At 64.3% G+C, this 54,258-nt stretch carries 52 protein-coding genes, 1 pseudogene and 1 riboswitch (2 of these 54 cut by a window edge); of the genes and pseudogenes, 29 read left to right on the top strand and 24 right to left on the bottom strand.

Going from position 1 to position 54,258, the window contains the following annotated elements; genetic code table 11:
* On the top strand, positions 1-1,889 hold the 3' portion of the coding sequence (locus ACSHT2_RS09320; RefSeq protein WP_440641298.1) for a pyrroloquinoline quinone-dependent dehydrogenase. Its footprint begins 145 nt before the window's first position; 1,889 of the gene's 2,034 nt are visible here — the last part of the coding sequence; the start codon falls outside the window, past its left edge; it ends in the stop codon at positions 1,887-1,889.
* Between the two features lie 46 nt (positions 1,890-1,935).
* Here the strand turns inward: ACSHT2_RS09320 and ACSHT2_RS09315 are convergent, their stop codons facing one another.
* Positions 1,936-2,178 (bottom strand): PilZ domain-containing protein, encoded by a 243-nt coding sequence (locus ACSHT2_RS09315; protein WP_319329651.1) that lies wholly within the window; start codon positions 2,176-2,178, stop codon positions 1,936-1,938.
* Positions 2,179-2,346: 168 nt separating this feature from the next.
* The gene (locus ACSHT2_RS09310; RefSeq protein WP_028181100.1) at positions 2,347-2,811 is read right to left on the bottom strand and encodes a PaaI family thioesterase; all 465 of its coding nucleotides are present in this window, start codon (positions 2,809-2,811) and stop codon (positions 2,347-2,349) included.
* 384 nt (positions 2,812-3,195) lie between these two features.
* Here ACSHT2_RS09310 and ACSHT2_RS09305 point away from each other — a divergent pair, with 384 nt between their 5' ends.
* Together ACSHT2_RS09305 and ACSHT2_RS09300 are read left to right on the top strand one after the other, a co-directional pair.
* Positions 3,196-3,492 carry a hypothetical protein gene (locus ACSHT2_RS09305; protein WP_440641297.1) on the top strand — a complete coding sequence of 99 codons (297 nt, stop codon included), beginning with the start codon at positions 3,196-3,198 and terminating at the stop codon, positions 3,490-3,492.
* A 104-nt stretch (positions 3,493-3,596) separates the two neighbouring features.
* Complete coding sequence (locus tag ACSHT2_RS09300) at positions 3,597-3,851, top strand: hypothetical protein (RefSeq protein WP_028181102.1); 255 nt, start codon at positions 3,597-3,599, stop codon at positions 3,849-3,851.
* Between the two features lie 15 nt (positions 3,852-3,866).
* Here ACSHT2_RS09300 and ACSHT2_RS09295 read toward each other — a convergent pair whose 3' ends face one another.
* The gene (locus ACSHT2_RS09295; protein ID WP_319329649.1) at positions 3,867-4,100 is read right to left on the bottom strand and encodes a DUF6894 family protein; all 234 of its coding nucleotides are present in this window, start codon (positions 4,098-4,100) and stop codon (positions 3,867-3,869) included.
* Positions 4,101-4,467: 367 nt separating this feature from the next.
* On the opposite strand from ACSHT2_RS09295, the gene ACSHT2_RS09290 reads away from it, so the two are divergent.
* Complete coding sequence (locus ACSHT2_RS09290; RefSeq protein WP_440641296.1) at positions 4,468-4,755, top strand: DUF2798 domain-containing protein; 288 nt, start codon at positions 4,468-4,470, stop codon at positions 4,753-4,755.
* Between the two features lie 623 nt (positions 4,756-5,378).
* Here the strand turns inward: ACSHT2_RS09290 and ACSHT2_RS09285 are convergent.
* Both ACSHT2_RS09285 and ACSHT2_RS09280 read right to left on the bottom strand, forming a co-directional pair.
* On the bottom strand, positions 5,379-5,549 hold the full coding sequence (locus tag ACSHT2_RS09285; RefSeq protein ID WP_440641295.1) for a hypothetical protein: 171 nt from the start codon (positions 5,547-5,549) through the stop codon (positions 5,379-5,381).
* Between the two features lie 157 nt (positions 5,550-5,706).
* Entirely contained in the window at positions 5,707-5,907 is a 201-nt protein-coding gene (locus ACSHT2_RS09280; protein WP_440641294.1) for a hypothetical protein, read from the bottom strand.
* A 1,030-nt stretch (positions 5,908-6,937) separates the two neighbouring features.
* Between ACSHT2_RS09280 and ACSHT2_RS09275 the strand changes: the two genes are divergently transcribed.
* A complete protein-coding gene (locus ACSHT2_RS09275) occupies positions 6,938-7,816 on the top strand; it encodes an IS1595 family transposase (protein WP_440641293.1) in 879 nt (292 codons plus the stop codon).
* 51 nt (positions 7,817-7,867) lie between these two features.
* Here ACSHT2_RS09275 and ACSHT2_RS09270 read toward each other — a convergent pair whose 3' ends face one another.
* Positions 7,868-8,707 (bottom strand): hypothetical protein, encoded by an 840-nt coding sequence (locus ACSHT2_RS09270; protein ID WP_440641292.1) that lies wholly within the window; start codon positions 8,705-8,707, stop codon positions 7,868-7,870.
* A 208-nt stretch (positions 8,708-8,915) separates the two neighbouring features.
* On the opposite strand from ACSHT2_RS09270, the gene recA reads away from it, so the two are divergent.
* Positions 8,916-10,004 carry a recombinase RecA gene (gene recA, locus ACSHT2_RS09265; protein ID WP_028142816.1) on the top strand — a complete coding sequence of 363 codons (1,089 nt, stop codon included), beginning with the start codon at positions 8,916-8,918 and terminating at the stop codon, positions 10,002-10,004.
* 290 nt (positions 10,005-10,294) lie between these two features.
* Here the strand turns inward: recA and gcvP are convergent, their stop codons facing one another.
* From gcvP to gcvT, 3 genes are all read right to left on the bottom strand, one after another.
* Positions 10,295-13,162 carry an aminomethyl-transferring glycine dehydrogenase gene (gcvP, locus tag ACSHT2_RS09260; RefSeq protein ID WP_440642804.1) on the bottom strand — a complete coding sequence of 956 codons (2,868 nt, stop codon included), beginning with the start codon at positions 13,160-13,162 and terminating at the stop codon, positions 10,295-10,297.
* A 179-nt stretch (positions 13,163-13,341) separates the two neighbouring features.
* On the bottom strand, positions 13,342-13,710 hold the full coding sequence (gene gcvH, locus ACSHT2_RS09255; RefSeq protein ID WP_440641291.1) for a glycine cleavage system protein GcvH: 369 nt from the start codon (positions 13,708-13,710) through the stop codon (positions 13,342-13,344).
* 244 nt (positions 13,711-13,954) lie between these two features.
* Positions 13,955-15,103: a glycine cleavage system aminomethyltransferase GcvT gene (gcvT, locus tag ACSHT2_RS09250; protein ID WP_440641290.1), complete on the bottom strand. Its 1,149-nt coding sequence runs from the start codon at positions 15,101-15,103 to the stop codon at positions 13,955-13,957.
* Positions 15,104-15,249: 146 nt separating this feature from the next.
* Positions 15,250-15,338: riboswitch (glycine riboswitch) on the bottom strand.
* A gap of 221 nt (positions 15,339-15,559) precedes the next feature.
* On the opposite strand from gcvT, the gene alaS reads away from it, so the two are divergent.
* Positions 15,560-18,238, top strand: a complete 2,679-nt coding sequence (alaS, locus tag ACSHT2_RS09245; protein ID WP_440641289.1) for an alanine--tRNA ligase — start codon at positions 15,560-15,562, stop codon at positions 18,236-18,238.
* 6 nt (positions 18,239-18,244) lie between these two features.
* Positions 18,245-19,471, top strand: a complete 1,227-nt coding sequence (locus ACSHT2_RS09240) for a cyclic nucleotide-gated ion channel (protein ID WP_440641288.1) — start codon at positions 18,245-18,247, stop codon at positions 19,469-19,471.
* A gap of 4 nt (positions 19,472-19,475) precedes the next feature.
* Here ACSHT2_RS09240 and ACSHT2_RS09235 read toward each other — a convergent pair whose 3' ends face one another.
* The gene (locus ACSHT2_RS09235; RefSeq protein WP_440641287.1) at positions 19,476-19,976 is read right to left on the bottom strand and encodes a DUF3455 domain-containing protein; all 501 of its coding nucleotides are present in this window, start codon (positions 19,974-19,976) and stop codon (positions 19,476-19,478) included.
* Positions 19,977-20,070: 94 nt separating this feature from the next.
* The gene (locus tag ACSHT2_RS09230; protein WP_440641286.1) at positions 20,071-21,282 is read right to left on the bottom strand and encodes an NADP-dependent isocitrate dehydrogenase; all 1,212 of its coding nucleotides are present in this window, start codon (positions 21,280-21,282) and stop codon (positions 20,071-20,073) included.
* A gap of 334 nt (positions 21,283-21,616) precedes the next feature.
* Between ACSHT2_RS09230 and ACSHT2_RS09225 the strand changes: the two genes are divergently transcribed.
* Together ACSHT2_RS09225 and ACSHT2_RS09220 are read left to right on the top strand one after the other, a co-directional pair.
* Positions 21,617-22,816, top strand: coding sequence for a TrmJ/YjtD family RNA methyltransferase (locus tag ACSHT2_RS09225; RefSeq protein ID WP_440641285.1), 1,200 nt, complete (start codon positions 21,617-21,619; stop codon positions 22,814-22,816).
* 232 nt (positions 22,817-23,048) lie between these two features.
* A complete protein-coding gene (locus ACSHT2_RS09220) occupies positions 23,049-24,317 on the top strand; it encodes a tetratricopeptide repeat protein (protein ID WP_440641284.1) in 1,269 nt (422 codons plus the stop codon).
* Positions 24,318-24,467: 150 nt separating this feature from the next.
* Here the strand turns inward: ACSHT2_RS09220 and ACSHT2_RS09215 are convergent, their stop codons facing one another.
* Positions 24,468-26,129: an amidohydrolase gene (locus ACSHT2_RS09215; protein ID WP_440641283.1), complete on the bottom strand. Its 1,662-nt coding sequence runs from the start codon at positions 26,127-26,129 to the stop codon at positions 24,468-24,470.
* Between the two features lie 169 nt (positions 26,130-26,298).
* A complete protein-coding gene (locus tag ACSHT2_RS09210; RefSeq protein WP_440643051.1) occupies positions 26,299-26,661 on the bottom strand; it encodes a hypothetical protein in 363 nt (120 codons plus the stop codon).
* Here ACSHT2_RS09210 and ACSHT2_RS09205 point away from each other — a divergent pair.
* Positions 26,593-27,453 (top strand): LysR family transcriptional regulator, encoded by an 861-nt coding sequence (locus ACSHT2_RS09205; protein WP_440641282.1) that lies wholly within the window; start codon positions 26,593-26,595, stop codon positions 27,451-27,453. The genes ACSHT2_RS09210 and ACSHT2_RS09205 overlap by 69 nt on opposite strands.
* 135 nt (positions 27,454-27,588) lie before the next feature.
* Here the strand turns inward: ACSHT2_RS09205 and ACSHT2_RS09200 are convergent, their stop codons facing one another.
* On the bottom strand, positions 27,589-28,242 hold the full coding sequence (locus ACSHT2_RS09200) for a TetR/AcrR family transcriptional regulator (RefSeq protein ID WP_440641281.1): 654 nt from the start codon (positions 28,240-28,242) through the stop codon (positions 27,589-27,591).
* 247 nt (positions 28,243-28,489) lie between these two features.
* Between ACSHT2_RS09200 and ACSHT2_RS09195 the strand changes: the two genes are divergently transcribed.
* From ACSHT2_RS09195 to ACSHT2_RS09185, 3 genes are read left to right on the top strand one after another with little or no spacing between them, the layout of a single operon-like run.
* A complete protein-coding gene (locus ACSHT2_RS09195) occupies positions 28,490-29,032 on the top strand; it encodes an OsmC family protein (protein ID WP_440641280.1) in 543 nt (180 codons plus the stop codon).
* A 31-nt stretch (positions 29,033-29,063) separates the two neighbouring features.
* Complete coding sequence (locus ACSHT2_RS09190) at positions 29,064-30,218, top strand: acyl-CoA dehydrogenase family protein (RefSeq protein WP_440641279.1); 1,155 nt, start codon at positions 29,064-29,066, stop codon at positions 30,216-30,218.
* Between the two features lie 51 nt (positions 30,219-30,269).
* Entirely contained in the window at positions 30,270-31,148 is an 879-nt protein-coding gene (locus tag ACSHT2_RS09185) for a sulfurtransferase (RefSeq protein WP_440641278.1), read from the top strand.
* Positions 31,149-31,265: 117 nt separating this feature from the next.
* Here the strand turns inward: ACSHT2_RS09185 and ACSHT2_RS09180 are convergent, their stop codons facing one another.
* A complete protein-coding gene (locus ACSHT2_RS09180; protein ID WP_440641277.1) occupies positions 31,266-33,212 on the bottom strand; it encodes a sigma 54-interacting transcriptional regulator in 1,947 nt (648 codons plus the stop codon).
* Between the two features lie 160 nt (positions 33,213-33,372).
* On the opposite strand from ACSHT2_RS09180, the gene ACSHT2_RS09175 reads away from it, so the two are divergent.
* From ACSHT2_RS09175 to cynS, 4 genes are all read left to right on the top strand, one after another.
* Complete coding sequence (locus ACSHT2_RS09175; protein WP_440641276.1) at positions 33,373-34,755, top strand: CmpA/NrtA family ABC transporter substrate-binding protein; 1,383 nt, start codon at positions 33,373-33,375, stop codon at positions 34,753-34,755.
* 79 nt (positions 34,756-34,834) lie between these two features.
* Positions 34,835-35,674: a nitrate ABC transporter permease gene (gene ntrB, locus ACSHT2_RS09170; RefSeq protein WP_319329627.1), complete on the top strand. Its 840-nt coding sequence runs from the start codon at positions 34,835-34,837 to the stop codon at positions 35,672-35,674.
* Positions 35,675-35,679: 5 nt separating this feature from the next.
* Positions 35,680-36,603: an ABC transporter ATP-binding protein gene (locus ACSHT2_RS09165; protein WP_440641275.1), complete on the top strand. Its 924-nt coding sequence runs from the start codon at positions 35,680-35,682 to the stop codon at positions 36,601-36,603.
* Between the two features lie 74 nt (positions 36,604-36,677).
* Positions 36,678-37,160: a cyanase gene (cynS, locus tag ACSHT2_RS09160; RefSeq protein ID WP_319329625.1), complete on the top strand. Its 483-nt coding sequence runs from the start codon at positions 36,678-36,680 to the stop codon at positions 37,158-37,160.
* Here the strand turns inward: cynS and ACSHT2_RS09155 are convergent.
* Positions 37,147-37,974 carry an isocitrate lyase/PEP mutase family protein gene (locus ACSHT2_RS09155; RefSeq protein ID WP_440641274.1) on the bottom strand — a complete coding sequence of 276 codons (828 nt, stop codon included), beginning with the start codon at positions 37,972-37,974 and terminating at the stop codon, positions 37,147-37,149. The genes cynS and ACSHT2_RS09155 overlap by 14 nt on opposite strands.
* Before the next feature lie 105 nt (positions 37,975-38,079).
* Here ACSHT2_RS09155 and ACSHT2_RS09150 point away from each other — a divergent pair, with 105 nt between their 5' ends.
* Positions 38,080-39,048, top strand: coding sequence for a LysR family transcriptional regulator (locus ACSHT2_RS09150; protein ID WP_440641273.1), 969 nt, complete (start codon positions 38,080-38,082; stop codon positions 39,046-39,048).
* A gap of 5 nt (positions 39,049-39,053) precedes the next feature.
* On the opposite strand, the gene ACSHT2_RS09145 is transcribed toward ACSHT2_RS09150, so the two are convergent.
* Entirely contained in the window at positions 39,054-39,377 is a 324-nt protein-coding gene (locus tag ACSHT2_RS09145) for a DUF1476 domain-containing protein (RefSeq protein WP_440641272.1), read from the bottom strand.
* A gap of 322 nt (positions 39,378-39,699) precedes the next feature.
* Between ACSHT2_RS09145 and purC the strand changes: the two genes are divergently transcribed.
* The gene (gene purC, locus ACSHT2_RS09140) at positions 39,700-40,467 is read left to right on the top strand and encodes a phosphoribosylaminoimidazolesuccinocarboxamide synthase (RefSeq protein WP_173015815.1); all 768 of its coding nucleotides are present in this window, start codon (positions 39,700-39,702) and stop codon (positions 40,465-40,467) included.
* A gap of 14 nt (positions 40,468-40,481) precedes the next feature.
* Complete coding sequence (gene purS / locus ACSHT2_RS09135) at positions 40,482-40,724, top strand: phosphoribosylformylglycinamidine synthase subunit PurS (protein ID WP_440641271.1); 243 nt, start codon at positions 40,482-40,484, stop codon at positions 40,722-40,724.
* A gap of 83 nt (positions 40,725-40,807) precedes the next feature.
* Here purS and ACSHT2_RS09130 read toward each other — a convergent pair whose 3' ends face one another.
* A complete protein-coding gene (locus ACSHT2_RS09130) occupies positions 40,808-41,824 on the bottom strand; it encodes a magnesium and cobalt transport protein CorA (RefSeq protein WP_440641270.1) in 1,017 nt (338 codons plus the stop codon).
* 168 nt (positions 41,825-41,992) lie between these two features.
* Between ACSHT2_RS09130 and purQ the strand changes: the two genes are divergently transcribed.
* Together purQ and ACSHT2_RS09120 are read left to right on the top strand one after the other, a co-directional pair.
* On the top strand, positions 41,993-42,694 hold the full coding sequence (gene purQ / locus ACSHT2_RS09125; protein WP_440641269.1) for a phosphoribosylformylglycinamidine synthase subunit PurQ: 702 nt from the start codon (positions 41,993-41,995) through the stop codon (positions 42,692-42,694).
* Positions 42,691-42,925: pseudogene (locus tag ACSHT2_RS09120) on the top strand (tripartite tricarboxylate transporter substrate binding protein BugD); the annotation flags it as partial. The gene purQ and the pseudogene ACSHT2_RS09120, both read left to right, overlap by 4 nt.
* A gap of 274 nt (positions 42,926-43,199) precedes the next feature.
* Here ACSHT2_RS09120 and ACSHT2_RS09115 read toward each other — a convergent pair.
* Both ACSHT2_RS09115 and ACSHT2_RS09110 read right to left on the bottom strand, forming a co-directional pair.
* Positions 43,200-44,165, bottom strand: coding sequence for a DMT family transporter (locus tag ACSHT2_RS09115; protein WP_319330308.1), 966 nt, complete (start codon positions 44,163-44,165; stop codon positions 43,200-43,202).
* A gap of 74 nt (positions 44,166-44,239) precedes the next feature.
* Positions 44,240-44,719 (bottom strand): PaaI family thioesterase, encoded by a 480-nt coding sequence (locus tag ACSHT2_RS09110; RefSeq protein WP_440641268.1) that lies wholly within the window; start codon positions 44,717-44,719, stop codon positions 44,240-44,242.
* Positions 44,720-44,903: 184 nt separating this feature from the next.
* Between ACSHT2_RS09110 and purL the strand changes: the two genes are divergently transcribed.
* A complete protein-coding gene (gene purL, locus ACSHT2_RS09105; protein WP_440641267.1) occupies positions 44,904-47,114 on the top strand; it encodes a phosphoribosylformylglycinamidine synthase subunit PurL in 2,211 nt (736 codons plus the stop codon).
* A gap of 65 nt (positions 47,115-47,179) precedes the next feature.
* On the opposite strand, the gene ACSHT2_RS09100 is transcribed toward purL, so the two are convergent.
* A complete protein-coding gene (locus tag ACSHT2_RS09100; protein ID WP_440641266.1) occupies positions 47,180-48,367 on the bottom strand; it encodes an acyltransferase family protein in 1,188 nt (395 codons plus the stop codon).
* A 178-nt stretch (positions 48,368-48,545) separates the two neighbouring features.
* Here ACSHT2_RS09100 and ACSHT2_RS09095 point away from each other — a divergent pair, with 178 nt between their 5' ends.
* Positions 48,546-48,719: a DUF1328 domain-containing protein gene (locus ACSHT2_RS09095; RefSeq protein WP_007612121.1), complete on the top strand. Its 174-nt coding sequence runs from the start codon at positions 48,546-48,548 to the stop codon at positions 48,717-48,719.
* Between the two features lie 145 nt (positions 48,720-48,864).
* On the opposite strand, the gene ACSHT2_RS09090 is transcribed toward ACSHT2_RS09095, so the two are convergent.
* Positions 48,865-49,224 (bottom strand): DUF427 domain-containing protein, encoded by a 360-nt coding sequence (locus ACSHT2_RS09090; protein ID WP_271532977.1) that lies wholly within the window; start codon positions 49,222-49,224, stop codon positions 48,865-48,867.
* 183 nt (positions 49,225-49,407) lie between these two features.
* Here ACSHT2_RS09090 and ACSHT2_RS09085 point away from each other — a divergent pair, with 183 nt between their 5' ends.
* Together ACSHT2_RS09085 and ACSHT2_RS09080 are read left to right on the top strand one after the other, a co-directional pair.
* The gene (locus tag ACSHT2_RS09085) at positions 49,408-49,644 is read left to right on the top strand and encodes a BolA family protein (protein ID WP_011088461.1); all 237 of its coding nucleotides are present in this window, start codon (positions 49,408-49,410) and stop codon (positions 49,642-49,644) included.
* A gap of 24 nt (positions 49,645-49,668) precedes the next feature.
* The gene (locus ACSHT2_RS09080) at positions 49,669-50,862 is read left to right on the top strand and encodes a low temperature requirement protein A (protein ID WP_440641265.1); all 1,194 of its coding nucleotides are present in this window, start codon (positions 49,669-49,671) and stop codon (positions 50,860-50,862) included.
* A 9-nt stretch (positions 50,863-50,871) separates the two neighbouring features.
* Here ACSHT2_RS09080 and egtD read toward each other — a convergent pair whose 3' ends face one another.
* Both egtD and egtB read right to left on the bottom strand, forming a co-directional pair.
* Entirely contained in the window at positions 50,872-51,843 is a 972-nt protein-coding gene (gene egtD, locus ACSHT2_RS09075; RefSeq protein ID WP_440641264.1) for an L-histidine N(alpha)-methyltransferase, read from the bottom strand.
* Between the two features lie 134 nt (positions 51,844-51,977).
* Positions 51,978-53,276, bottom strand: a complete 1,299-nt coding sequence (egtB, locus tag ACSHT2_RS09070) for an ergothioneine biosynthesis protein EgtB (protein ID WP_440641263.1) — start codon at positions 53,274-53,276, stop codon at positions 51,978-51,980.
* Positions 53,277-53,513: 237 nt separating this feature from the next.
* On the opposite strand from egtB, the gene grxD reads away from it, so the two are divergent.
* Both grxD and ACSHT2_RS09060 read left to right on the top strand, forming a co-directional pair.
* The gene (gene grxD / locus ACSHT2_RS09065) at positions 53,514-53,840 is read left to right on the top strand and encodes a Grx4 family monothiol glutaredoxin (protein ID WP_271532970.1); all 327 of its coding nucleotides are present in this window, start codon (positions 53,514-53,516) and stop codon (positions 53,838-53,840) included.
* A 4-nt stretch (positions 53,841-53,844) separates the two neighbouring features.
* A protein-coding gene (locus ACSHT2_RS09060; protein WP_440641262.1) for an O-acetyl-ADP-ribose deacetylase crosses the window boundary here: on the top strand, positions 53,845-54,258 show its 5' portion. The gene runs 156 nt beyond the window's last position; 414 of the gene's 570 nt are visible here — the first part of the coding sequence; it begins with the start codon at positions 53,845-53,847; its stop codon lies beyond the right edge, outside the window.

Genomic DNA, 54,258 nt, shown 5'->3' with positions numbered 1-54,258 from the left:
GACAGCTCGTCCGCGCTTTTGAATATCACACCGGCGATCTCACCACGCGCCCGCCCGAACTGATGCGGCGGACCAAATTCCAGGCGACGCCGCTGTTCGTCGAGGACAGCCTCATCTTCTGCTCCCCCTTCAACGAGGTGATTGCGCTCGATCCCGGCACGGGCGCGCAAAAATGGCGTTTCGATCCCAGGATCGCCACCAATCAGCGTCCTGCCAACCGCTATGTCTGCCGCGGTGTCACGTACTGGATCGACGACAGGGCAACCCGGGATGCCGTCTGCCGATCGCGCATCTTCATAGGCACCAACGACGGCCGCCTGATCGCGCTCGATGCGAAGACGGGAGTTCCCTGCGCCGATTTCGGCAAGGGCGGTGAGATCGAGCTCCAGATCGGCATGCGGCTGGACTGGCCCGGCGAATTCCAGATCACCTCGCCGCCGTCTGTCGGCCGCGGTGTCGTCGTGGTCGGCTCCGCGATCGGCGACAACCGCCGTGCCGATGCGCCGAGCGGCATGGTGCGCGCGTTCGACGCGCGCAGCGGTGAGCCGCGCTGGACCTTCGAGCCGCTCCGGCGAGAGGGCATCGAAGCCGGCCATGCCAATGTCTGGGCGCCGATGTCGGTCGACGATGCGCGGGGTCTGGTGTTCCTGCCGACATCCTCGCCGTCGCCCGACTTTTGGGGCGGCAAGCGGCCGGGCAACAATGAGCACGCCAACTCGGTGATCGCGCTGCGCATCGAAACCGGAGAGCTGGTGTGGGCGTTCCAGACCGTGCATCACGACGTCTGGGATTACGATCTGTCGGCGCAGCCGACGCTCACACGCATCGATACCGGCGAGGGGCAGCGCGATGTCGTGATCCAGCCGACCAAGCAGGGCTTTGTCTTCGTGCTCGACCGCGATACCGGCAAGCCGGTCTGGCCGGTCGAAGAGCGGGCCGTGCCGCAGGGCGGCGCGGAAGGCGACGCGCTGTCGCCGACGCAGCCGTTCCCGACGCATGTGCCGGCACTGACATCGCAGACGATCTCGACCGATGATGCGCTCTCGCTGTTGCCGGGCTTCGGCCGTTCGTCCTGCGAGCGTCAATTCGCAGAAGCTCGCAACGAGGGTCTGTTCACACCGCCTTCGGTGCAGGGCACGCTTGAGTTTCCGTTCACCGGGGGAGGTGTGAACTGGGGCAGCGCGGCCTTCGATCCGGTCAACCAGATTCTCTATGCCAACACCAGCCGCGCCGCTCATCTCATCAAGCTGATCCCGCGCGCTGAGGCGGCCGGATTCAATCCGCCGCCCGGCCACGATTTCGGCCAGCAGCGTGGCGCGCCGTTTGCGATGTCGCGTGCGGTGGTGATGTCGCCGCTCGGCCTGCTCTGCAACAAGCCGCCCTGGGGTGAGATGGTCGCGGTCGATCTGAGGGGCGGAAAGATCCTCTGGCGGGCGACGGTCGGCACGACCGAGGATCTGGCGCCGCTCGGCATGCCGCTGCCCTGGGGGACGCCGCTCGTCAACGGACTCGCGGTCACCGCCGGCGGCCTCGTCTTCACCGGCGCGATGGATGCCTATCTGCGTGCATTCGATGCGCGCAGCGGCAGGGAACTGTGGCAGGGCCGGCTGCCGGTGCCGGGTGTCGCCAATCCCATGACCTATCTCTGGAAGGGCGAGCAATATGTCGCGATCGGCGCCGGCGGCCACTCCGATGCGGGCACCTCGATCGGCGACAGCTTGGTTGCGTTCCGCCTGGCGCGACCGGGCGATGCGCCGTCATTGTGGTCGCGCACCATCGATCGTCCCGGCGGACGATTTCTTGCGGCGTCGCTGGCGCTCGCGCTTGCGATCATCGCGCTCGTCATCGCGGGCCAGCGCTGGCGGCGTCGTCGCATCGGGCGAACATAGAACCGCATCGCACGTATGATGCGAACGGTCTTTCACACCGTGTGTACTACTGTACGAAGGCGAGGCCGACGCGCTTGTCGCTGCGCCAGACCGTGCGACAATGACGTGCGAAACGGTCGCGCGCGATCGAGAGGGTGAACGCTTGCGGCAGCATGACGGGGGCGTCCAGGTCAATCGCCGCGCCGCCCGCCGACATGTTCCGCACCGTGCAAGCGATGCCGCTGTTTTCAAAGGTGATCGTTCCACCTTTGAAGACACGGTGACGTTGCGATGCGCGCTTGTCGATCATCCGCGTTGGTCCTGCTGATGATCGTGAATTGGTGCATAGAAATTACGTTGAACTAAACTCAATACTGGCGCTACTTGCACGGCGCTTCAGGCTTTGTTGACCACGTTGGAACGGAGAGCCGCTCAGCGAGCTCCCGACGAGCCTTTCTCTTATGGCGTTACGCGCGCTTCATCCCGGCAGCATCGCGAACGCGCTCGACACCATCGCGACCGGTTTGCTGTCGGCGGCGGAAAGCAGCGTGACGCGGCCAAAGCTCATGGTGCGCCCGAGCCGCACCACGCGCGCATCCGCCAGCACGTCCATCGAGGAGACCGCGCGCATGAAATGCGTGGTCTGGTCGACCGTGGTCATGGGGCGGTAGCCGCGATTGGCCGCGAGGATCGCGATCACCATTGCGGTGTCGGCGAGCGCCATCAGGGCCTGGCCGCAGACCACGCCGCCGTTCCGGCACAGCCGCTCCGAAAACGGCATGCGCAGGAGCGCGCCCGGCTGCCAGTCCGGTACGTCTGCCGGCTGCGCGTGCTCGATGCGCTCGACCGCGAGGTTGAGATCCTGGACCCAGGGCGCAAAAACCTCGCCGAGGATGCGGCGGGCGTCGGCGAGGCCGAACTCGGCTTCTGGCTGCATTTGCATTGCTGTGGCGAACTCCTGTATTGGCGGATGTTTCGCCTCATTGTGCGCGCATCGGCGCGGCAAAGTCACCCGGTCTTGCGCCGGTCCCGCCGGCTTGAAATTGCCTGACTTGGCCCGGTATGATGCCTCGCTTGGGTACGGGTGGATGATGTTGCGTCGGTTTGTCCTCGTCTTTGGCATGGCCGCGCTCGGTCTCGCGCTGAGCGGGTGCACCAAATGCGGCCCGATCTGGGACGACTGGCTGCATGCCCCCAAATCGTGCAGATCGGATCGGCCCTAGCGGGCCTACGCGGCCTTGAGCGGGGCCCCAGCTTGCGACCGGGCTGAGACACGGATGACAGGGCGCGGGCGATCCGCGCGCCATGGATGATCAAGGAGTAGATGATGAAGCTTTTCCGTTTGGCCGCGGTGCTGGCCGTGCTGGCGGGACCGGCCTACGCGCAAATGCCCAATCTGAATTTGCTGCAGGATGGCCCGAGCAAGACGCCGGAGGAGAAGGCTGCCGAGGCCGAGCGTGAAAAGGCCTACAAGGAAACGCTGAAGAAGATTCCGGATTCCAAGGCGTCCAACGATCCCTGGGGCGGCATGCGCGCCGACCCGCCGAAGCAGCCCGCGGCACCGAAGGCCTCGGCCGCAACCAGCGCGCCGAAGAAGACGAAGAGCGGCACGGCCGCCAACTGATCGCAAGCCCCTCGGGGGCGGCACTACGCCCTTTGGACAGGACTCCTCTTGATCCGGCCCGCGCCCTACATTTGGCTGAGCGTAGCGCGTCAAGGAGGGCAGACATGGCCGATCGTCCGCGGGATCTCGCCGAGCGGATGGCACGCCGGCGCAAGATGGCCGGCAAGCCGGGCCAGGCGGCCGGGGACGGTTATCTGCGCGAGACCTTCACGCTGCCGCGCGCGGCGGCGCGGGAAAGGGCACAGGCCTTCTTCGCCCGCTATCCCAAGGCCGGCTATATGAGTGCCGTCGAGACCTGGCGCGAACTGCCCGGCGGCGACATCGAGTTCACCATGCGGCGGCTGCCCAGCGCGGACTGACCCCAAAAGCCCTTGCTAGTCGAAGGTTTCGGCAACGATCCGGATCCGGAACACCGGCTCCTTGGCCTCGTCGAGCAGCTCCATGTGCCATTCGGAATTTTCCTGGAGCTTGCGGGCAATGCCGGCGGTCATGGCGGCACAGACGCTGGTCATCTCCTTCCACGCCGCGTCGCGATCGGCAAATTCCGTCGCGTGGTCGGCGCAGCCGGAATAACGGCCGTTGCGGATTCGAAAGAAATAGAGCGGCATGGCAGGGACCGATCGCGCGCATTGGTGCCTCGCCCCCAAGGCCCTGGGCGCCCGCAGTCCAATCCCAAACCACCGTCAGATCAATCCCGGGCGGCTACGGACTAAACACCGCGGGACCGTTGCCGCGCGGCCGGTTCAGGCCGATTTTCGCGTTCGCGATCGATGCGCAGCTGCCGGTCCGCGAAAGGCCGCTCGAGTTCCGTGGTTCTCCGACCATGAACAGAGTTCCTGGAGCTCCGTCCAGGTTGCATCCGGTCGTCGGGTCAAGATGTGGCTGCACGGTGGTTCCTGCCGACGCTTCCAGATCCCGGCCAGGTGACGGCATGTGCCTTGCTTGGCTGATGAGGCAAGCAACCATGGACGTCTCATGCTCGGCATTCCCCGCCGCTATTCCCATTTCGTCTTCGGCATCATCCAGTCCGGACTGACCTCGCTGGTCGCAACGGGAATCGCCAGCTTGCCCGCAGGCGGCCCGATGATGTTCGTTCGGCACTGGATGGTGTCGTGGCTGATCGCCTGGGCCGCGATGCTGCCTGTCGTGCTGCTGGCGGCGCCAGCGATCCGCGCCTTCTCGCTGCGCCTGACCCGGGAGGAGAGCGACCCGCGAGCCGGCCGGCGGGGGCTTGAAGGTCGCGCCCGAACGGCCGCAGACTGACCGCGCACCCGTCCCAATTTCGACATCCGTTCGCGCCACTGCGGACACACCCGTCGGCAAGATTTTATCCGTTCGGCGCGGCCATGGGGGAAACGTGGCTCGCCGACAACGGGGTGGCATCATGGATAACGTAGAGCGGTCATTCGCCGCCGCGACGGCGGCTGGCTTCGTAGTGCTGGTGATTGGCCTGGTGCTGCTGGCGCTGCTGTAGACGGGTTTGCGTGGCGGGGACGGCGGCGGTGTCCATCCGGGGGATGGCACCAGGCAGGCCTCGACATTCAAAAGTCGAAAACAACCCCATGCACAGTAGGTCGCTTAGAAATTTCGTTAGCCGGCCAACGGGTTATGAGTAGTATTTAGATACCTTGCGGCTGTGTGCAGCGCGCCTTGGCAGCGCCATGCAGCCCCCGGCGCGCGATGCCGGATCTCGATCGACAGGCGATCGCTCCGGGCCGAGGGACCCGGCGCCTGCTGCCGCATCGAGGACGGCCTCGGCCGACGCCGGAGCCGGTCCCGGGGGGCCTAAAGCATGATCCGGAAAAGTGCGCAGCGGTTTTCCGAAAAGATCATGCTTAAACAACGACCTAAAGCGCGATGACGATTCATCCTCATCGCATCGCGCTTTAGTGGATCTTGATCTCGTTCAAGGGCAGGCGGAGCTCGGCGGCGCGCTCTTCACGGTCCTTCTTGCGGAACTCGTTCTCCTTGCGCTCGAACTTCACCATCTCCTTCTGCGCTGCCTCCAGCAGCGGAGTGCGTCTGATCGCATCGTGCTGCGTGTCGTTGTCCGTCATGACTGAGGTCCCCAGAGTTGCGGTCCCATCCCCACAGAAGGCCGGAGACCCGGAAAAGGTTCGATGCCGCAGGATTGCGGAAACATGACGGCGCACCGGTCGCGCGTCCTTGATGCGCGGCAGCCTTCGCTCCCGAAGAGCGACACGGCGGATGCCGCTATTTCGGTGGTTGAAGCCCGGGCGATTTGACCCAGCCGTGGAGATGATTGGCGACGTCGGCCTGGCGGGCCTTCTTGAGGAGGGCGTCTCGCTCGGCGCCCGGTGGAAGCCTGGAAGCCTGCTCCTGGACCTGCTTTACCCATGCTGAAAGCCGGTCTTGAAGGGTCAGCTGCTGCTTGAAACGTCGCCGCTTGAACATGGCGCTCTCATATCCATGCGAGGAAGGCGGGAGCGCGATCGGCGACCTCGTCACCGATAGTGCCCAGGATCCGCGCGGTGATGATCCATTAGGATCCATAAAGGGATCCGCGTCTGTTCAGTTGTGCGCACAAGGCGAATTGGGCAGCCGAGATGAATCTCGGCAATTGACGAGCAGCCTTTCGGCCTGCACCCAATCGTCCGAACCAGGGGCGAAGGAATCCATCAATCGCCGTTGCCGGTCCGCGCGCGCACGGCATGTTGCAGCCCTGCGATTTTCGGCGCGCAGTATGAAACAGATCTCTGAAAAAGGCCGCTGACGGAGGCGGCCTCCCTTTCGTCAGACGCTGAAAACGAGCGTGTATGCGAGGACTGTTGAAAGGACGCCCAAGGCAACAGTGGTGATTTTAAAAACGAGGACCGCGGTCAAGCTGCACCCTCCTATGATTCAAATCACCTGCATCCTACGCCTAAAGCACGATCGGGAAAAGTGCGCAGCAATTGTCCGGAAAGAATCATGCTCAAACAATAACCGAAAGGCGCGATGACGATTCATCCTCATCCCATCGCGCTTTGGCGATCCGGTGTGCCAGCAACTGCAGATTGCCGGGACCTATGGAAGCTGCCGCCGGCCGATACGGCCTTCGTGCTTGTAGAGGAGCACCCCGGATTGCCGGGCTTGGCGACGCACCGAACTGACCCGCCGTCCCAGGACCCTCGCTGCGTCCGCCGCGCTGATCCGATCCCGGGCCAAACGGGACAGGAGCGCCAGCTCCTCGGCGGTCCATTCAGACGCTACTTGTGGTTCTTTCCGGCCATCCATGCAGCGTGAAGGGTACATGACAAATGCTAATTCAATCGTTAACGGGCGCTAACCATGTTGTTCCAGGGTCGGAAGAAGCGGGTCCGCCTGCCGAATTTGGATGTGGCTGAACAGGACCAGGTGCCCGGGGCAAATCCGGATATATACCCTCTGGACATGTAGAACATTCCCGGTTACAGTACATATATACTGCGGGGAGGCGTTCCACATGGCCCAGAAGCCGAGCAAAATTCGCGAGTTTCAGAAGCGTTTCCCCGACGAAGATAGCTGCCTTACGCACCTGATGCGGACCCGGTTCGGGGAGCGCTTTACCTGCTTCAAGTGCCAGAAAGAGGCGACCTATTACCGGGTCAAGGCTCGCCGCTCGTTCGAGTGCGAGCACTGCGGCTATCAGGTCTATCCGACCGCTGGCACGCCGTTCGAAAAGACCCGCACCAGCCTCCGCGATTGGTTCTACGTCATGTTCCTGTTCTGCGAGACGCGGAACGGCGTCGCAGCAAAGGAAGTCGAGCGCCAGCTAGGCGTCACCTACAAGACGGCGTGGCGCATGTGCCATCTGATCCGCCTGTATATGGGCTACGTCGATGGCGACGCCCCAATGGGCGGCCCCGGCAAGACCATAGAGGTGGACGAGACGTTTATTGGCGGCAAGGACAAGCAGGGCAAAGACGATAAGGCGATTGTGATGGGCATCGTTGAGCGCGGCGGCGACGTTGTTACGCGCGTCGTGCAGGCTCGCTCCAAGGCCCATATCCTCCCGCACGTCGTGCGCTTCGTGAAAGAAGGCTCTCGCGTCCACACGGACGAGGCGTCGAACTTCAAGCTGTTGAGAGAGAAGTACGGTTACGATCACGAAGCCGTGGATCATTCGGCCAAGGAGTACGTGCGCGGCGACGTTCACACCAACTCAATCGAATCGTTCTGGTCTCAGGTAAAGCGCGGTATCAACGGGACTTACGTTTGGGTTTCGAAGAAGCACTTGCAGCTTTACCTTCGCGAGTTCGAGTATCGCCATAACTTGCGGAAGCAGCCGATGCTGATGTTCGAGCTTTTGTTGCAGGCTTTTCCCCGGGTACGGGTTGAGTGACCATCGCCTGCAAGAGTTGATCGAAGCGTTGCGATTTGGCGGATTTTGGCTTCACTTCGTAACTCCTACGTCTGCCTGTTCGTATTCAGCCCACTTCTCACTCAGTTGCCTTGATCTTCCAGGTACCCAAAAGTGCATCATTCGTGTGAATTTCCGCAATTGCTCAACCGTCTTTGGGCTGAGACTCGCTTTGGGGTCTTGATGATCTCGCACAAAATTTGAGGCTTGGGTGTTCAGAACCTCGATCAAATCTAAGTATCCAAACATCATTAAACGTCGTTCGGGAAGCTGCCAATTTTGTTCGGTGATGCCGGTGGTTTCCGCATAATCCGGCCATTTCAAAGCAAGTCTTGAAAAACTTTTGTCAGCTATGTCCACCTTCTCTTTGAGAAGAGCCGCTTGAGTTTGAAATTTTCCAGCATCAGGGGAGATCGCTTCCAGCGTGTGTTTGGCTTGATCGCGAACGTCCAATGCAGGGCCAGTGATCCAATCCTTGAAATCATCAATAGCACGGCGACGCCGTGCTAACTCGGAAGCTGAGAAGTGTTTCCTCACTATTCGATTTGGATCTGATTCCGACGGAGTTTCAGCCTGCTTTGGTGCTTGCGCAGGCTTATCCCCCAAGGCGATCATGGAAAGCCCCACAACTCCTAGGGCTATCGCACAAGCCAGCACCAGAATTCCAAAGCCCTGACGTCCCATCATGCCCGTCGCTATTGAAAACCAACTTTGAGAATATCCGTACCAGATCAGGCAGGCGGCTGCGCCGGCGCTTGAAATCCAGAAAATTACGCCAGCCAGCCACTTGCACTCGGGCCACCTCATAGGTGCGACCCCGGCTGAAATCTGGACGAAGAAGAAAAACAGAAGGGAGAAAAGCGCGCCGTCCATACCTGCCTCTTCAGCCCTCTAGGGCTAGTTGTGGCAGGCGAATCTGTACCCGATTTAGAGTACATGTTCAAAGGGTATATATCTGGGCAAATCCGCAAAAGAACATATTGCGAACCTAGAACAAATAGGGTACATTGATTTTATCGCCGAGCTGCCTCGCCAATTGTTTGTCCCTCACGCGAATCCTCGCCATAAGGAGCACGACCCAATGTCCGCCACTGCGCTGCGTATCGTCGAAGGATCTTCCATGGACAAGAGTAAAGCTCTGGCCGCCGCGCTCTCCCAGATCGAGCGCCAGTTCGGCAAGGGCTCGGTGATGAAGCTCGGCAAGAACGACCGGTCCATGGACATCGAGGCGGTGTCCTCCGGCTCGCTCGGGCTCGATATCGCGCTCGGCATCGGCGGCCTGCCCAAGGGACGCATCGTCGAGATCTACGGGCCGGAATCCTCGGGCAAAACCACGCTGGCGCTGCATACGGTGGCGGAAGCGCAGAAGAAGGGCGGCATCTGCGCCTTCATCGACGCCGAGCATGCGCTCGACCCGGTCTATGCCCGCAAGCTCGGGGTCAACATCGACGAGCTCCTGATCTCGCAGCCCGACACCGGCGAGCAGGCGCTGGAGATCTGCGACACGCTGGTGCGCTCGGGCGCGGTCGATGTGCTGGTGATCGACTCGGTCGCGGCGCTGGTGCCGAAGGCCGAGCTCGAAGGCGAGATGGGCGATGCGCTGCCGGGCTTGCAGGCCCGTCTGATGAGCCAGGCGCTGCGCAAGCTCACGGCCTCCATCAACAAGTCCAACACCATGGTGATCTTCATCAACCAGATCCGCATGAAGATCGGTGTGATGTACGGCTCGCCCGAAACCACGACCGGCGGCAATGCGCTGAAATTCTACGCCTCCGTCCGCCTCGACATCCGCCGCATCGGCGCGATCAAGGAGCGCGACGAGGTGGTCGGCAATACCACGCGCGTCAAGGTGGTGAAGAACAAGCTGGCGCCGCCCTTCAAGCAGGTCGAGTTCGACATCATGTACGGCGAGGGCGTCTCCAAGATGGGCGAGATCCTCGATCTCGGCGTCAAGGCCGGCATCGTCGAAAAGTCCGGCGCCTGGTTCTCCTATGACAGCCAGCGCCTCGGCCAGGGCCGCGAGAACTCGAAGGCATTCCTGAAGGCCAACCCTGATATCACCGCCAAGATCGAGACCTCGATCCGCCAGAACTCCGGCCTGATCGCCGAGCAGATTCTCGCCGGCACCCCCGAGCGAGACGCCGACGGCGAGGAGCCGGCGGACGAGTAAGCCTTACCGCGAAGAGTTTTCGCGAGGAGCGGGCGCTGAGGACGTTGAGTTGCCGACGTCATCGGCGCCCGTTTCGTTTTGCGCGAGGGGGGGCGCGCCGCCGCGGTCATCGATTCAACCTAAAGCCATTCCGCCATAGGTCGAAACCGTAGAGCGGATTAGCCGTGCGATGCGCGAAGCCATTGCCCGGTGTCATCCACCACTGTTCGCCTCTGCGGAAGCTGAAGCGGTGGGTTGCGCCGGCGGACCGTGCTTCGCACAGCCGCCCGCTAACCCACCCCACAATTCCCTTACTCCGCCGCTTCCGCGTAGTCGCTCACCGGCGGGCACGAGCACACCAGGTTGCGGTCGCCATAGACGTTGTCGACACGGCCCACCGGGCTCCAGTACTTGTCGGTGCGCGAGCTGCCCGCGGGGAAGCAGCCTTCGCTGCGGCTGTAGGCGCGATTCCAATCGTCATCCGCGATGTCGTGCACGGTGTGCGGTGCGTGACGCAGCGGGGATGCCTCGATCTTGAAGCGGCCGGCCTCGACCTCGGCGATCTCCTTTCGGATCGCGATCATGGCGTCGCAGAAGCGGTCCAGCTCAGCCCTGGATTCCGACTCGGTCGGCTCGATCATCAGCGTGCCCGGCACCGGGAAGCTCATGGTCGGTGCGTGGAAGCCGTAGTCGATCAGCCGTTTTGCGATATCGTCCACGGTGACGCCGCTTGTCGTCTTCAACGGACGCGGGTCGATGATGCACTCATGCGCGACGCGTCCCCTGGCGTTCTTGTAGAGCACCGGGAAGTGCGGATCGAGACGCGCTGCGATGTAGTTGGCGTTGAGGATCGCGATCTCGGTGGCGCGCTTCAGACCTTCGCCGCCCATCATCAGAATATAGATGTAGGAGATGGTGAGGATCGAGGCCGAGCCGAACGGCGCCGCCGAAACCGGGCCGACCGGAGCGTCAGCTTGCGTGACCGGATGACCGGGCAGGAACGGCTTAAGATGCGCCTTGACGCCGATCGGGCCCATGCCGGGGCCGCCGCCGCCATGCGGGATGCAGAACGTCTTGTGCAGATTGAGATGGCTGACGTCGGCGCCGTAGTCGCCGGGCCTGCTCAGGCCGACCTGCGCATTGAGGTTGGCGCCGTCGAGATACACCTGGCCGCCATGGCCGTGCACGATGTCGCAGATCTCGCGGATATGCTCCTCGAACACGCCGTGGGTCGAGGGATAGGTGATCATGATCGCGGCGAGGTCGTTCGAATGCTTCTCGGCCTTGGCGCGGAGGTCGTTGACGTCGACGTCGCCGTTCTTCTCGCAGGCGACCACCACCACGTCCATGCCGGCCATCGCGGCCGAGGCCGGGTTGGTGCCGTGGGCGGAGGAGGGGATCAGGCAGATCTTGCGATGCGCTTCGCCGCGCGCGAGATGATAGCCGCGGATCGCGAGCAGCCCGGCATATTCGCCCTGCGCGCCTGAATTCGGCTGCAGCGAGATCGCGTCATAGCCGGTGATGTCGCACAGCCACTTCTCCAGTCGCGCGAACAGCGCGTGATAGCCGGCGGCCTGCTCGCGCGGCACAAACGGGTGCAGCGTCGCAAACTCCGGCCAGGTCAGCGGCATCATCTCCGTGGTCGCGTTCAGCTTCATGGTGCAGGAGCCGAGCGGGATCATGGCGCGGTCGAGCGCGAGGTCGCGATCGCTGAGCTTGCGCATGTAGCGCAGCATCTCGGTCTCCGAGCGATGCGCATGGAAGACCGGATGGGTGAGGAACGAGGTGGCGCGCTTCAGCGTCTCCGGCAGCGCCTCGCGCGTCCCGGCGTCGATCTCGGCATAGGCGAGCGTGCCGCCGAAGGCGCGCCAGACCGCTTCCACCGTCGCAGGCGTCGTGGTCTCGTCGAGCGCGATGCGCAGAGCTGCATCACCGATGCCGAGATTGATCTTTTCGGAGGCGGCGCGCGCGACGATCTCGGCGCGCCTGGCGCCGGCATCGACGCTGAGCGTGTCGAAGAAGCTGTCGGACTGCGGCGCAAAGCCGAGCTTGCGCAGGCCGCTCGCGAGCACGGCGGTGCGGCGATGGACGCTGCGCGCGATCTGGATGAGGCCCTCGGGGCCGTGATAGACCGCATACATCGCAGCGATCACGGCGAGCAGCACCTGCGCGGTGCAGATGTTGGAGGTCGCCTTCTCGCGGCGGATGTGCTGCTCGCGGGTCTGCAGCGCGAGGCGGTAGGCAGGCATCCCGCGGGAATCGATGGAGAGGCCGACGATGCGGCCGGGCAGCGAGCGCTTGAGCGCATCGCGCACCGCCATATAGGCCGCATGCGGTCCGCCATAGCCCATCGGCACGCCGAAGCGCTGCGCCGAGCCGATCGCGATGTCGGCGCCCAACTCGCCGGGCGAGGCCAGCAGCGTCAGCGCCAGCAGGTCGGCGGCAACGATCGCAAGCGCGCCCTTGGCCTTCAGCGCCGCGATCGCAGGCCTGAGGTCGCGCAATGCGCCCGATGAGCCCGGATATTGCAGCAGCGCGCCGATTACGTCGGCGGTGTCGAGATCGGCGAGGGGATCGCCGACGATCAGGGTCCAGCCCAGCGGCTCGGCGCGGGTCCGCATCACAGCCAACGTCTGCGGATGCACGTCCTTGTCGACGAAGAAGGCCTTCGCCTTCACCTGCGAGTGCCGCTCCGCGAGCGCCATGGCTTCGGCCGCCGCGGTGGCTTCGTCGAGCAGCGAGGCGTTGGCGACGTCGAGCCCGGTGAGGTCGCAGATCATGGTCTGGAAGTTGAACAGCGCCTCCAGCCGGCCCTGGCTGATCTCGGGCTGGTAGGGCGTATAGGCCGTATACCAGGCCGGATTCTCCAGAATGTTGCGCTGGATCACCGCGGGCAGGATCGTGCCGGAATAGCCTTGGCCGATCAGCGAGGTGAAGACCTGGTTCTGGGCTGCGAGCTCGCCCATATGCGCGATCGCCTCGGTCTCGCTCAAGGGCTTGCCGAGATCGAGCGGGACGGCCTGCCGGATCGAAGCCGGCAGCGTCTCCGCCATCAGCGCGTCGACGCTTTTCGCGCCGACTGTTTCGAGCATTGCGTTGACGTCGCGCGCCGACGGGCCGATGTGGCGGCGAACGAAACTGGCGGCGGCGTCGCCGTTGGTCTTGCGGTGCGCGGTCATCATTGGGTCCTCGCTTCAGTTTTCGCTGTCATGCCCCGCCTAGTGCGCAATTGCGCACGGGGGCGGGGCATCCAGTACACGCAGGCGTCACGGCTTGAATCGAGAAGCCGCGGCGTACTGGATCGTCCGCCTTCGCGGACGATGACAGTGAGTGTGTGGAGACGGCTCGACTCATATCCTCAGGCCGTGTGCGCCTTGTAGGCGGCTTCATCCATGAGGCCGCCGAGCTCGCTTTTGTCGGCAATCTTGATCTTGAAGAACCAGGCCTTGCCCTGCGCATCCGAGTTCACCAGCGCCGGCTCGGCGACGAGCGCCTCGTTGGTCTCGAGCACCTCGCCTGAGATTGGCGCGTAGACGTCGGAGGCGGCCTTCACGGATTCCACGACGGCGGCGGCTTCGGCCTTCTTCAAGCTCCGGCCGATCTTGGGCAATTCGACGAACACGACGTCGCCGAGCTGCTGCTGGGCGTAGTCGGTGATGCCGACCGTGGCGGTATCGCCGTCGATCGCGAGCCATTCATGGTCGGAGGTGTACAGCGTCGTGGTCATGGTTGGTTTCCTGAAGCGGTGAGGTTTGGTTGAAAGCCGCGGGCTGGGTTCACCTCTCCCGCAGGGAGAGGTCGGATCGCATCGCAAGATGCGATCCGGGTGAGGGGTTCTGGTCTCACTGAGTGCTGCGGCCCCTCACTCGGATTGTCCCCGACGATGCTCCGCATCGCCAGGCACAACCCGACCTCTCCCCGCTGGGGAGAGGTGACCTCGGGGCCGCCGACTGTGCTCAATCTCATCATCCTCAGCGTTTGTAGGTGTTTTTCACGAAAGGCATCGCGACGACCTGCAGGGCCAGGCGCTGGCCGCGCACCTCGGCGTAGAGTTTCGTGCCGAGCGCGCTCAGGTTCGTGGGCACGTAGCCCATCGCGACCGGCGCATTCAGGCTCGGGCCGAAACCGCCCGAGGTGACCTTTCCGATCGGCTCGCCGCCGGCCTGGTCCGCAAACAGCAGCGCGCCCTCGCGCACCGGTGCGCGGCCTTCGGCGCGCAGGCCGACACGGCGGCGGGATGCGCCGTTGTCGAAATGCGCAAGGATCTTCCCGGCGCCGGGAAAGCCGCCGGCGCGCATCCCGCCGCTGCGGCGGCTCTTCTGCACCGACCATTCCAGCGCGGCCTCGACCGGCGTGGTCGCGGTGTCGATGTCGTGGCCGTAGAGGCAAAGCCCGGCTTCCAGCCGCAGGCTGTCGCGGGCGCCCAGGCCGATCGGCAGCACGTCCGGGTTTTCGAGCAGCATCTTGGTGAGGCGCTCGGCCTCCGTAGCGGGAACGGAGATCTCGAACCCGTCCTCGCCGGTGTAGCCGGAGCGCGAGACGAAGCACTTGATGCCGGCGACCTCATGCGGGCCGGCATCCATGAATGTCATCGACGGCGCCTCTGCACACAATTTCGCCAGCGCCGCTTCCGCCTTCGGGCCCTGCAGCGCGATCAGCGCGCGGTCGGCCAGAGAAACGATGACGCAATCGTCCGCGAGATGCGCGCGCAGATGCGCCTCGTCCGCTTCCTTGCAGGCGGCGTTGACGACCAGGAACAGGTGGTCGCCGAAATTGGCGACCATGAGATCGTCGAGAATCCCGCCTTCCGCATTGGTGAACTGGGCGTAGCGCTGCCGGCCCGGTGCAATCGCCACGATGTCCTGCGGCACCAGCCGTTCCAGCGCGCGGGCGGCGTCCTCGACCTTGCCCGACTTCGGGCGAAGCGCGAGCTGCCCCATATGGGAGACGTCGAACAGGCCGGCGGCGGCTCTCGTATGGAGGTGCTCCTTCAGCACGCCGGCGGGGTACTGCACGGGCATGTCGTAGCCAGCGAACGGCACCATCTTGCCGCCGAGGGACACATGCAGGGCGTGGAGAGGCGTCTGTCGGAGAGATTTCTGGTCGGCGGGTACTGGCATCACAGGGGTCCTCGGCGGTTCCCCGGGGACGATTCCCCGGGCCAACCAGTCGAAGCCCCATCTGTCGCTGTGCCTGAGAGTATTATCCCGTCGGCGGGCGCCACCCGGGTTCTTAGGCCCGTCGGCGCCTCTTTCCAGATGCTGTCAAAGCCACGCGGTCCTTTTGCCTGAGAGTTTCCGGGGCGGTTGCTCCTTCGGCGCCGGCACCAGTGCCGGTCTCTCCCGACGTGGCCGTACGATACAGATGGGTAAAGACCACAGGCCAGCCAAGCCTGTCAACGCGTCCACTCGTCCTATCAACGGGATTGCGCGGCTGCGGCAACCCTCTGATCTCCTTGCACAGTTTCTGGACACTGAAGCTGGCCTTGTCTAAAAGCGCTTTGGCCCGCAGATATCAGCCTTAACCTCTGGTTTGGATGGCAGGAAGCGGGTCCAAGCACACCCGATTGGATGAACATGAGCGGCGTCAACGAGATCAGGTCGACCTTTCTGAATTTCTTTGCCGAGAACGGCCACGAGATCGTGCCGTCCTCGCCACTGGTGCCGCGCAACGACCCCACGTTGATGTTCACCAATGCCGGCATGGTGCAGTTCAAGAACGTCTTCACCGGCGTCGAGAAGCGGCCCTACCAGCGCGCCACCACCTCGCAGAAATGCGTGCGCGCCGGCGGCAAGCACAACGACCTCGACAATGTCGGCTACACCGCGCGCCATCTCACCTTCTTCGAGATGCTCGGCAATTTCTCGTTCGGCGACTATTTCAAGGAGCGCGCGATCGAGCTTGCCTGGAAGCTGATCACCGCCGAGTTCGGGCTGAAGAAGGACAAGCTGCTCGTCACGGTCTACCACACCGACGACGAGGCGGCGGGCCTGTGGAAGAAGATCGCCGGCTTCTCCGAGGACCGCATCATCCGCATCCCGACCTCGGACAATTTCTGGGCGATGGGCGACACCGGCCCGTGCGGTCCGTGCTCGGAAATTTTCATCGACCGCGGCGAGCACATCTGGGGCGGACCTCCGGGCTCGCCCGAGGAGGACGGCGACCGCTTCCTCGAATTCTGGAATCTCGTGTTCATGCAGTACGAGCAGGTGACGAAGGAGGAGCGCGTCGGCTTGCCGCGTCCCTCGATCGACACCGGCATGGGCCTGGAGCGCATGGCCTGCATCCTCCAGGGCGTCGAGAGCGTGTTCGAGACCGACCTGTTCCGCAACCTGATCGATGCGACGGCCTCCGCGCTCGGCACCGGGCCGAACGAGCAGACCGTGGCCTCGTTCCGCGTCATCGCCGACCATCTGCGCTCCTCGGCCTTCCTCGTCTCGGACGGCGTGCTGCCCTCGAACGAGGGCCGCGGCTACGTGCTGCGCCGGATCATGCGCCGCGCGATGCGCCATGCGCAGCTGCTTGGCGCCAAGGAGCCGCTGATGCATCGCCTGGTCTGGGCGCTGGTCCGCGAGATGGGCCAGGCCTACCCCGAGCTGATGCGCGCGGAGAAGCTGATCGAGGAGACGATGCGGCTGGAAGAGACGCGCTTCCGCAAGACGCTGTCGCGCGGCCTGGCCATCCTCGACGAGAAGAGCGCGGGCCTGAAGAAGGGCGACATGTTCGACGGCGACGTCGCCTTCACGCTCTACGACACCTACGGCTTCCCGCTGGACCTGACGCAGGACGCGCTGAAGTCGCGCGGCATCGGCGTCGACCAGGCGGCATTCACCGACGCGATGGAGCGCCAGAAAGTGAAGGCGCGCGAGTCCTGGAAGGGCTCGGGGGAGGCGGCTTCCGAGGCGATCTGGTTCCCGCTGCGCGAGAAGCTGGGTGCGACCGAATTCCTGGGCTACGAGACCGAGAGCGCCGAGGGCGTGGTGTCCGCGCTGGTGAAGGACGGCCACGAAGTCGCCAGCCTCAAGGCCGGCGAGACGGGCGCGATCGTGCTCAATCAGACGCCGTTCTATGCGGAGTCCGGCGGCCAGGTCGGCGACACCGGCGTGCTGACGGGTGAGGGCGGCATCAAGTTCCGCGTCACCGACACGCAGAAGAAGCTCGGCGATCTCTTCGTCCATGTCGGCACGCTGGAGAGCGGCGAAATCAAGCTCGGCACCGCGCTGCAGCTCGAGGTCGATCATAGCAGGCGCTCCTCGATCCGCGCCCATCACTCGGCGACGCATCTCATTCACGAGGCGCTGCGCCAGGTGCTCGGCGATCACATTGCCCAGCGCGGCTCGATGGTCGCGCCCGACCGCCTGCGCTTCGACTTCGTGCACCCGAAGCCGATCACGCCGGAGGAACTGTCCCGCATCGAGGACATCGCCAACGACGTGGTGCTGGAGAACGACGAGGTCACGACCCGCATCATGGGCGTGGACGAGGCCCGCGAGGCCGGTGCACGCGCGCTGTTCGGCGAGAAATACGGCGATGAGGTCCGCGTCGTCTCGATGGGCAGGACCGCGCGCGAGCGCGGCGCCAACGCGCTCGGCTGGTCGGTCGAACTCTGCGGCGGCACCCACGTGAAGCGCACGGGTGACATCGGCCTGATCACGCTGACGGGCGAAGGCGCGGTCGCTTCGGGCGTGCGCCGCATCGAGGCGCTGACCGGCAATTATGCGCGCCGGCATGCCAACGAGACCATGGCGCTGGCGAAGACCGCGGCGAACGAGCTGCGCACCTCCCTCGACGACGTGCCGGCGCGCATCGCAGCGCTCATGGAGGATCGCAAGAAGCTCGAGCGCGAGCTCTCCGACGCCCGCAAGAAGCTCGCGATGGGCGGCGGCGCCTCCGCCGGCAACGGCGCCGCGGCGGGCGTGCGCGAGGTCGGTGACGTCAAGCTGATGGCGCGTGCCGTGGAAGGCATCGAGATGAAGGATCTCAAGAGTCTCGCTGATGACGGCAAGAAGCAGATCGGCTCGGGCGTCGTCGCCATCGTCGGCGTCACCGAGGACGGCAAGGCCGGTGTGGTCGTCGGCGTCACGCAGGACCTCACCGCGCGCTTCAATGCCGTGAACCTCGTCCGCATCGCCTCTGAGGCGCTCGGCGGCAAGGGCGGCGGCGGCCGGCCCGACATGGCCCAGGCCGGCGGTCCCGATGGCGCCAAGGCGGCGGCCGCGCTCACCGCGATCGAAAAAGCGATGGCGGGCGCTTAAGTCGCCATGGCCCCCGTTCCGCGAGGACGTGGGCTTCGCGATCCCGAATTTCGGGATCGCCTCTACGATTTGCTGGAGCACGATCCGCTGGCCTATTCGGTCGGGTCGCGCTTCATCCAGCTGATCATCGGGGTCATCGTGCTCAATGTGGCCGCGATGATCCTCGCATCGCTGCCGGAGCTCGATGCGCAGTTCGGCACGCTGTTCGCAGGCATCACCGTCCTGTCTGTGATCGTGTTCGCGCTGGAATACGCGGCGCGGCTGTGGACGGTGGCGGGGCACACCCAGCGCAAGGGCTCCGCGCTGGCCGACCGGCTCGGCTACGCCTTCTCCGCGCTCGGCATCATCGATCTGATGGCGTTCCTGCCTGCGGCAATCGTGCTCGCCACCGGCGGGCATGCGACGCTGGCCGCGCTCGGCGTGCTGCCGTTCTTCAAGCTGATCCGCTATTCGCCGGCGATGCGCTCGCTGCTCGCCGCCGTGCATGCCGAGCGGCGGGCGCTGATCGGCTGCATCGTCATCCTGATCGGCGCGGTGCTGACCTTCGCCTCGCTGCTCTACGCCATCGAGCGCGATGTGCAGCCGGACAAGCTCGGCACCATTCCTCAGGCGATGTGGTGGGCGATCGTCACGCTCGGCACGGTCGGCTATGGCGACGTCGTGCCGGTGACGCCGCTCGGCAAGTTCGTCTCCACCTTCGCCATCGTCGCCGGCTTTGCCATGATCGCGCTGCCGGTCGCGATCATCTCGACCGCATTCGCCGAAGAGGTGAAGCGGCGCGATTTCGTCGTCACCTGGGGCATGCTTGCGCGGGTGCCGCTGTTCTCGCATCTGTCGGCCGCGGAGATCGCCGACATCATGCGGCTGCTCCGCGCGCGCACCATCGAGCAGGGCGAGATCCTGGTGCGGCGGGGCGATGTCGCCTCGTCGATGTATTTCATCACCGCCGGCGAGGTCGAGATCGCGCTGCCGAGCCAGCATGTGCGGCTCGCCGACGGCACCTTCTTCGGCGAGATCGCGCTGCTGCACAAGACAAAACGCAGCGGCACGGTGACGGCGACCCGCAAGACCCGGCTGCTCGTGCTCGACGCCCAGGACTTCCACGCTTTGATCGCGCGCATGCCGACGCTCGCCGACCATGTCCACAACACCGCCAAGGCAAGGCTTGCCGATGCCGGCGATCTCGCGCTGGCGGAGCTGGCGCAGGCGGAGAAGAACGACGCCGACCGCTGAGCGGTCAGCCTTTCTTCAGGAAAACATAATCCGCCGTGTAGGGCACGCTCTTGAATTCGCCGGCCTTCTCGCAAGCGCCGTAGAGCTCGCCGCCATGGGTGTTGATGCGCTGGACGGTCGTGACCGGCGTGAGAATGCCGCTGCCGCGGCGGGAGGCGACCTCCAGCTTCAGCCAGGGGATATCGGCAGCCGTCGCGCCCGGCGCATTGCCAACGGCCTTGCCGGTTACGGCGCTGCCGTCGGCGAGCTCCCAGTTCGGACCAGCATAGTGCCGGCCGATCGTCTTGCCTTCGGCGAGCAGCGTCGCGATCGGCTCGCGGAAGGCCCAGGCGAGCTTGCCGTCGGGGCTGGCCTTGCACTCGTAGACCTGTGCGCCCTCGGCGTGGACGCTGAGCACGGCGGTCTCGCCCGGTGCGGCGATGGCGTCGGGGACAGGCTCCGCAGCCCCGGCCGGTCCGATCAGGGCCGCGAGCATCAGCGTGGAGGCGGCAAGCTTGATGAACATGGTGGTCTCCGCAAAGGGGCCTGAAAGACAACGGGCCGCGCTTTGAGGCGCGGCCCATGATGATGTCTGCCGGTCGGGCGAAAATGCCGGCGGCTTACGCCAGTTCTTTCGTCAGGTTCTCGGCGACCTTGTCGAGGAAGCCGGTGGTCGAGAGCCAGCGCTGGTCGGCGCCGACCAGGAGCGCGAGGTCCTTGGTCATGTAGCCGGACTCGACGGTGTCGACGCAGACCTTCTCGAGCGTGTTGGCGAACTTCGCCAGCTCGGCATTGTTGTCGAGCTTGGCGCGGTGGGCGAGGCCACGGGTCCAGGCGAAGATCGAGGCGATCGAGTTGGTCGAGGTCTCCTTGCCCTTCTGGTGCTCGCGGTAGTGCCGGGTCACCGTGCCGTGGGCGGCTTCGGCTTCCACGGTCTTGCCGTCGGGAGTGAGCAGCACCGAGGTCATCAGGCCGAGCGAGCCGTAGCCCTGCGCAACCGTGTCGGACTGCACGTCGCCGTCGTAGTTCTTGCAGGCCCAGACATAGCCGCCGGACCATTTCAGCGCCGAGGCCACCATGTCGTCGATCAGGCGGTGCTCGTAGGTCAGGCCCTTGGCCTCGAAGTCCTTCTTGAACTCGCGGTCGAAGATGTCCTGGAAGATGTCCTTGAAGCGGCCGTCATAGACCTTGAGGATCGTGTTCTTGGTCGACAGGTACACCGGGTAATTACGGAGCAGGCCGTAATTGAGCGAGGCGCGGGCGAAGTCGATGATGGAGTCGTCGAGATTGTACATCTCCATGGCGACGCCGGCGCCGGGCGCCTTGAACACTTCCTTCTCGATCACAGTGCCGTCCTCGCCGACGAACTTCATCGACAGGGTGCCCTTGCCCGGGAACTTGATGTCGGTGGCGCGGTACTGGTCGCCATAGGCGTGACGTCCGATGATGATCGGCTTGGTCCAGCCGGGAACAAGGCGCGGCACGTTCTTGCAGATGATCGGCTCGCGGAAGATCACGCCGCCGAGGATGTTGCGGATGGTGCCGTTCGGCGACTTCCACATCTGCTTGAGGTTGAACTCCTTCACCCGGGCTTCATCCGGGGTGATGGTGGCGCACTTCACGCCGACGCCGACCTTCTTGATCGCCTCGGCGGCGTCGATGGTGACCTGATCGTTGGTGTGGTCGCGGTATTCCATCCCCAGGTCGAAATAGAGCAGCTCGACATCCAGGAACGGGGTGATCAGCTTGTCCTTGATGTACTGCCAGATGATCCGGGTCATCTCGTCGCCATCGAGCTCGACGACGGGATTGGATACCTTGATTTTTGCCATGATCGGGGAAGCCTCTTGGGAACGGCGCTTTTGGCGCGCCACGGGAATATCCGCCGCCTCTTAGCACCGCCGCGCGGCGGGCGAAAGCCAAGGGATTATGCACTTTTAGCTCATCCAGCTTCCGCAGATGGGGAGCGGCCAGCCGGGCCGTAGCCGGGCCGGGGCTCGCGTTCCAGGCGAGATTCAAAAGTCGAATCCAACCCGTTATTTCCCTTGAGAATTTCGTCAGGACAGGCAAACGACAGGCGGGCGGGGCGGCCGGAAGGCGCGGCTTGAATCAATTCCTGAGAGCGCCTGGCCAGGGCCTTGAGAGACAGTGTGAAAGCGAAGCGAGATGTCGGGGACTGACAAGAGCAAGGCGGGTCTATCCCTCGACGGTCCCATCGTCATCCTGGTCGAGCCGCAGCTCGGCGAGAACATCGGCATGGCCGCGCGCGCCATGGGCAACTTTGCTCTCGGCCGGCTTCGCATCGTCAACCCCAGGGACGGCTGGCCCAACATCGCCGCCCAGCGCGCCGCGGCCGGCGCCGACCACATTCTGGAAAAGGTCGAATTGTTCGACACGGTGGAGCAGGCGGTCGCCGACCTCGACCTCTTGTTCGCCACCACCGCGCGCCCCCACGACCAGGCCAAGCCCGTGGTCGGGCCGGAAGCCGCAGCCAGCGAGATCGCCGGGCACGTCGCGACCGGCGGCAGGTGCGGCATCCTGTTCGGCCGGGAGCGCTGGGGGCTGACCAACGAGGAGGTCGGGCTTTCCAACCGCATCATCACCTTCCCGGTCAATCCGGGCTTTGCCTCGCTCAACCTCGCCCAGGCCGTGCTGCTGGTCGGCTACGAATGGTTCAAGCGCGCGACCTCGGGCGCGCTGCCCCACGCCATGCCGGAGCGCTCCGAGCGCGCTTCGCAGCACCAGATGCAGGCCTTCTTCGACAATCTCGTGCGCGAGCTCGACAAGGTCGAATTCCTGCGCCCGGCCGAGAAGCGCGACACCATGCTGGTGAACCTGCGCAACATCTTCACCCGCATGGAGCCGACCAAGCAGGACATGCACACCCTGCACGGCGTGATCATGGCGATCGCCGAAGGGCGCAAGGGCCCGGCCAAAGGCGGCGTGCTCGACGGCGAGCAGGCCACGCGCCTGCGCGCGCTCTTGGCTGAGCACGGGCAGGGCGGCGGCGTCCCCGACAGCGGCTCCACCGTGCGCGGCCTCGCCCGCCTGCTTCGCCGCAACCCGACCGACGCCGAGCGCCTGCTCTGGCAGGCGCTCACGCGCGACCGCCGCTTCGCCGGCCAGTTCAAGCGGCAGACTCCGGTCGGCCGCCACATCCCGGATTTCGTCTCCTTCCCGCACCGTATCGCGATCGAGCTGGTCAACCCGGGCGAGGGCGAGGCGATTGCGGCAGACCGCGCGGGCCGGCGGACCTGGCTCGAGGCGCGGGATTATCGCGTGCTCGACCTTCGGGCAGTGGACGTGGAGCGCGATCTGGAGGCGGAGCTGATCCGGCTGCAGGGGATGATGGGGCAGGGCGCATAGAATCGCGCCAGTCTCGTAGGATGGGCAAAGACGAGCGTGCTCACCAGCTTGAGCGATGAGGCCGACAGAAGTCGTGGGCACGGCGCTGCGCGCTGCCCACCTTGCAGAGGGTGATGGTGGAGTGGGTTTGAGCGTTGGCCAGACTGACCCGCCGCGTGCAAGGCCGCAATCAAGGGTTGTGCAGAGACAAGATTGGTTGCTATGAAGTCCCCGGGAATTGAGTGGGGACGACATGTTTGGGATTGTGGGCCGCGCACAGGTTTGTGCGGCAGCAAGCTTCGGTGTTGTGGCGCTGAGTGTCCTGCTCGATATATCAGGCGCTCGTGCTGAAATGCCGCTGGCCGCCAAGTGCAACGCGGTCGGGAATGTCAGCGTCGATGACCGCATTGCGGGCTGCACCGCAATTATCCAGGCGGCGACGGGCATCCAGCAAGGCGTCGTCATGGCGCTCTTCCGCCGCGCCATGTTCTACCGCCAGAAGGGTGAGATCGATCTTGCGATCGCGGACTACGACCAGATCATCGAGCGCGATCCGGACAATGTGAACGCGCGCCTTTATCGAGCTTCCACATACGTCCAGAGACGCGACAACGAAGCCGCGCTTGCGGATTACGACAAGGTCATCGAGCTCGATCCCAGGAATACCTATGCGTATCTTGGGCGTGCGCGGCTGTACGTGACGGACGATGTCGATCGCGCCATCGCCGACTATGACCGGGCCCTTCTGGTCCATCCGGACAATGTCCATGCCTATATCGGCCGCAGCTTTGCCTATGAGACAAAGGGCGAGTCGGATCGCGCCTTAGCCGATTGTGCGCGAGCGATCGAGATCGGCCCAAACCATTGGATCGGCCAATTCTGCCGGGCCGACATCTATCTCGCACGGGGCCAGACCGATCTTGCATTGGCCGACTTCGACCGCGCGGTCCAGCTCAACCCGAAGGACCCGCGGCCCTATATCGGCCGTGCCAGAGTTTTTCAGGTCCGAGGCGATTTCGCAAAGACATTGTCGAACATCGACCTGGCGATCGAAATCAATCCCAATAACCCCGCATTCCATCGCTTGCGTGGGGCCATCCACTTCCAGTCCGGCCATTTGACGGAGGCACTTGCCGACCTCCGTCGATCGAGCGAACTGAATCGGAAGGATGCCTATACGCAGCTGTGGTTCGATCTCGCGCAGCGAAAGAGCGGCAGCGGGAGTGAGCTCGGTGAAGCCGCAAAGCTGATTGATCCGTCACGTTGGCCCGCGCCCATCGTTCGCTTCTTTCTGGGAGAGATGACTTTCGAAGCCTTGCTCGAGTCCGCGCAAGACAATTCCACGCGGAAGACAAGGGAGCAGGTCTGCGAAGCGAACTTCTATGCAGGCGAGCTGGCGCTGGAGCAGGGAGCTGATCAAGCCGTGCGGCTGCTGCGCGCCGCCGCGGACGAATGTCCGAAGCGCTTTGTGGAATGGGCCGCAGCGAAGGCCGAGCTTCACAAGCTGGAGACGCAGCCCTGATCCCAAGCAGTCTCGTAGGGGTGGGCGTGCCCGCTTGAGCGATGAGGCCGGCAGAAGTGGGTAAGGCGCTACGCGCCCTTGCCCACTCTGCGGCCCTTCCTTTTGATCGGCAGCGAATCGCGTCCAATGCAACAGACGCCCCGGTGCCGCTCAGCGCTGAAACACAACCTTGCCGCCGACGATGGTCATGTCCACCTTGATGTCCTTGATCTGGTCCTCCGGCACGGCGGTGTAGTCCGCGGAGAGCACCACCATATCTGCCAGCTTTCCCGGTTCGATCGTCCCTTTGCGGGTTTCCTCGAACGTATAGCGCGATGCCGCGCTGGTGTAGAGCCGCAGGGCCTGCTCGCGCGTAATGGCCTCTGCCGAGCCGTAGACGTTTCCGTTGGGATCCTTCCGGGTCACCATGACGTACATGTTGAGGAAGGGGTTGATCGGGTTGACCGGAAAATCCGTGCCGGCGCCGAGGCTGTTGAGCCCCATCTTTTCGATCAACGTCCTGGTCGGTACGGCGCGGTCAGCAGTCGCTTTCCCGAGAAATCGTTCGACCGTTGCCGCCTTGTCCCACATGAAGGCATTCTGGAAATCGACACGAACTCCCAGCTTTTGCGCACGCTCCATCTGTTCTGGCCGGATCAGGCTGGCGTGAATGAGGACGAAGCGGCGGTCGCGGATCGATTTTTCCTTGTCCACCGCCTCGAAGGCATCGAGCACCTGATCGATACCGAGGTCGCCCACCACGTGGACACCGACCCGCCAATCATACCGGTTGCAGATGGAGATGAGTTGCTTCAGCCGCTCGGGCGTCTGCTGGGCCACGCCGTGATAGTTGTCATGTGAATCGGGATAGACGTCGCGCATGAGTGCTGTCTTCAGCGTCATGCCGCCGTCGTAGAAGATCTTGATGCCGGCGAACTTCAGCCAATCGTCGCCAAAACCAGAAGAGGCCCCATTGCCTGACATGATGGCTTCCCATGCGGTCAGGTCGGCTGGCGGCTCCGGTCGAAACATCACGCCGGTGCGCAACGTGGCCTTCCCGGCTGCGACGACCTTCTGCAGCGTACGGATGTCGCGTGGTTCTGTCGCGCCTTCGATCACGCTCGTGATGCCGAAGCTATTCAGCGCGCCTGCGGCAATGGTGAATTGCCGCATTTCGTCGTCTTCCGTCCAGGGCGGAACGGCCTTCTCGACCCGATCGATCGCCGTCTCCACCAGCAGGCCGGTCAATTCACCCGCTGCGTCGCGCTCAAACTTTCCCCCATTCGGGTCCTCGGTGGTCTTGTCGATCCCGACCCGCTGGAGAGCCATGGTGTTCGCCATCGAGAAATGCCCGACGGTGCGAAGATAGACCGGATTGTCCGGAGCGACGCTGTCGATCTCCTGCCTCGTCAGATAGCGCTTCTCGGCCAATTGTGACGGCGGATGCCACGCGCCACCGACGATCCACTCGCCCGGCTTTTTCTTCGCAGCGAATGCCTTGATCGCCGCGAGCGCTTCGGCGACCGTCTTGGCTCTGGCCATGATGACCACATAATCGCCAAGGCCGGCAGCCTTGAAGTGAGTGTGGGTGTCGATCAATCCGGGGACGACGGTCTTGCCGGCCAGATCGATCACGCGGGTCCGGGCGCCTGCAAGCGCCCTTACCTCAGCACTGGTTCCGGTTGCGAGGATCTTTCCGTCTGTGACGGCGACTGCTTCCGTCACCGTTGATCGCTCATCCAGCGTCAGAACCTTTCCATTTACGAGGACGACGTCAGGTGCGTTTAGCTCCGGCCGCTGCGCCTCGGCATTTGCGATGCCGGCAATCCACATGCTCGCGGCAAGGATTGCAGATGCGGTTGACTTGCGAACCATGACGTCCCCTTGAATCTTGCTTTTGCCGGACGGAGATTTTCAACGGTATCTTCGATTGAACATGGGTTCAACGCTTCTCCATGCCTGGCAGCGTCCACATGATGGGCAAAGTGGGTCGCGCGTTGGGTCAGACTGGTCGGGCAGTGGCGTCATCGAAGCGGGCGGATGCGGCGACGACGGCGGCAAGCAGCGCAGAGATCAGGATGATGGCCAGTGCGGCTGTCCACCCATAGGTCTCAACTGCACTTCCAACGGCGACAGGTCCGGCCACCTGGCCGAGATTGCTGCCCTGCATCACCAGGCCGGTGACCACAGGAATGAGTGCGGCGGATGGCGCGAGCAACGGGATTGATGAGATCAGGACGGCCGGGATCAGGCCGCCCACCGCCGCGAACAGGATGCACAGCGCACATTCGTCACGGTGGCGGAATGCGGGAGCTTTCGGTCGGCCGCCGTTCGGCTGTCCCGTGTTCAGTCCGCCATCAGCCATGCCATTGCGAATCTGGAGGCCGAACTGGGCCTTGCGCTATTCGATCGTACGGGGCACCGGCCGGTACTGACGCCTGAGGGGCAGTCGCTGCTCGCGAACGCACGTGACATTCTCCTCAGAGTCGATGCGATGCCGGCGAGAGCCCGGGGCCTTGGCGAGGGGGGCGAACTCGAGCTTCCGTTGACCGTCGATACATTGTTTCCGATCGGCATGGTTGGCGCGGCATTGACGAAAATGCGCGCTGCCTATCCCTCGGTTTCGATCAGGCTTGCAGTCGAGCCGCTGGGTGGACCGATCGCGTCGCTGATCGATAAGCGCTCGCTGGCGATCGTGGTAGGCGAGGATTTCCGCGACCCGCGGATCGCACTCGAGGCGATCTCGTCGGTCGAGCAGGTTGCCGTCGTTTCCGTTGAGCACCCATTGGCAAGGCGGCAATCGCGCAACACGATCAGCCTTCAGGATCTGGCGGATCATCTGCAGATCGTTTTGTCCGATCCGACACCGTTGACCGAGGGACGCATGTTCGGTGTTCTTTCGCCCCAGACCTGCCAGGTCACCAATCAGGACACCAAGCACGCGATGATTCTCGCAGGGCTCGGCTGGGGCCGCCTGCCGTCCTGGCAGGTGGAGCGCGATCTGAGGGAAAGGCGCCTTGTGCGCCTTGCCACCACCGCCTTCGGACGACGCAGCCAGGTTGCCGCAGAAGCCTATCTCGCGCACCGGCTGGACGAGCCGTTCGGACCAGCCGCGCTGGCCTTTCGCCAGGCCTTGATGCAGATGGCCGAGGCCTAGACGCGTGATGATGAGGTGGATCGCTGCCTCATGGGTCCTACCACCTGTGTAGAGAAGCGGATACGCCCATCCAAATCCTGACGTGACCGCTGAAGGGACGGGGTCGGTTGCGTTTCCCTAGCCGTCCCTACGGACTCACACCGCCTCGAGCTGCTCCGCCGCCCGCTTCTTCTTCGCCTTGGACTGGCCGAGCAGGGGGCTTGCCGTGAGTGCCGCCGTATCGGCGACGCCCGGGTCGCGTGAGATCATGGCCGCGACGATGGCGCCGTCGATGAGGAGGCCGAGCTGGTGGGCCAGCACCGCAGGCTCGGTCGAGCCGAGCTCGCCGGCCAGCTTCTCGATATGGCCGAGCACGATCTTCTTGTGCTTCAGCGCGATGTTGCGAAACTGCTTGGCGTCCTTGTCGTGCTCGCCGACCGCATTGATGAAGGGGCAGCCGTAGAAGCGCTCCTCGGCAAACCAGCTCTTCAGCGCGGGAAAGATGCGCGTGAGTTTCGCCTGCGCATCGCCGCCGCCCTGCTCCATGGCGCCGATGAACCATTCGCGCCACTGCTTGCCCTCGCTTTCCAGCACGGCATTGACGAGATTGGTCTTGGAGCCAAACAATTTATACAGCGTGGTCTTCGCGGTGCCGGCTTCCTCGATGATCGCATCGATGCCGGTGGCGTTGATGCCGTTCTTGCAGAACAGATGCGTCGCGGCACTGAGCAGGCGCCCACGCGCGGATTCGTCGTCGCCTGCGCCAGCGTGAGGCGAGTTCGAATTCTTCTTCGATGACGTCTTTGCCATAAGCTGCAACTTAATCGCAGCTGCATCACATCAGCAAGTCGCATCTGATTGGCGCCGAAAAGATTCGCATCCGCCCACGCATCTGCTCCGCCTTTGGGCAGGAGGGGGCTGATCAATCCGCAGGCAGCGACGCTTAAACGGCTCCAATGCTTCGCATTTCGCTTTTGGCCGCTTCTGGCACGCTCCATGCAAGGAAACAGACCGTTCGGTATCCTACCGATTTCCACTTCTGCCAGGGAGAAGACTGATGACTGCCGTCGTTCAAAAGACAGTGCTGACGGGGTGCCTCGCGCCCATCGACAAGAATGGGCTCGAGCAACTGATCGCCAACGGCAAGGCGAATCCGAAGGTCATCAAGACCTTGAAGTGCAAGACGGTCGCGGAAGGTAAATTCCGCCACGCCAACTACATCCGCAACCTGCCGCCCTACATCGTCGACGAGCCGCCGGGGCTGCTGGGCGACGACACCGCGCCCAATCCGTCCGAAGCCTCGCTCGCCGCGCTCGGCTCCTGCCTCGCGGTCGGCCTCCACGCCAATGCCGTGCACCGCGGCTGGATCGTCAACAAGCTCGAGCTGGAGCTCGAAGGCGATCTCAACATCACCGCGGTCTGGGGCACCGGCGACATCACCGACAAGCCCGTTGGATTCACCGATGTCCGCGTCAAGGTCGACATGGAATGCGAGGGCGTCTCGCCGGACGAGATCAACGCGCTGGTCACGCATGTGAAGAAATGGTCGCCGGTCGCCAACACCTTCACCCGCCCCGTCAATCTCGAAGTCGGCATTTAGCTGCAAGCAGGACAAGGTGCGGGAGACGATCATGGGTTCACTGGCTTTATCGCAGGCCGCAGTTCTGGATCAGCCCGCACCGTCCATTGCGGGCGAGGTGGCGCGGATCGCGCGCGAGCAGCTCGCGCCGCTCGCCGCCGGCATTGACGACGGTACGGTTTATCCGGCCGAGGTGCTGCGCAAGTTCGGCGCGGTCGGAGCGTGGGGCAGTCACGTGCCTCACGAAGGGCCCGCCGATCTGCGCTGCGCCATCCAGGCGATGGCCGCGATTGGGGAAGTCTGCGGGGCCACGGCTTTCATGGCCTGGTGCCAGGACACCCTGGTCTGGTACGCGGCAAACTCGACGAACCTGAAGCTCGCCAAACGCTTCGGCGATGCCTTCTCGACGGGGCGCGTGCTCGGCGGCACCGGACTCTCCAACCCCATGAAGAGTTTCTTCGGCATCGAGAAATTGAAGCTGAAGGGGCGCAAGGTCGAGGGCGGCTATATCGTGCGCGGCGCGCTGCCCTGGGTCTCCAATCTCGGTCCCGACCATTATTTCGGCACCATCTTCGAGCGAGAGGACGATCAGGGCATCGCAAGTGGCGAGCCCGGCATCGCAGGTGGCGAGCCGGGTACTGTGATGTTCCTGGCCGACTGCTCGGACCCTGCGATCACGCTGACGCCGTGCAAGCCGTTCCTCGCCATGGACGGCACCGGCACCTATGGCGTGCAGTTCCGCGACGCGTTCGTGCCGGATGATCTGATCCTGGCCGATCCTGCCGGGCCCTTCGTCAAGAAGATCCGCGCCGGCTTCATCCTGCTCCAGGCCGGCATGGCGCTCGGCCTCATCAAGGATTGCATCAACATCATGGACGAGGTGGGCAGTCCCCTCGGTCATATCAACCGCTATCTGCCGCAGCAGCCGGTGCATTTCCGCGATCTCGCCGCCGAGCTCGAGGCCGAGACCATGGCGCTGGCGCGCGATCCCTACAACGAGGAGGAAACCTACTGGCGCAAGGTGATCGCGCTGCGGCTTCGCGCCGGCGAGGCCAGCGTCGCGGCGGCGCATGCGGCGATGCTGCATTGTGGCGCGCGCGGCTACCTGAAGAGCCACCGCGCGCAGCGGCGCATGCGCGAGGCCTATTTCGTCGCGATCGTCACGCCTGCCACCAAGCAGCTGCGCAAGATGCTCGTCGACACCTGAGCTTCACGAGTCCACCCCGAAGACCACCTAACCTCAACGGAGAGGCTGCCAATGACGGACGTTCTGATCTCTGCCAGCGAACTTGCCGATCTCTTGAAGACCGAACCGTGTGTCGTGATCGACACCCGCAATCCCGACGCCTATGGCGCCGGGCACCTGCCCAATGCCGTGAACGTGCACGACATCTTCACGTTCCTTGCGACCTCGACGCCCGAGGGCATCAGCGAGCTGAAGAGCAAATTCGCCGACGCTTTCGGCGCCGCCGGTCTCTCCGGCAAGGAAACGGCCGTGGTCTACGAGCAGTCGATGAACTCCGGCTTCGGCCAGTCCTGCCGCGGCTATTATCTCCTCACCATGCTCGGCTATCCCAAAGTGAAGGTGCTGCACGGCGGCTTCGATGCCTGGGAAGCCGCGGGCTTGCCGGTGACCAAGGACGTTCCGACCCCGGTGAAGGCCTCGTTCCCGATCGTGCCTGAAGCGGGCGAGATCCTGATCGATGCGAAGACCATGCTCGCCGCCGTCGGCAAGCCGGGCATCGCGATCCTCGACGTGCGCGACGTCGACGAGTGGATCGGCGACAGCTCTTCTCCCTATGGGAAGGATTTTTGCCCGCGCAAGGGCCGCATTCCCGGCGCCGTGTGGCTGGAATGGTACCGCATGATGAAGCCGACGGCCGAGGGCCCGCGCTTCAAGTCCAAGGACGAGATCCTTGCCGAATGCGCCACCGTCGGCATCTCGCAGACGACGCCGGTCTACCTCTACTGCTTCAAGGGCGCGCGCGCCTCGAACACGTTCCTGGCGCTCAAGAACGCCGGCGTGAAGGACGTGCGGATGTATTTCGGCTCCTGGAACGAATGGTCGCGCGATCCGTCGCTGCCGATCGAGCAGGGATTGCCGGTCGCAACGGGTGTCACGACCAAGGCGGCGTGAGCGCGCGCCTCGTCCTTCGAGACGACCGCTTCGCGGTCTCCTCAGGATGAGGCTAAGCGGCATCGGTGCGTGTTGAAACTGCTGCCGCGCACTCCGCCCTCATCCTGAGGAGCCCGCCTAAAGCGGGCGTCTCGAAGGATGCGTTGCCCGCGGACGAGGCGCAATTCCCAGCGCCTTGATCCGCGAGGCCAAGGTGGTCGGCTTGACGTCGAGCATCTCGGCGGCACCGCTGGGGCCGAACACCTTGCCTGCGCAGGCTTCGAGTGCAGCCAGGATATTGGCGCGCTCGTGGTCGCGCATCTCGGATGAGGTCATGACCGTCGGGCGCGCATCGGCCTTCGGGCGTGCGGCGCCGGTCAGAACTTGCGCGCCGGAGCCGTCGGGCAGATCGATGCGCAGACGGCCGTTCTGGGACAGGATCGCAGCGCGCTCGATCACATTCTGCAATTCGCGGACATTGCCGGGCCAGTCGTAGCGGGTCAGTCGCCGCGCATCGCCCTCGGACAGACGCAGGTTCGACTTCAGCGCCTTGCCCTCGCGCGTCAGGAAGTGCTGGGCGAGCAACGGAATATCCTCGCGCCGTTCGCGCAAGGGGACGGTCTCGATCGGGAACACGTTGAGGCGGAAATAGAGGTCCTCGCGGAAACGGCCGCGCTGGACTTCCTGCTTGAGGTCGCGATTGGTCGCGGCGATGACGCGGACGTCGACCGCGCGCGTGCGCGCCTCGCCCACGCGCTCGAAATGGCCTTCCTGCAACACGCGCAGCAGCTTGCCCTGGAGCTCGAGCGGAATTTCGCCGACCTCGTCGAGGAACAGCGTGCCGCCGTCGGCGAGCTCGAAGCGGCCGATGCGATCGCGGGTTGCGCCGGTGAAGGCACCGCGGACATGGCCGAAGAACTCGCTCTCGAACAATTCGCGGGGGATCGCGGCGCAGTTGACCCGGATCAGCGGCCGGTCGCTGCGGGTCGAGTCCTCGTGGATGGCGCGCGCGATCAGCTCCTTGCCGGTGCCGGATTCGCCGGTGATCATCACCGCCGCCGTGGTCGGCGCCACCAGCTTGACCTGGCGCAACGTCTTCTGGATCGCCTCGCTTCCGCCGATGATGCCGCGCGGATTGGTCTCGATGCGGATCTCCTCCTGCAGATAGGCGTTTTCCAGCTCGAGCCGCTCGCGCAGACGGTCGACTTCGGCAAGCGCCGCGTGCAGCTTCTCGTCGGCCTCGCGCCGCTGGCTGACGTCGCGAAACACGACGACCGCGCCGACCACGACACCGCGGTCGCGGATGGGCGTGGAGGTGTATTCGACCCAGGCCGGCGAGCCGTCCTTGCGCCAAAACACCTCGCCGTCGACCTGATGCACGGCGCCATCGCGGAACGCCGCATAGATCGGGCAGTCATGGTTGTGATAGTGCCGGCCGTCGTGGTGGGTGTGGTGCACGATCGGGTGGATCTCCTTGCCGACCAGCTCTTCGGCGGTCCAGCCCAGCATCCGCTCCGCCGCCGGGTTCACGAAGGTGGTCTTTCCTTCCGCGTTCACACCATAGATGCCTTCGCCGGCGGCGCGCAGGATCAGCTGGTTCTCGCGCTCGATGTCCTGAAAGACGCGCTCGACCCGCTGCCAAGTCGATATGCCGCTGCGCATGTGATCTTCGGCGGCGGCATCGACATTGCGCCGGCGGCGGGCGTCGAGATCGGTCAGTGTGAGCAGCAGCAGCGTGCGGCCGTCATGCGGCAGCATGCAGCCTGCATATTCGAGCTGGAGATCTTGCCCCGTCGCGTGGCGGGGAGTGAGCGCCGTGGTCCAGTAGGCGCCCTTGTGCAGCACGGCCTGGGTGAAGACGGTGAGGGCCGGAAGCTCGCCGGCGTGGAGCGTGCTGGGCCTGGTCTGCCGCAGCAGCGCGCGGTCATAGCCGAGCAGGGCGCAGGCGGCCGGATTGGCGTCGACGATTTGGTCGCTGAAGGGATCGACCAGCAGCGTCGCCTCGACCGAGGATTCGAACGCTGCGACGCGCGGATCGATGGAGGGAGCCACATCGTCGTGGACGGGCATTGGCGTCGTTGCCATTGCGAAATCTCGTAATTGAACTACGAAAACTCGTTTATCACGAATTTTCGTAGTGACCAAGCTCGATCGAAAGTGCTGCGTCGTCAAGGCGCTGGCCGATCTGGAGGCCGTGGCATGCTCCTTGCGTAATTCTTCCTCGCAACGACGCGCAGGAGGGCCGATGTCCACGTTCGACAATCCGTTTGATCCCGACCGCAACCTTCGGGCTGGCTGTGCCTGTGGCCAGCACCGATCCGCGGCAGAGCATGACCAGGCAGCCACGGCGCTGCGTTGCCAGCCCGCCGAGAGCGAGGAGAAGCGCTACGAGGGCGTCGTTGCCTCTGCAGTGATGCGCGCGATGTTTCCGCAGGACGTGGCGCGCCGAGCCTTCCTGAAATCGGTCGGTGCGTCGACCGCGCTCGCGGCGCTGTCGCAATTCTTCCCGCTTCGGACCGCGACTGAAGCGTTCGCCGAGACCGGCGCGCCCGAGAAGAAGGACCTCAAGGTCGGCTTCATCCCGATCACCTGTGCGACGCCGATCATCATGGCGGCGCCGCTCGGCTTCTATGCGAAGCACGGCCTCAACGTCGAAGTGGTCAAGACCGCCGGCTGGGCCGTGGTCCGCGACAAGACCATCAACAAGGAATACGACGCCGCGCACATGCTGGCGCCGATGCCGATCGCGATCTCGCTCGGCCTCGGCTCGAACGCCATTCCCTTCGCCGTCCCCGCGATCGAAAACATCAACGGGCAGGGCATCACGCTTGCGATGAAGCACAAGGACAAGCGCGACCCGAAAGACTGGAAGGGAATGAAGTTCGCCATTCCCTTCGACTATTCCATGCACAACTATCTGCTGCGGTATTATCTGGCCGAGCACGGGATCGATCCTGATACCGACGTGCAGCTGCGCTCGGTGCCGCCGCCCGAGATGGTCGCGAACCTGCGCGCCGACAACATCGACGGCTTTCTCGCGCCCGACAACATCTGCCAGCGAGCGATCTATGACGGCGTCGGCTTCATGCACATCCTGTCGAAGGAGATCTGGGACGGCCATCCCTGCTGCAGCTTCGCCGCCAGCCGCGAATTCATCACGAGCGCGCCGAACAGCTTTGCGGCGCTGACGCGGGCCATCGTCGATGCCACCGCCTATGCGTCGAAGGCGGAGAACCGCAAACAGATCGCGGAAGCGATCGCGCCGGCCAACTACATCAACGCGCCGGTCACGGTGCTGGAGCAGGTTCTGACCGGCACCTACGCTGACGGCCTCGGCGGGGTGAAGACCGATCCAAAGCGCGTCGATTTCGATCCGTTCCCCTGGCAGTCCTTCGCGGTCTGGATGCTGACGCAGATGAAGCGCTGGGGCCAGATCAAGGGCGAGGTCGACTACAAGGCGATCGCCGAGCAGGTGTATCTCGCCACCGATACGAAGAAGCTGATGACCGAGATGGGCCTCACGCCCCCCAGCAGTGCGTACAAATCGTTCGCGGTGATGGGCAAGACGTTCGATCCGGCCAAGCCCGAGGATTATGTGGCGAGCTTCAAGATCAGGAAGGCGTCGTGAGCATGCCCCTCTTGCCATCGTCGTCCCGGCGAATGCCGGGACCCATTCGCCGGGACGACGCGCGGAGAGGGCTTGCGCGATGACATCTTCCCTCCGTCTCCGTGCCGGCCTCGTCTCCATCGTGCTGCTCGCCGCGTTTCTCGGCGTCTGGCATCTCGCCACGCGCTCGACGGGCCCCGTCGCTACCATGAGTCCGGAATACGCCAAGCTGATGGGCCTGACCGCGACGCAGGGCAAATCGGCGATGCCCGGACCGCTCGACGTCGGCGCCAAGCTCTGGGAGCACCTGAGACGGCCGTTCTACGACAACGGGCCGAACGACAAAGGGCTCGGCATCCAACTCGGCTATTCGATCGCTCGCGTCGGCATCGGCTATCTGCTGGCCGTGCTGGTTGCGATCCCGCTCGGCTTCCTGATCGGAATGTCGCCGCTGCTCAGCAAGGCGCTCGATCCCTTCATCCAGGTGCTGAAGCCGATCTCGCCTTTGGCCTGGATGCCGCTCGCGCTCTACACCATCAAGGATTCCTCGGTCTCCGCGATCTTCGTCATCTTCATCTGCTCGATCTGGCCGATGCTGCTCAACACCGTCTTCGGCGTTGCCAGCGTGCGCAAGGAATGGATCAACGTCGCGCGGACGCTGGAGGTCGGGACCGTCAGGCGCGCCTTCACCGTGATCCTGCCTGCGGCGGCGCCGACGATCCTGACCGGCATGCGCATCTCGATCGGGATCGCCTGGCTCGTCATCGTCGCGGCCGAGATGCTCGTTGGCGGCACCGGCATCGGCTATTTCGTCTGGAACGAGTGGAATAATCTATCGATCACCAACGTCATCATCGCGATCCTGCTGATCGGGGTCGTCGGCATGCTGCTCGACCAGATCCTGGCGCGCTTCACGCGCATGGTCACGTTTCCGGAGTAGAGACGATGACCAACAAGTTCATCTCCATCGAAGGCATCGCCAAGCGTTATCCCGGCGCGGGCGGCGCGACGACAACCGTGTTCGAGAATCTCTGGCTCTCGATGGCGCGCGGCGAGTTTTGTTGCGTGATCGGCCATTCCGGCTGCGGCAAGACGACGGTGCTCAACATCCTCGCTGGGCTCGATGCGCCGAGCGAGGGGGCCGTCATCGTCGACGGGCAGGCGATTTCGGGCACCAGCCTCGACCGCGCCGTGATCTTCCAGAGCCATGCGCTGCTGCCCTGGCGCACCGTGCTCGGCAACGTCGCTTATGCCGTCAGCTCGAAATGGCGGCGCTGGGATCGCGCCAAGGTGAGGGCGCATGCGCAGACATTCATCGATCTCGTCGGTCTCTCCGGCTCCGAGCACAAGCGGCCGTCGGAGCTGTCGGGCGGCATGAAGCAGCGCGTCGGCATCGCGCGGGCGCTATCGATCACGCCGAAGATGATGCTGATGGACGAGCCGTTCTCGGCGCTGGACGCGCTGACGCGCGGCACGCTCCAGGACGAGGTGCGGCGCATCTGTCTGGAGACCGGGCAGACCACGTTCATGATCACCCACGACGTCGACGAGGCGATCTATCTCGCCGACAAGATTTTCCTGATGACCAACGGTCCCGGCGCGGTGCTGGCCGAGGTGGTCGAGAACCCGCTGCCGCGAGACCGCGGCCGTACCGATCTGCACCGCCATCCGCTCTACTACGCCCTGCGCAACCACATCATCGATTTCCTGGTGACGCGCAGCAAGACCTTCGTCGCCGAGACACCCGATCACGATCCACGCAACGTGCCGATGGTGCACATCGGCAAGCCCGGGCTGACGATCGCGTCCGCCAGCGAAGAGCAACGACAGACCTGGAACTCCGGGACCAATCCTGGACTGACCGCGTGAATCTGTAGACGCATGATCTACGGAAAGCCGCTTCACACCTTTCCGGATCATGCTTTTGAAGAGGAGACCCTGACATGAAGCGCGAAGACCTCACCGAAAAGCTGCTCGACATCAAGCGCGAGAAGGGCTGGAGCTGGAAGCACATCTGCGAGCAGATCGGCGGCTATTCCGAAGTGCTGATCGTCGGCGCCATCCTCGGCCAGATGAAATTGACGAAGCCGCAGGCGGCCAATGCAGGCGAGCTGTTCGGCCTGTCGAAGGCGGAAGTTGCGATGCTGAACGAGACGCCGATGCGCGGCATGCCGATGCCGCCGACCGACCCCCTGATCTACCGCTTCTACGAGCTGGTGATGGTCAACGGCCCCGCATGGAAGGCGCTGATCGAGGAGGAGTACGGCGACGGCATCATGTCGGCGATCGATTTCGACATGGTGATGGAGCGCCTGCCGAACCCGAAGGGCGATCGCGTCAAGATCACCATGAGCGGCAAGTTCCTGCCGTACAAATATTACGGCGCCAGCGGCAACGTGCCGGAATACGGCTTCAAGGAGGGGTGACCGCGGCGAAGGCGGCGCGCAGCTCGCCGACCGCAGCCATCTCGCGAACGTAGGTGAAGGATCCCTTGTCCTTCATCTCGCGCGCAGAGTTCAGGAACGCGGCGAGCGCGTAGCGCGACATGGCCCCGCCGACGCTGATGCGCTTGACGCCAGCGGCGGACAATTGCGCAACTGTCAGCGTCGGGTCGGCAAAGCCCATCACGTGGTTGAACGGCTTGCCGAGTGAGGAGACGACAGTCCGGATCGTGGCGAGATCGTACAGGCCGGGCGCATACAGAACGTCGGCGCCCGCGGCCTCGAAGGCTTGCAGGCGGCGGATCGTGTCGTCGACGTCCTTGCGGCCGTGCAGGAAGTTCTCCGCACGCGCCGTCAGCGTGAACGGAATCGGCAGCGCGCGCGCCACTTCCACGGCGGCCTGGACGCGCTCGACGGCATGGGAAAAGTCGTAGATCGGACGATCGCGGTCGCCGCTGAAATCCTCGATCGAGCCCCCGACCGCGCCGGCCTCGGCGGCACGCTGCATCGCTTCGGCGGCGCGCTTCGGCTCGTCTGCGCCGCAATTCTCGAGGTCCACGCTGACCGGCAGGTCGGTGGCTTCGGCGATTGCGCGCGCGTTGGCGAGGATGACATCGAGACTGACGCCGCTGCTGCCGAGCATGTTGGCCACCCCGAGGCTCGTGGTCGCCAGGGCCTCGAAGCCCATCGCTGCGAGCAGCTTGGCCGTACCGGCATCCCATGGATTGGGAATGATGAAGGCCCCGGGCCGCTCGTGCAGCGCGCGGAACGCCGTCGCCTTGTCCACTTGGCTTGTCATGGCTCACCTCCATGTTGTCGGTTCAGGCAGCCTTAGGAGCATTCTCGCCATCCGCCAAATTTGTTATTCTTTCTGAGGTCATCAGCTTTTTGCATGAGCTTCGGGATGGACAGCGACGCCCTCAACACCTTTCTGACCATTCATCGCAGGGGTGGGATCTCGAATGCCGCGAAATTCCTGCACCGCTCGCAGCCGGCGATCTCGCGTCGCATTGCCCTGCTGGAGCAGGAGCTCGGCGTGCCGCTGTTCGAGCGGGTGGCAGGCCGCACGCGGCTCAGCGATGCCGGGCGCGTGCTGATCCCTTACGCCGAGCGCGCGGTTGCCGCGGCGCAGGACGCCGAGCAGGCTATACGCGCGTTGACCAGGCAGAATTCGGGGCCGGTTTCGCTGGCCGTGACCGGCACGCTTGCCGACGGCCGCCTGTCGACCATCATGAAGCGGTTCGCCAGAGAGAATCCAGCCGTCACGCTGACCTTGCGGACGGCGACCAGCGTCGAGGTCAGCGATCTCATCCGGCGCGGCGAGGCCACGATCGGCCTGCGCTACGACACCGACCGCTCCGGCGACCTCGCCTGCGAGCTGGTGCTGCGCGAGGCGCTGCAGGTCGTCTGTGCGCCCGATCATCCGCTGGCCGGACGGCGCGTGAAGCGCCTCGCCGAGCTTCACGGCGAACGCTGGATCGCCTTCCCGGAGACGCGCGGGCGTCGCGAGGTCGCCGCGGCTCACGTGTTCGCGCTGTTTCTCACGCAGGGGCTCGGCGACGTGGAGTGGACGGCCGTGGACAGCCTCACCGCGCAGAAGCGGCTCGTGGAGTCGGGCTTTGGCCTTGCGCTATTGGCGCGAAGCCACGTGGCGGAGGAGCTGCGCGCGGCCTCGATCGCGACGATCGCCGTGGGCGATCTCGCCGCGGACCAGGACATCGTCCTTGTCACGCGTCGCGGCGGCTTTCTGAGCGCTGCCGCAAAGCGCCTGCTCGAGACCATCCGCCGCAACTATGCCGGGCCGGATGTCTCGACCACGCCCAGAAAGAAATCGCTGGCGCGCAACGGCATTGCGCGCCAGCGTGTCGGCTGAAGCGATTACTTCCCCGCCTTCACCTCGGCGGCCGCCACCGCGAGCAGTTCGCTCATCTTGGCGCGAATCGCCTGCTCGGTGACCGCGACGTTCTTGGCGGCGAAATCGGCCGTGATCTTGCGCACGACGTCGGCATCGCCGGCCTCCTCGAAATCGGCCGCGACCACTTCCTTGGCATAGGCGGTGGCGGCATCGCCGGTAATGCCGAGCTTTTCGGCCACCCACATCCCGAGCAGCCGGTTGCGGCGGGCCTCCGCCTTGAATTTCTGCTCCTCGTCGAGGGCGTATTTCTTCTCGAAGCCTTCCTGGCGCTTGTCGAACTCGCTCATGCCTTGTTCCAAATCCCTGCTGAATGGCGCGGGAGCCTTCCGTTGCGGCGCCCCGGCTGCATGCCTACATAGATAGCACGAATCGGCAAAACAACGGGCCGTTAAGCCGCAGGCAAGATGGTATAAGTTGGCGCCGGACGGCCGGATCGATTGTGCTGGGACAGCCAATCGGATAGGTTGCCTAAAGGCTTGGTTCCCGTTCTGTTTCCAAGGGTTTATAGATGGGTTCCCAGCCGTTCACGGCAGCTCCGCTGTGGGTCGTAATCCTAGTCAACCGGAGCACACCAAATTCATGGATTTCAACAAAACACGGTACATCCCAATGAGCCGTCGGCGTCGCATTTATGAAGGCAAGGCAAAGGTTCTTTACGAAGGTCCGGAGCCCGGTACCCTGATCCAGCACTTCAAGGACGACGCCACCGCGTTCAATGCAAAAAAGCATCAGGTGATCGAGGGCAAGGGTGTCCTCAATAACCGGATCTCGGAGTACCTGTTTCAGCACCTCAACGACATCGGGGTGCCGACGCATTTCATCCGCCGGCTCAACATGCGCGAGCAGTTGATTCGCGAGGTCGAGATCGTGCCGCTCGAGGTGGTGGTTCGGAACGTCGCCGCCGGCTCGCTGTCGCAGCGCCTGGGCATCGAGGAGGGCACGCAGCTGCCCCGTTCGATCATCGAATTCTACTACAAGAACGACCAGCTCAACGACCCCATGGTGTCGGAAGAGCACATCACCGCCTTCGGCTGGGCGACGCCGCAGGAGATCGACGACATCATGGCGCTCGCCATCCGCGTCAACGATTTCCTCACCGGCCTCTTCCTCGGCATCGGCATCCGCCTCGTCGACTTCAAGATGGAGTGCGGGCGCCTGTTCGAGAACGAGATGATGCGCATCATCGTCGCCGACGAGATCTCGCCGGACTCCTGCCGTCTGTGGGACATTAAATCGAACGAGAAGCTCGACAAGGACCGTTTCCGCAGGGATCTCGGCGGCCTGCTCGAGGCCTATACCGAAGTCGCAAAGCGACTCGGCATCCTCATGGAGAACGAGCGTCCGCAGGGCTCCGGCCCGGTGCTGGTGAAGAGCTGAGAGAGGATTTTGACGTGAAGGCACGTGTCACCGTTACCTTGAAGACGGGCATCCTCGATCCGCAAGGCAAGGCCATCGAAGGCGCGTTGAAATCGCTGGGCGTCGATGGTGTCGCCAGCGTCCGGCAGGGCAAGGTGTTCGACATCGAGCTCGCCGGTGCCGACAGGGCCAAGGCGGAAGCCGCGCTGAAGCAAGCCGCCGACAAGCTGCTGGCGAACACCGTGATCGAGAATTATGCTATCGAGATGAAGGGCTGAGAGATAGCGATGGGCGAGGTCAACAACGAGTTGATCTTTGAAGTCCTAAGTGAGGCGTCTGCCTCGTAGATCGGATCGGCGCCTCACAGCCACCCCACGCTGCGAAAGCGCCAGTACAGGGCGGTGCAGGCCGTCAGCATCACGCCGAGCAGCATGTAGTAGCCGTAATCCCATTCCAGCTCCGGCATGTGCTTGAAGTTCATGCCGTAGATGCCGGCGAGCGCGGTCGGGATTGCGATGATCGCAAGCCACGAGGCGAGCTTCTTCGACACCGCCGTCTCCTGCGCCTGGCCGACCAGGAGGCTGGCCTCGAAGGCGAAGGCCAGCACCTCGCGCATGGAATCGATGCGCTCCTGGATGTTCCTGACGTGGTCGGTGACGTCGCGAAACAGCGGCTGCATGGCCTGCCGCACCATCGCCAGCTCGTCATGCTCGAGGCGGCGGCAGACCTCCACCAGCGGGCCGATCGCGGTCCTGAGCCGCAAGAGGTCGCGGCGCAGCATGTAGAGCCGCTCGATCTGCGCCTTGCTGATCGGCTTGGAGAGCACATCGTCCTCGATGCCCTCGACCTCCTCGTGGATGCTTTCGAGCACGGGCGAGTAGTTGTCGACGATGAAATCGAGGATGGCGTAGAGAATGTAGTCTTCGCCGCGCGCGAGCGCCCGCGGGCAGCTCTCGCAGCGCTCGCGCACCGGCGCGTAGGAGGTCGAAGCGCCGTGGCGCACCGAGACCAGATAGCCCTCGCCGACGAAGATGTGCGTCTCGCCGAAGGCGATCCGGCCCTCGATCAATTGCGCGGTGCGCGCGACGATGAAGAGGGCGTCGCCATATTGCTCGATCTTGGGCCGCTGATGGGCGTGGTTGGCATCCTCGATGGCGAGCTCATGCAGGTCGAACTGCTTCTGCACCGCCCCGAGCAGCGCCATGCCGGGCTCGTGCAGCCCGATCCAGACCACGTGGCCGGGCTTGGCCCGCCAGCTCGAGGCCTCACCGATGGCGATATTGGCGACGCGCCGACCATCGACATAGGCGCCGGCGGCGACGACGCCCTCGGTGGGCACCGGCTCGGAGGGGGATGCGGGCAGCGACGGGACGTTCATGGCTTCAATCCCGGGCAAAGCGACTGGCCGATCGGCGTGCGACTATCGCCTGTGTACAAGGCGCTCGACCAAGGCTAGCACTGGTAAAATCCCCGTCAAATGGTTATGTCTCTTGCCGAATTGGCCCGTTGGCCAGCCCCAATTCCCGCCACCGTCGGAACCTCTGCCATGAAAGCCGCCATCCTCGTCTTTCCCGGAATCAACCGCGAGCGCGACATGGCGCGTGCCTTGAGGCTGATCTCGGGCAGCGAGCCGGCGATGGTCTGGCACGCCGAGACGTCATTGCCTGCGGGCACCGATCTCGTGGTGGTGCCGGGCGGCTTCTCCTATGGCGATTATTTGCGCTGCGGCGCGATCGCGGCGCGGGCCCCGGTGATGGACGCGGTGCGCGACTATGCGGCCAAGGGCGGGCTCGTGCTCGGCGTCTGCAACGGTTTTCAGATTCTCTGTGAATCCGGCCTGCTGCCGGGCGTCCTGATGCGCAATGCGGGGCTGAAGTTCATCTGCAAGGATGTGCACCTGCGCGTCGAGCGCTCCGACACCCCGTTCACCCGCGGCTACAATGCCGGGCAGGTGATCCGCGTGCCCGTCGCGCACGGCGAGGGCAATTACGAGGCGGACGAAGAAACCATCAAGCGGCTCGAAGGCGAGGGGCGGGTGCTCTACCGCTACTGCTCCGCCGACGGCGTGGTCGACGAGGCCGCCAACATCAACGGCGCGGCGCATTCCATCGCCGGCATCGTCAACGACAGGGGCAATGTGCTCGGCATGATGCCGCATCCGGAAAACCACGTCGAAGACATCATGGGCTGCACCGACGGTCGCGGCCTGTTCGCCGGCCTCGTCCAGCATCTGGAAAGGGCCGCGTGATCCTGCCGGTGTTGAAGCGGACGCTCGCCGCGATTGCGGCGGCGTCGTCCGCGACCGCAGCGTTCGCACAGGATTTCCAGAACGTCCGATCACCATGATCGTGCCGTTCGCGGCCGGCGGCACCGCGGACGTGCTCGCGCGCACGGTCGCCGAGCAGATGGCATCGCGCTCGGCCAGACCATCGTGATCGAGAACGTTGCCGGCGCCGGCGGCTCATCGGAAAATGCTCGCTGACGATGCCAAAGATCGGAAGTGAGCGCTGCTCAGGGCGCAAGCGTGCCCAGGCCCTGGAGCGAAATTGCAGAATTCTACCGGGACCTTTGAGCGTGGCATGCGGATCCATCGGATGCTTCAACTCGCCGAACACATCGAAGCGTCGCGCTATGCAGCGGGGATTTTCGGCGAGTTTTTTGACCAGTTGCACTGGTTCTCCGGGCGTCCTGGCTCTTCTTCCACCTGAGATCCGATCCACCACCGGGCTTTCAGGCAGCGCTCATGGTCGGCGCTAGCGCCCCTTCCACCGTTCCGCCGGGACCGTCATCGCGGCGACGCCGGCCATCACCAGCAGCAGCCCCAGTGCGAGGTTCGACGGCACGCTCTCGCCGAGCAGCAGCACGGACAGGCCGACGCCGATCGGGATGCGCAGATAGCCTTGCGCATTCGTGGTCAGCGTGCCGAGCCGGCCGAGGCAGACATAGAACAGCATCAAGCCCAAGGCACTGGAGACGATGCCCATGACGATGGTGGCGATGATCGCCGTCGGCGTCGGCTGCAGCGTCCAGGGCTGGTCGATGAGGAGCGAGGGCGGCAGCAGGATCATGCCGCCGAACAGCAGTGAGCCGGCCGCCACCACCATCGGGTCGTACTCGGACAGCCTGAGGCCGAAGATCGTTGCGCAGGCAAAGGAGATCGTGGCGAGCAGGATCGCGATCTCCGCGATGATCTCGCTGCCGAAGCCGCGCAGCGCATCGAGGCCGACGATAACGATGGTTCCGGCAAGGCCGAGGATCGCGCCGGCGAGCTTGAGCAGCGTCGCCGGCTCGTGCCGCGTGATCAGCGAGGTGATCAGGAAGGCGAAGATCGGCGTCGTCGAGGCCAGCACCACCGTGTTCGACGCCGGCACATATTGCTGCGACCAGGTGATGATCAGGAACGGGAAGGTCGAGTTGATCAATTGCTGGGTCGCGAACAGCTTCCAGGCTTTCGCGTCGGTCGGGATGCCGACCCCGCGCACCCACAGGATCGCGAACAGGAAGGCGGCCGCGATCAGCGAGCGCGCCGAGATGAAGGTGATGGGCGGGATCGTATCCAGCGCCAGCTTCGCCAGCGGATAGGTGGAGCTCCAGCAGCAGGCCAGTGCCAACAGCAGGGCGTAGTCGCGCCAGCTGCGCGCGCCGGTGGCGGGCATGGACGGCAACGGCGTTGATGCGGATGCCGCCGCGCGACCCGCCTCCGATGTGCTCTGCGGCACCTTGTTCCTGCTCCCCGGCGCAAAAGCGCTTGGCCAACTTTGGGCGAGGGGGCGCGAAAAGGGAAGCGGTCGAGCTATGCGTTTGGCTGCGGTGCCGGTTTCCGCTTCACCCGCTTGATCGTGCCGGAGAAGGTGAACAGCGGCCGTCCGTCGGAGGTGAGCCTGCCACGCAGGAAGATCAGCGAGCCGCCGGCCCGAGACACTTCGCCGACGCATTCGACCAACTCGCCCTCGCGGGCCCCGTCGAGAAAATCGCAGGCAAAATTGGTCGTCACCGCCGGCCCATCCAGCTCGTGGGTGGCGATTGCGAACAGGCAATAGTCGGCGAACGCCATGAAGCAGCCGCCATGGACGTTCCCTGAGCCGTTGAGGTGCTTTTTCTCGACCCGGAAGGCGCTGCGGACACTGCCGTCCTCCTCGATCCGGTGCCAGAAGGGGCCGATATGGGACTCGAAACTGTCGCGAATCCAGGTCCGCCAGCCCGTAAATTCCCCCTCGGTGGCGACGTGGAGATCAGGGCGGCGGGGCGGAGGTGTTTTGGTCAATTCGTGCAAGGAAATGGGCCTTCAATTGCGGGTCATGAGCCCTTAAATCCGATCCGTCCGTGCCGTGCAATTCCTGTTCCCGCGGGGCCCCCGGCGCAAAACGTGGGACAGCGGGAAAATGCGCCATAAAGGGCTTTTCGCGAGCCCCCGATGTTCCTAAGAACGGCCAACCGCCGCCGAAAGCCCCGAATCCATGAAGAACGAACCCAAGATCACCCCCGAACTGGTTGCCGCCCACGGGCTCAAGCCCGACGAATATGAGCGCATCCTCAAGCTGATCGGGCGGGAGCCGACCTTCACCGAGCTCGGCATCTTCTCGGCGATGTGGAACGAGCATTGCTCGTACAAATCGTCGCGCATCCATCTTCGCGGCCTGCCGACCAAAGCGCCCTGGGTGATCCAGGGGCCCGGCGAGAACGCCGGCGTGATCGACATCGGCGACGGCCAGGCCGTCGTCTTCAAGATGGAGAGCCACAACCACCCGAGCTACATCGAGCCCTATCAGGGCGCGACCACCGGCGTCGGCGGCATTTTGCGCGATGTGTTCACGATGGGCGCGCGTCCCATCGCCTGCCTCAATGCGCTCAGCTTCGGCGCGCCCGAGCATGCCAAGACCCGGCATCTCGTCTCCGGCGTGGTGGCCGGCGTCGGCGGCTACGGTAATTCCTTCGGCGTGCCGACCGTCGGCGGCCAGGTGCGCTTCCACACCCGCTATGACGGCAACATCCTCGTCAACGCGATGGCCGTCGGCCTCGCCGATGCCGACAAGATCTTCTATGCGGCCGCCTCCGGCGTGAACATGCCGATCGTCTATCTGGGCTCCAAGACCGGCCGCGACGGCATCCACGGCGCCTCGATGGCCTCGGCGGAATTCGACGACAAGTCCGAGGAGAAGCGTCCGACCGTGCAGGTCGGCGATCCCTTTGCGGAGAAGCTGCTGCTCGAGGCCTGCCTCGAGATCATGGAGAAGGGCTGCGTCATCGCGATCCAGGACATGGGCGCGGCGGGCCTGACCTGCTCGGCGGTGGAGATGGGCGCCAAGGGCGATCTCGGCGTCGACCTCGATCTCGATACGGTGCCGACCCGCGAGATCGGCATGAGCGCCTATGAGATGATGCTCTCGGAGAGCCAGGAGCGCATGCTCATGGTGCTCAAGCCCGAGAAGGAAAAGGAGGCCGAGGCGATCTTCAGGAAGTGGGGACTCGACTTCGCCGTCGTCGGCTACACCACGCCGAGCAAGCGTTTCGTGGTCAAGCATGGCGGCGACGTGATGGCCGATCTGCCGATCAAGGAGCTCGGCGACGAGGCGCCGCTCTATGACCGCCCGCATGTCCCGTCCGCCGCGCTGCCGGTCGTGCATGCGCGCGAGGTGCCGGCGCCCATGGGCCTCGGGCCTGCGCTGGAGAAGCTGATCGGCACGCCCGACATGTGCTCCAAGCGCTGGGTCTGGGAGCAGTACGACCACGTCATCCTGGGCAACACCATGCAGCGCCCGGGCGGCGATGCCGCCGTGGTGCGCGTGCAGGACGGGCCGAAGGGGCTGGCGCTGACCGTCGACGTCACGCCGCGCTATTGCGAGGCCGACCCGTTTGAGGGCGGGAAGCAGGCGGTGGCGGAAGCCTGGCGCAACATCACCGCGGTCGGCGGCAAGCCGCTCGCGATCACCGACAATCTCAACTTCGGCAATCCTGAGCGGCCCGAGATCATGGGCCAGTTCGTCGGCTGCCTGAAGGGCATCTCGGAAGCCTGCCGCACGCTCGACTTCCCGGTCGTCTCCGGCAACGTCTCGCTCTACAACGAGACCAACGGCCGCGCGATCCTGCCGACGCCCTCGATCGGTGGCGTCGGCCTGCTCGACGATTTCACCAAATCCGCCTCGCTCGCCTTCAAGGCCGAAGGCGAGGCGATCCTGCTGGTCGGTGAGACCCACGGCTGGCTCGGCCAGTCGGTCTACCTGCGCGACATCTGCGGCCGCGAGGAGGGCGCACCGCCGCCGGTCGATCTCGCAGCCGAGAAGCGCAACGGCGATTGCGTGCGCGGCATGATCCATGCGGGCACCGCGACGGCTGTGCACGACCTCTCCGACGGCGGCCTCCTGATCGCGCTTGCCGAGATGGCGATGGCGAGCGGCATCGGCGCAAAACTGCTCGCGGCGCCGACCGCGCTGGTGCCGCAGGCCTATTGGTTCGGCGAGGACCAGGCGCGCTATCTCGTCACCGTGCCGGAAGCGGAAGCCGGCCGCGTGCTCGCCAAGATGCGTGGCTGCGAAGTGCCGTGCGTGCGGATCGGCACCACCGGGGGCGATGCGATCGCGATCGCAGGCGAAGCGCCGGTTGCGATCGACACGCTGCGCAAGTCGTTCGAACGCTGGCTGCCGGAATATATGGGCGGCAAGGCGGCCTGAGGCGGCGCCACAAACTCCGTCATTGCGAGTTGGGACCCGCAATGACGAGTGGAACGAGTTCGCCCTCACAGAACGTGCGAGGCTCCCGGAATCTTCCGCAAGCCCGCCGTCACGCCCCAGCTCAGGATCACCGTGAGCACGAAGCCGACCGCGGCCTTCACGATCGCAGGCAGGCTGTAATCGTACAGCGCGTACTGGATCCACAGCGCGATCGGGTAATGCACCAGGAACATGCCATAGGCATCGGCCTGCATGCGGTCGAGCAGGTTCGGCCCCGGCGCTTTCGAATGCAGGAAGAAGGCGAGGATCGCGAGCATGATCGAGGCCGAGAACAGCACGAAGAACGTGCCGTAGAACACATCGTACCAGTGTGGCAGCGGATCGGGATTACCGAGAATCTCGCGCTTGATGTAGATCATGCCCCACATCAGGCAGTAGGGGATCAGCGTGATGATGCCCCACTGCCAGCGGCTGTTCGGCAACTGGCCCTCGGCGCCGAGGATGCCGTGATCGAGGTTCGCGGCACCGACGCCGGCGCCGATGAAGAAATAGGCGAAGTAGAGCAGGACACGGCTCGCCTGCACCGAGAACGGCCCGAACTCGAACCATTCGTTGACGCCGTAATAGACCAGCGCCGGAACGTAGGCGACCAAGCTGACGACGGCGAGCAGCAGCCAGAAGACGGCCGGCTGTTTAAACCCACGAAGCGAGACGCGATTGACCGGATCGACCAGATGCGCCGAGACCCGGTAGAGCAGGCTTGCAGCCAGGTCGAAGGCGAGCAGGACCCACACGAACCAGATCGGGCCGCTGGGCCACGGGCCTGATGTCACCGTCTTCCACCAGAACGCGGCGAAGGTCAGCTCGGGCTCCTGCCGCAGCGCGATCGCGTAATAGGCGAGCGGGATGACGGTGAAGGCTGCGATCACGAACGGCAGCCCCAGCCGCAACAGGCGGTCGCGCAGAAAAACCGATGGCGCCTTGCGCGCGATGCCCGGCCAGGTGAACAGTCCCGACAGGAAGAAGAACATCGCCATGAAGAAGCTGTCGGTGGCGAGCACGACGATATCGAAGCCGATCCAGGAGGTCGGATCGGTGTGGCCGAAATAGGTGTAGGGAATGACGGCGTGGTGCAGCAGCACCACCAGCGTCAGGAAGGTGCGGGCGCGGTCGAGCGACAAATTACGCGCCTTGCTCATGGGCGCGTCGTGAGCCTCCGCGCCCATTCTCGCTGAATGTGACACCGTGATCATGGCCGCCCCGATAACGCTTCTGTCCCGGCCGGACTGTGCCGCCGGGAACCTGATTCAGCAAGGGTCAGAGGCTTCCCGGGCTCTGATGCGGTTAGGAACCAGTTCCGCATAGCGCAGTTAGCATCCGCGAAAAGGGCTTGAGGGGCCGCAAAAGGCGGCAGCAATTTCGGAGCTGGCCATGACGATCCTGAAATGGGCGTTGATCTTCCTGCTTGTCTCGATCGTGGCCGGCGTGCTCGGCTTCACCGGCATTTCGGCCGCCTCCGCCGATATCGCCCGTTTCCTGTTCTACGTCTTTGTCGTGATCTTCCTCGTGCTGCTGATACTGGGCCTCACGATCTTCAGGGCGTAGCCGGGCCTGCGTCATCACCCGCAGTCGTCGTGCCCGGGCTTGACCCGGGTATCCACGTCTTCGGTATCGCGGCTGTCAAACAAGCGTGGATGGCCGGGACAAGCCAGGACAAGCCCGGCCATGACGGCACGAGTCGGCGCAGAAACTACCCCACTTCCTCGATCTTCACCTTGTCCGGATAGAATGCGAGATGGCCGGCAATCTCGGTCATGGCGGGGAAGGGCGTCTCATAGGTCCAGATTGCGTTGTCCAGCGTCTTGCCGTCGGCCTTGACGCTGAAATAGCTCGCGTCCCCCTTGTACGGGCAGTGGGTGACGCGGTCGGTGCGCTCCAGCAGGGCCATCTTGGTGTCCTCTCGTGGCACATATTGTACCGCCGGATATTTGGCCTCCTTCAGGGTCAGCGCCTTGCTGGTCTCGGCGATGACGATGTCGCCGGCAGTCACCCGGACGCGCCGGGGATTTGGGGTGATGGTGATGGGGTGGTCGGGCCCTGGAAGCTTCATGATTTCACGCCTTTTCGATCAATCTGCCGCGCGCGGCACTTTGTCGTGCCTTTATCCTGATGGGATCACGGATATAGTGCCGGAAGGCGTGACGGAGAAGGCCGTTCACGCTAAGTTTGAGCTTGCCGGCGAGGGGACCCCGGCAGCGATTCGAACGCTTGGACGAGAAGGAGCGAGACCCGAATGCCCATGGACGCCCACGATATCGAGGCGATGATCAAGGCAGCGATCCCCGATGCCGAGGTGACCATCCGTGACCTCGCCGGCGACGGCGACCACTATGCCGCGACCGTGATCTCGGAATCCTTCCGCGGCAAGTCGCGCGTCCAGCAGCACCAGATCGTCTACCAGTCCCTGCGGGGCCAGATGGGGGGCGTCCTGCACGCGCTGGCGCTGCAAACCGGCGTACCCGGCACCTGACCTGACCGTGTCACGGGGGCGATGATGGCTGCGGACAATCCTCGCGGCGCGATGTTTCGCGTTATCGTGCCGAGCCAGCACAGCCGCGTCACCTTTGTCGAGCTGTTCTTCGACCTCGTCTTCGTCTTTGCCGTCACGCAGATCTCGCACACGCTGCTGCATCATTTCACGCCGCTCGGCGCGGTGCACGTCGCGGTGCTGTTTCTCGCGGTGTGGTGGGTGTGGGTCTACACCGCCTGGGTCACCAACTGGCTCAACCCCGAGCTGACGCCGGTCCGCCTCCTGCTCTTTTCGATGATGCTGGGCGGCCTCGTGCTGTCGACGACGATCCCGACCGCGTTCGAGGGGCGCGGCCTGTGGTTCGCGATTGCCTACGCGGCGATGCAGGTCGGACGTACCGCATTCTGGCTGTTCGCAACGCCGCGGCATCGAACGGCCGTGCGGCACAACGCGATCCGCATCCTGACGTGGTTGTCGATCTCCGCGGTCCTATGGATCGCAGGCGGTCTGTCCGAGGGAGATACGCGGCTATGGCTGTGGATCGCGGCGGTGACATGGGAATACATCTCGCCGGCGGCACGCTTCTGGATTCCGAAGCTCGGGTTTTCCTCGCTCGAGGCGTGGGCCGTCGAAGGCGGCCACATGGCCGAGCGCTGCGCGCTGTTCGTCATCATCGCCCTGGGCGAAGCCGTCGTCGTCAACGGCGCCACCTTCGCCGAGCTCGACTGGACCGCGAACAACATCCTGGCCTTCGTCTCGGCGCTGGTCGGCGCCATCGCGATGTGGTGGATCTATTTTCACAAGGGCGCGGAGGCCGGAGCTGAGCGCATCTCGAAGTCCGCCGAATCCGGCCGTCTGGCCCGGCTCGCCTACACCTATCTGCACACGCCGATCGTCGCCGGCATCATTCTGACCGCGGTCTCGGACGAGCTGGTGCTGAAGCACCCGACCGGCCATTCCGACACCCGCACCATCGTGAGCACGGTCGGCGGCCCACTGGTGTTCCTGGTCGGCACCATTCTTTTCAAGTACGCGATCCGCGGCTTCCTCCAGCTCTCGCACGGGATCGGCATCATCCTGCTGCTGGTGCTGTGGTGGTTCGCAGCCGACCTCTCGCCGCTGTGGCTGTCGGTCGCCACCACGATGATCCTGATCGTCGTGGCGGTGTGGGAATCGGTGTCGCTGGGATCCGAGGCGGAAGAAGCGGCGGAGCATTGAACCCCGGCGTTACTCCGCCACCTCGAGCGCGTGCACCGAGAACATGTTCGCCGCGTCCGTCCAGCTCTCGCGAACGCGCCAGCCCGCGCCCCGCGCCAGCGCGGCGAAGCGCTCGATGCTGTATTTGTAGCTGTTCTCGGTGTGGATGCTCTCGCCCGGGCGGAACGAGAAGCTGGTGCCGAGCAGCCGCACGGTCTGGTTCTTCTTGCTGATCAGGTGCATCTCGATCCGGTGCCGCTCGCGATTGTAGATCGCGCGATGGGTGAAGGCGGAGAGATCGAAATTGCCGCCCAGCTCGCGATTGATACGCACCAGCACATTCAGGTTGAAGCGCGCGGTGACGCCGGCGGCGTCGTTGTAGGCGTCAAAGAGGATCCGCTCGTCCTTCTCGAGATCGGCGCCGATGATCATCTGCGCGCCCTTACCGAGAATCTTGCGGGCGCTCCTCAGGAAGGCCTGGGCCTCTTGCGGCTCGAAATTGCCGATGGTCGAACCGGGGAAGAAGCCGACCTTCGGCATGGATGCAACCTGGTTGGGCAGCTCGAACGGCGTGGTGAAGTCGGCGGCGACCGGATAGATGCCGAGCGTCGGGAAATCCCGCTTCAGCCCGTTCGCTTGCGCCTTCAGGAAGTCGCCAGAGATATCGACGGGGACATAGGCCGCGAACCTGCAATGATTGAGCAGCAGGCGGACCTTCGTGGTCGCGCCGGCGCCGAATTCGACGAGCGCCGCGTGCTCCGGAATGATATTTGCGATCTCGCCCCCGCGTTCTCTCAGGATCGCAAGCTCTGTGCGCGTCGGATAATATTCCGGCAGGCGCGTGATCGCCTCGAACAGCTCCGATCCCGTCGCGTCATAGAAGTATTTCGGCGACAGCTTTTTCGGCTGCTGCGAGAGGTCCTCGATGGCCTCGCGGGCAAAGGCGGTGGTCTGCTCGTCGGGAAGATGGGCTTCGGCCAAAGCGCTGGCGTGCACATTCATGATACTCTCCTGAACGCGCTGTCCGGCGCGCATTGATCGTCGGATGAACCTGAAGCGCGATGGGGGCACGCTTCAGGCTGTTGTTTGAGCATGATCTTCTCGGGAAACCGCTGCACACTTCTCCGGAACATGCCCTAGTCGTAATCGGCGAGCCGCAGTCCGGTGAACTGCCAGCGATGGTGCGGATAGAAGAAGTTGCGATAGGTGATACGGCTGTGTCCTTGCGGAGTTGCAAGCGAGGAGCCGCGCAGCACCAGCTGGTTGACCATGAACTTGCCGTTGTACTCGCCGAGCGCGCCTTCGACGGCGCGGTAACCGGGATAGGGTGAGTAAGAGCTGCGGGTCCATTGCCAGACGAGGCCGAAGGCGTCGTTGAGCTGGCCGGCGCGGGCGGCGACCTCCCATTCCATCTCGGTCGGCAGGTGCTTTCCGGACCAGCGCGCGAAGGCGTCGGCTTCATAGTAGCTGATGTGGCAGACAGGTGCGTCCGGATCGACCGGCTTGAGGCCGGCCAGTGTCATCACATGCCACTGGCCATCGACCTCGCGCCAATGACCCGGCGCCTGCCAGTCCTCCCTGCTTGCCGTGGCAAAACCGTCCATCAGCCACAGTGTTGCGCTCCGATAGCCGCCGTCGTGCATGAAGGCGAGCCACTCGCCGTTGGTGACGAGGTTGCGCGCGATTCTGACGGGGCCAACGAGGGCGCGGTGCGCCGGCTTCTCGTTGTCGAAATGGAAGCTGTCGTCGACATGGCCGACGGTGTGGATGCCCTCGTTCAGCGCCAGCCAATCCTCGCCGGCGCGGGTGGAAGCCGGAAAGCGCCAGTCCGGATCGTAGGCCGGCGAGACCGGATTCTGCGCGAAGGCGTGCAGGATGTCGGTGAACATCAATTCCTGATGCTGCTGCTCGTGGTTGAGCCCGACCTCGACCAGCGGCGCGATCTCGCGAAGCTTGTCCGCACCGGCCTCACGGAAGAATTCGACGACGGCCGCATCGACATGGCGGCGATAGGCGCCGACCTGGTCGGCGCTCGGTCGGGTGATGTCGCCGCGATGATTGCGGGCATGTCGTGGGCCGGCGCTGACGTAGTAGGAATTGAACAGAAACGCGAAATCGGGGTGGAAGGCCCGGTAGCCCGCAGCATGCTCGCCGAGCAGGAATTGCTCCCAGAACCAGGTCGTGTGGGCCCGGTGCCATTTGGTCGGGCTGGCATCGGGCATGGACTGGATCTGCTGGTCCTCAGGTGACAGCGGCGCGGCCCGCCGTTCGGTCTCGTTGCGGACCGTGAGAAACGCCGCTTCCAGCCGCTGGCCGAGGTCGTCCGGACGGGAAGACGGTGACGAAAGCTGGGGGGCGGCCGTAGCTGAGGCTTGTTTCGTCACGTTTTTCTCCAGACAGGACAAGAGAACGTTGTTCGCGCGACCCGGTTCCACAAACAGGGTTCGTCCTAGATAGGGGCTCCGTTACGGTATGAAAGTCCTCTCCGGCGATGATATTGATGTCATCAGCCTATGGACCTGTTGGGCTCCACACTGTCGCCAGGGGCCCGTCGCCGCCATTTTACTTTGGATGCACAACGGTTTGGGCTACATATATGGGTAGGTATCGGGTTAAATTGGTCGAGCCGGCCCGAAAAGATTGGTGAGGGCTCGGCCCAGAAGGACATGGATATGAGCATCGAGGAATTCATCGCCAACGAAGTGAAGTCGAACGACGTGGTCCTGTTCATGAAGGGCACGCCGCAATTTCCGCAGTGCGGATTCTCCGGCCAGGTCGTCCAGATCCTCGATCATCTCGGCGTCGGCTATAAGGGCCTCAACGTCCTCGAATCCGCCGAACTGCGCAACGGCATCAAGACCTTCTCCAACTGGCCGACCATTCCGCAGCTCTACGTGAAGGGCGAGTTCGTCGGCGGCTGCGACATCATCCGCGAGATGTTCCAGGCCGGCGAATTGCAGCAGCTCTTCTCCGAAAAGGGCGTCGTCGTCGCGGCCTAAGGGCGTGACCGTGCTCTCGCGCCGGATTGGCGACGCGGAGCTCGATGTCGTCGTTGCCGACATCACGACACTGAGCGTTGATGCCATCGTCAACGCCGCCAACACGTCGCTCCTTGGCGGGGGCGGCGTGGATGGTGCGATCCATCGGGCGGCCGGGCCCGAGCTCGTCGCCGAATGCCGCATGCTCCACGGCTGCAAGACGGGTGATGCGAAGATCACCAGGGGTTATCGGCTCAGGGCCGCACATGTGATCCACACCGTCGGTCCGGTGTGGAATGGCGGCACGCTCGGCGAGGACGATCTGCTCGCCTCCTGTTATCGCCGATCGATGGAGCTGTGCGGTCGGCACGAGCTGACCTCGGTGGCATTCCCCGCGATTTCGACCGGCATTTTCCGCTTTCCTGCCGACCGGGCGGCC

This window comes from Bradyrhizobium sp. PUT101 (genome assembly GCF_052043945.1).
GTDB lineage: Bacteria > Pseudomonadota > Alphaproteobacteria > Rhizobiales > Xanthobacteraceae > Bradyrhizobium.
This window is presented reverse-complemented; position numbering and strand designations above follow the sequence as displayed.

What these genes read in the sequence shown, in the direction of transcription:
- ACSHT2_RS09100 (WP_440641266.1), bottom strand. Translation starts at nt 48,367, where the DNA reads ATGATCACGGTGTCACATTCAGCGAGAATGGGCGCGGAGGCTCACGAC.
- gcvH (WP_440641291.1), bottom strand. Translation starts at nt 13,710, where the DNA reads ATGACCACGACGCTGTACACCTCCGACCATGAATGGCTCGCGATCGAC.
- gcvP (WP_440642804.1), bottom strand. Translation starts at nt 13,162, where the DNA reads ATGACCGCGCACCGCAAGACCAACGGCGACGCCGCCGCCAGTTTCGTT.
- ACSHT2_RS09185 (WP_440641278.1), top strand. Translation starts at nt 30,270, where the DNA reads ATGACGGACGTTCTGATCTCTGCCAGCGAACTTGCCGATCTCTTGAAG.
- ACSHT2_RS09215 (WP_440641283.1), bottom strand. Translation starts at nt 26,129, where the DNA reads ATGTGGATTGCCGGCATCGCAAATGCCGAGGCGCAGCGGCCGGAGCTA.
- ACSHT2_RS09090 (WP_271532977.1), bottom strand. Translation starts at nt 49,224, where the DNA reads ATGAAGCTTCCAGGGCCCGACCACCCCATCACCATCACCCCAAATCCC.
- ACSHT2_RS09290 (WP_440641296.1), top strand. Translation starts at nt 4,468, where the DNA reads ATGCTCGGCATTCCCCGCCGCTATTCCCATTTCGTCTTCGGCATCATC.
- recA (WP_028142816.1), top strand. Translation starts at nt 8,916, where the DNA reads ATGTCCGCCACTGCGCTGCGTATCGTCGAAGGATCTTCCATGGACAAG.
- ACSHT2_RS09155 (WP_440641274.1), bottom strand. Translation starts at nt 37,974, where the DNA reads ATGACAAGCCAAGTGGACAAGGCGACGGCGTTCCGCGCGCTGCACGAG.
- ntrB (WP_319329627.1), top strand. Translation starts at nt 34,835, where the DNA reads ATGACATCTTCCCTCCGTCTCCGTGCCGGCCTCGTCTCCATCGTGCTG.
- ACSHT2_RS09175 (WP_440641276.1), top strand. Translation starts at nt 33,373, where the DNA reads ATGTCCACGTTCGACAATCCGTTTGATCCCGACCGCAACCTTCGGGCT.
- ACSHT2_RS09270 (WP_440641292.1), bottom strand. Translation starts at nt 8,707, where the DNA reads ATGGACGGCGCGCTTTTCTCCCTTCTGTTTTTCTTCTTCGTCCAGATT.
- purC (WP_173015815.1), top strand. Translation starts at nt 39,700, where the DNA reads ATGAGCCGTCGGCGTCGCATTTATGAAGGCAAGGCAAAGGTTCTTTAC.
- gcvT (WP_440641290.1), bottom strand. Translation starts at nt 15,103, where the DNA reads ATGCCAGTACCCGCCGACCAGAAATCTCTCCGACAGACGCCTCTCCAC.
- ACSHT2_RS09280 (WP_440641294.1), bottom strand. Translation starts at nt 5,907, where the DNA reads ATGTTCAAGCGGCGACGTTTCAAGCAGCAGCTGACCCTTCAAGACCGG.
- egtD (WP_440641264.1), bottom strand. Translation starts at nt 51,843, where the DNA reads ATGAATGTGCACGCCAGCGCTTTGGCCGAAGCCCATCTTCCCGACGAG.
- ACSHT2_RS09195 (WP_440641280.1), top strand. Translation starts at nt 28,490, where the DNA reads ATGACTGCCGTCGTTCAAAAGACAGTGCTGACGGGGTGCCTCGCGCCC.
- ACSHT2_RS09145 (WP_440641272.1), bottom strand. Translation starts at nt 39,377, where the DNA reads ATGAGCGAGTTCGACAAGCGCCAGGAAGGCTTCGAGAAGAAATACGCC.
- ACSHT2_RS09165 (WP_440641275.1), top strand. Translation starts at nt 35,680, where the DNA reads ATGACCAACAAGTTCATCTCCATCGAAGGCATCGCCAAGCGTTATCCC.
- ACSHT2_RS09095 (WP_007612121.1), top strand. Translation starts at nt 48,546, where the DNA reads ATGACGATCCTGAAATGGGCGTTGATCTTCCTGCTTGTCTCGATCGTG.
- ACSHT2_RS09200 (WP_440641281.1), bottom strand. Translation starts at nt 28,242, where the DNA reads ATGGCAAAGACGTCATCGAAGAAGAATTCGAACTCGCCTCACGCTGGC.
- ACSHT2_RS09310 (WP_028181100.1), bottom strand. Translation starts at nt 2,811, where the DNA reads ATGCAAATGCAGCCAGAAGCCGAGTTCGGCCTCGCCGACGCCCGCCGC.
- ACSHT2_RS09210 (WP_440643051.1), bottom strand. Translation starts at nt 26,661, where the DNA reads ATGGCTGATGGCGGACTGAACACGGGACAGCCGAACGGCGGCCGACCG.
- ACSHT2_RS09315 (WP_319329651.1), bottom strand. Translation starts at nt 2,178, where the DNA reads ATGATCGACAAGCGCGCATCGCAACGTCACCGTGTCTTCAAAGGTGGA.
- purQ (WP_440641269.1), top strand. Translation starts at nt 41,993, where the DNA reads ATGAAAGCCGCCATCCTCGTCTTTCCCGGAATCAACCGCGAGCGCGAC.
- ACSHT2_RS09225 (WP_440641285.1), top strand. Translation starts at nt 21,617, where the DNA reads ATGTCGGGGACTGACAAGAGCAAGGCGGGTCTATCCCTCGACGGTCCC.
- ACSHT2_RS09240 (WP_440641288.1), top strand. Translation starts at nt 18,245, where the DNA reads ATGGCCCCCGTTCCGCGAGGACGTGGGCTTCGCGATCCCGAATTTCGG.
- ACSHT2_RS09300 (WP_028181102.1), top strand. Translation starts at nt 3,597, where the DNA reads ATGGCCGATCGTCCGCGGGATCTCGCCGAGCGGATGGCACGCCGGCGC.
- ACSHT2_RS09085 (WP_011088461.1), top strand. Translation starts at nt 49,408, where the DNA reads ATGCCCATGGACGCCCACGATATCGAGGCGATGATCAAGGCAGCGATC.
- ACSHT2_RS09305 (WP_440641297.1), top strand. Translation starts at nt 3,196, where the DNA reads ATGAAGCTTTTCCGTTTGGCCGCGGTGCTGGCCGTGCTGGCGGGACCG.
- purL (WP_440641267.1), top strand. Translation starts at nt 44,904, where the DNA reads ATGAAGAACGAACCCAAGATCACCCCCGAACTGGTTGCCGCCCACGGG.
- ACSHT2_RS09275 (WP_440641293.1), top strand. Translation starts at nt 6,938, where the DNA reads ATGGCCCAGAAGCCGAGCAAAATTCGCGAGTTTCAGAAGCGTTTCCCC.
- alaS (WP_440641289.1), top strand. Translation starts at nt 15,560, where the DNA reads ATGAGCGGCGTCAACGAGATCAGGTCGACCTTTCTGAATTTCTTTGCC.
- ACSHT2_RS09230 (WP_440641286.1), bottom strand. Translation starts at nt 21,282, where the DNA reads ATGGCAAAAATCAAGGTATCCAATCCCGTCGTCGAGCTCGATGGCGAC.
- grxD (WP_271532970.1), top strand. Translation starts at nt 53,514, where the DNA reads ATGAGCATCGAGGAATTCATCGCCAACGAAGTGAAGTCGAACGACGTG.
- ACSHT2_RS09190 (WP_440641279.1), top strand. Translation starts at nt 29,064, where the DNA reads ATGGGTTCACTGGCTTTATCGCAGGCCGCAGTTCTGGATCAGCCCGCA.
- ACSHT2_RS09235 (WP_440641287.1), bottom strand. Translation starts at nt 19,976, where the DNA reads ATGTTCATCAAGCTTGCCGCCTCCACGCTGATGCTCGCGGCCCTGATC.
- ACSHT2_RS09220 (WP_440641284.1), top strand. Translation starts at nt 23,049, where the DNA reads ATGTTTGGGATTGTGGGCCGCGCACAGGTTTGTGCGGCAGCAAGCTTC.
- ACSHT2_RS09295 (WP_319329649.1), bottom strand. Translation starts at nt 4,100, where the DNA reads ATGCCGCTCTATTTCTTTCGAATCCGCAACGGCCGTTATTCCGGCTGC.
- cynS (WP_319329625.1), top strand. Translation starts at nt 36,678, where the DNA reads ATGAAGCGCGAAGACCTCACCGAAAAGCTGCTCGACATCAAGCGCGAG.
- ACSHT2_RS09285 (WP_440641295.1), bottom strand. Translation starts at nt 5,549, where the DNA reads ATGACGGACAACGACACGCAGCACGATGCGATCAGACGCACTCCGCTG.
- ACSHT2_RS09080 (WP_440641265.1), top strand. Translation starts at nt 49,669, where the DNA reads ATGGCTGCGGACAATCCTCGCGGCGCGATGTTTCGCGTTATCGTGCCG.
- ACSHT2_RS09150 (WP_440641273.1), top strand. Translation starts at nt 38,080, where the DNA reads ATGGACAGCGACGCCCTCAACACCTTTCTGACCATTCATCGCAGGGGT.
- ACSHT2_RS09180 (WP_440641277.1), bottom strand. Translation starts at nt 33,212, where the DNA reads ATGGCAACGACGCCAATGCCCGTCCACGACGATGTGGCTCCCTCCATC.
- ACSHT2_RS09130 (WP_440641270.1), bottom strand. Translation starts at nt 41,824, where the DNA reads ATGAACGTCCCGTCGCTGCCCGCATCCCCCTCCGAGCCGGTGCCCACC.